Source organism: Lactonifactor longoviformis DSM 17459 (genome assembly GCF_900129135.1).
Lineage (GTDB): Bacteria > Bacillota > Clostridia > Lachnospirales > Lachnospiraceae > Lactonifactor > Lactonifactor longoviformis.
Genome location: NZ_FQVI01000002.1, coordinates 346029 through 402984, shown reverse-complemented (window position 1 = coordinate 402984; position 56956 = coordinate 346029). Strand labels below are relative to the sequence as shown.

62 protein-coding genes, 1 pseudogene, 1 riboswitch and 1 other annotated feature (2 of these 65 only partly in view) are annotated in these 56956 nt (G+C 46.1%); of the genes and pseudogenes, 52 read left to right on the top strand and 11 right to left on the bottom strand.

Features of this window, described 5'->3' with window-relative positions; all coding sequences use genetic code 11:
* Positions 1–442: the beginning of an MATE family efflux transporter gene (locus BUA56_RS04395; protein WP_072849301.1), read on the bottom strand. It extends 920 nt beyond the left edge of the window; only the first 442 of its 1362 coding nucleotides appear in the window; the start codon lies at positions 440–442; its stop codon lies off the left edge, out of view.
* Between the two features lie 1045 nt (positions 443–1487).
* Here BUA56_RS04395 and BUA56_RS04390 point away from each other — a divergent pair.
* From BUA56_RS04390 to BUA56_RS04380, 3 genes and pseudogenes are all read left to right on the top strand, one after another.
* Positions 1488–2258, top strand: a pseudogene (locus BUA56_RS04390) (class I SAM-dependent DNA methyltransferase); the annotation flags it as partial.
* 12 nt (positions 2259–2270) lie between these two features.
* Entirely contained in the window at positions 2271–3149 is an 879-nt protein-coding gene (gene hslO, locus BUA56_RS04385; RefSeq protein ID WP_072849298.1) for an Hsp33 family molecular chaperone HslO, read from the top strand.
* Positions 3150–3172: 23 nt separating this feature from the next.
* Positions 3173–5083: an NAD(+) synthase gene (locus BUA56_RS04380; protein WP_072849296.1), complete on the top strand. Its 1911-nt coding sequence runs from the start codon at positions 3173–3175 to the stop codon at positions 5081–5083.
* Between the two features lie 92 nt (positions 5084–5175).
* Here the strand turns inward: BUA56_RS04380 and BUA56_RS04375 are convergent, their stop codons facing one another.
* Positions 5176–5613 carry an FMN-binding protein gene (locus BUA56_RS04375; RefSeq protein WP_072849295.1) on the bottom strand — a complete coding sequence of 146 codons (438 nt, stop codon included), beginning with the start codon at positions 5611–5613 and terminating at the stop codon, positions 5176–5178.
* A gap of 125 nt (positions 5614–5738) precedes the next feature.
* Here BUA56_RS04375 and addB point away from each other — a divergent pair, with 125 nt between their 5' ends.
* From addB to BUA56_RS04360, 3 genes are all read left to right on the top strand, one after another.
* The gene (gene addB, locus BUA56_RS04370) at positions 5739–9149 is read left to right on the top strand and encodes a helicase-exonuclease AddAB subunit AddB (RefSeq protein WP_072849294.1); all 3411 of its coding nucleotides are present in this window, start codon (positions 5739–5741) and stop codon (positions 9147–9149) included.
* Positions 9150–9151: 2 nt separating this feature from the next.
* Positions 9152–12796, top strand: coding sequence for a helicase-exonuclease AddAB subunit AddA (gene addA, locus BUA56_RS04365; protein WP_072849292.1), 3645 nt, complete (start codon positions 9152–9154; stop codon positions 12794–12796).
* Between the two features lie 123 nt (positions 12797–12919).
* Entirely contained in the window at positions 12920–14320 is a 1401-nt protein-coding gene (locus tag BUA56_RS04360) for an alanine/glycine:cation symporter family protein (protein ID WP_072849291.1), read from the top strand.
* Here the strand turns inward: BUA56_RS04360 and BUA56_RS04355 are convergent.
* Genes BUA56_RS04355 through BUA56_RS04325 form a run of 7 tightly spaced genes read right to left on the bottom strand, consistent with a single transcriptional unit; the run spans position 14317 to position 19260 of the window.
* Positions 14317–15369 carry a type IV pilus twitching motility protein PilT gene (locus BUA56_RS04355; protein ID WP_072849289.1) on the bottom strand — a complete coding sequence of 351 codons (1053 nt, stop codon included), beginning with the start codon at positions 15367–15369 and terminating at the stop codon, positions 14317–14319. The two genes, BUA56_RS04360 and BUA56_RS04355, sit on opposite strands and share 4 nt — an antisense overlap.
* Before the next feature lie 22 nt (positions 15370–15391).
* Positions 15392–15889, bottom strand: coding sequence for a hypothetical protein (locus BUA56_RS04350; protein ID WP_072849288.1), 498 nt, complete (start codon positions 15887–15889; stop codon positions 15392–15394).
* 27 nt (positions 15890–15916) lie between these two features.
* A complete protein-coding gene (locus BUA56_RS04345) occupies positions 15917–16354 on the bottom strand; it encodes a type IV pilus modification PilV family protein (protein WP_072849287.1) in 438 nt (145 codons plus the stop codon).
* Between the two features lie 21 nt (positions 16355–16375).
* Complete coding sequence (locus BUA56_RS04340; RefSeq protein ID WP_072849285.1) at positions 16376–16861, bottom strand: DUF4860 domain-containing protein; 486 nt, start codon at positions 16859–16861, stop codon at positions 16376–16378.
* 11 nt (positions 16862–16872) lie between these two features.
* The gene (locus BUA56_RS04335) at positions 16873–17199 is read right to left on the bottom strand and encodes a hypothetical protein (RefSeq protein WP_072849284.1); all 327 of its coding nucleotides are present in this window, start codon (positions 17197–17199) and stop codon (positions 16873–16875) included.
* 41 nt (positions 17200–17240) lie between these two features.
* Positions 17241–18293: a type II secretion system F family protein gene (locus tag BUA56_RS04330; RefSeq protein ID WP_072849283.1), complete on the bottom strand. Its 1053-nt coding sequence runs from the start codon at positions 18291–18293 to the stop codon at positions 17241–17243.
* Positions 18294–18324: 31 nt separating this feature from the next.
* A complete protein-coding gene (locus tag BUA56_RS04325) occupies positions 18325–19260 on the bottom strand; it encodes a transglutaminase-like domain-containing protein (protein ID WP_084067625.1) in 936 nt (311 codons plus the stop codon).
* Between the two features lie 190 nt (positions 19261–19450).
* Between BUA56_RS04325 and BUA56_RS04320 the strand changes: the two genes are divergently transcribed.
* The 24 genes from BUA56_RS04320 (at position 19451) to BUA56_RS04210 (ending at position 40943) form a co-directional block, all read left to right on the top strand.
* A complete protein-coding gene (locus BUA56_RS04320) occupies positions 19451–19771 on the top strand; it encodes a PadR family transcriptional regulator (RefSeq protein ID WP_072849281.1) in 321 nt (106 codons plus the stop codon).
* Positions 19771–20499, top strand: coding sequence for a DUF1700 domain-containing protein (locus tag BUA56_RS04315; RefSeq protein WP_072849280.1), 729 nt, complete (start codon positions 19771–19773; stop codon positions 20497–20499). The genes BUA56_RS04320 and BUA56_RS04315 overlap by 1 nt, the downstream gene beginning before the upstream one ends.
* Complete coding sequence (locus tag BUA56_RS04310) at positions 20496–21299, top strand: DUF4097 family beta strand repeat-containing protein (RefSeq protein ID WP_072849279.1); 804 nt, start codon at positions 20496–20498, stop codon at positions 21297–21299. Before BUA56_RS04315 ends, BUA56_RS04310 begins: the two co-directional genes overlap by 4 nt.
* 32 nt (positions 21300–21331) lie before the next feature.
* Positions 21332–21514, top strand: a complete 183-nt coding sequence (locus BUA56_RS04305) for a PspC domain-containing protein (RefSeq protein WP_072849278.1) — start codon at positions 21332–21334, stop codon at positions 21512–21514.
* A gap of 85 nt (positions 21515–21599) precedes the next feature.
* Positions 21600–21806 carry an alpha/beta-type small acid-soluble spore protein gene (locus tag BUA56_RS04300; protein ID WP_072849276.1) on the top strand — a complete coding sequence of 69 codons (207 nt, stop codon included), beginning with the start codon at positions 21600–21602 and terminating at the stop codon, positions 21804–21806.
* Between the two features lie 105 nt (positions 21807–21911).
* Positions 21912–23312 carry an NCS2 family permease gene (locus BUA56_RS04295; RefSeq protein ID WP_072849275.1) on the top strand — a complete coding sequence of 467 codons (1401 nt, stop codon included), beginning with the start codon at positions 21912–21914 and terminating at the stop codon, positions 23310–23312.
* A gap of 123 nt (positions 23313–23435) precedes the next feature.
* Positions 23436–23631, top strand: a riboswitch (cobalamin riboswitch).
* Between the two features lie 358 nt (positions 23632–23989).
* Positions 23990–24265: a binding site (T-box leader), on the top strand.
* Between the two features lie 186 nt (positions 24266–24451).
* Positions 24452–27097 carry a valine--tRNA ligase gene (locus BUA56_RS04290; RefSeq protein ID WP_072849274.1) on the top strand — a complete coding sequence of 882 codons (2646 nt, stop codon included), beginning with the start codon at positions 24452–24454 and terminating at the stop codon, positions 27095–27097.
* Between the two features lie 45 nt (positions 27098–27142).
* Positions 27143–29167, top strand: coding sequence for an LTA synthase family protein (locus BUA56_RS04285; protein WP_072849272.1), 2025 nt, complete (start codon positions 27143–27145; stop codon positions 29165–29167).
* A gap of 131 nt (positions 29168–29298) precedes the next feature.
* The gene (locus tag BUA56_RS04280; RefSeq protein ID WP_072849271.1) at positions 29299–30600 is read left to right on the top strand and encodes a bifunctional folylpolyglutamate synthase/dihydrofolate synthase; all 1302 of its coding nucleotides are present in this window, start codon (positions 29299–29301) and stop codon (positions 30598–30600) included.
* Entirely contained in the window at positions 30593–30742 is a 150-nt protein-coding gene (locus BUA56_RS23180; protein WP_167594272.1) for a hypothetical protein, read from the top strand. Before BUA56_RS04280 ends, BUA56_RS23180 begins: the two co-directional genes overlap by 8 nt.
* A 12-nt stretch (positions 30743–30754) precedes the next feature.
* Positions 30755–32266, top strand: coding sequence for a tetratricopeptide repeat protein (locus BUA56_RS04275; RefSeq protein ID WP_072849270.1), 1512 nt, complete (start codon positions 30755–30757; stop codon positions 32264–32266).
* 158 nt (positions 32267–32424) lie between these two features.
* On the top strand, positions 32425–32748 hold the full coding sequence (locus BUA56_RS04270; protein WP_242946721.1) for an STAS domain-containing protein: 324 nt from the start codon (positions 32425–32427) through the stop codon (positions 32746–32748).
* Positions 32749–32759: 11 nt separating this feature from the next.
* On the top strand, positions 32760–33203 hold the full coding sequence (spoIIAB, locus tag BUA56_RS04265) for an anti-sigma F factor (protein WP_072849370.1): 444 nt from the start codon (positions 32760–32762) through the stop codon (positions 33201–33203).
* 11 nt (positions 33204–33214) lie between these two features.
* A complete protein-coding gene (locus BUA56_RS04260) occupies positions 33215–33928 on the top strand; it encodes a SigF/SigG family RNA polymerase sporulation sigma factor (protein ID WP_072849267.1) in 714 nt (237 codons plus the stop codon).
* A gap of 131 nt (positions 33929–34059) precedes the next feature.
* Positions 34060–34674 (top strand): stage V sporulation protein AA, encoded by a 615-nt coding sequence (locus BUA56_RS04255; protein WP_072849266.1) that lies wholly within the window; start codon positions 34060–34062, stop codon positions 34672–34674.
* Positions 34675–35094, top strand: a complete 420-nt coding sequence (locus tag BUA56_RS04250) for a stage V sporulation protein AB (protein WP_072849265.1) — start codon at positions 34675–34677, stop codon at positions 35092–35094. It begins immediately after the preceding gene.
* Between the two features lie 36 nt (positions 35095–35130).
* Complete coding sequence (locus tag BUA56_RS04245) at positions 35131–35598, top strand: SpoVA/SpoVAEb family sporulation membrane protein (RefSeq protein WP_072849264.1); 468 nt, start codon at positions 35131–35133, stop codon at positions 35596–35598.
* A 14-nt stretch (positions 35599–35612) separates the two neighbouring features.
* The gene (locus BUA56_RS04240; protein WP_072849262.1) at positions 35613–36623 is read left to right on the top strand and encodes a stage V sporulation protein AD; all 1011 of its coding nucleotides are present in this window, start codon (positions 35613–35615) and stop codon (positions 36621–36623) included.
* A 38-nt stretch (positions 36624–36661) separates the two neighbouring features.
* Positions 36662–37018, top strand: coding sequence for a stage V sporulation protein AE (spoVAE, locus tag BUA56_RS04235; RefSeq protein ID WP_072849261.1), 357 nt, complete (start codon positions 36662–36664; stop codon positions 37016–37018).
* 120 nt (positions 37019–37138) lie between these two features.
* Complete coding sequence (locus tag BUA56_RS04230; protein WP_072849260.1) at positions 37139–37879, top strand: tRNA threonylcarbamoyladenosine dehydratase; 741 nt, start codon at positions 37139–37141, stop codon at positions 37877–37879.
* A gap of 27 nt (positions 37880–37906) precedes the next feature.
* Positions 37907–38818 (top strand): UDP-N-acetylmuramate dehydrogenase, encoded by a 912-nt coding sequence (murB, locus tag BUA56_RS04225; protein WP_072849259.1) that lies wholly within the window; start codon positions 37907–37909, stop codon positions 38816–38818.
* A 15-nt stretch (positions 38819–38833) separates the two neighbouring features.
* On the top strand, positions 38834–39715 hold the full coding sequence (gene rapZ, locus BUA56_RS04220; protein WP_072849257.1) for an RNase adapter RapZ: 882 nt from the start codon (positions 38834–38836) through the stop codon (positions 39713–39715).
* An 8-nt stretch (positions 39716–39723) separates the two neighbouring features.
* Positions 39724–40686, top strand: coding sequence for a DNA-binding protein WhiA (gene whiA / locus BUA56_RS04215; RefSeq protein ID WP_479724295.1), 963 nt, complete (start codon positions 39724–39726; stop codon positions 40684–40686).
* A gap of 2 nt (positions 40687–40688) precedes the next feature.
* Positions 40689–40943, top strand: a complete 255-nt coding sequence (locus BUA56_RS04210; protein ID WP_072849255.1) for an HPr family phosphocarrier protein — start codon at positions 40689–40691, stop codon at positions 40941–40943.
* A gap of 101 nt (positions 40944–41044) precedes the next feature.
* On the opposite strand, the gene BUA56_RS04205 is transcribed toward BUA56_RS04210, so the two are convergent.
* The gene (locus BUA56_RS04205) at positions 41045–41929 is read right to left on the bottom strand and encodes a helix-turn-helix transcriptional regulator (protein ID WP_072849253.1); all 885 of its coding nucleotides are present in this window, start codon (positions 41927–41929) and stop codon (positions 41045–41047) included.
* Positions 41930–42153: 224 nt separating this feature from the next.
* On the opposite strand from BUA56_RS04205, the gene BUA56_RS04200 reads away from it, so the two are divergent.
* A complete protein-coding gene (locus BUA56_RS04200; protein WP_158640973.1) occupies positions 42154–43170 on the top strand; it encodes a zinc-dependent alcohol dehydrogenase in 1017 nt (338 codons plus the stop codon).
* A gap of 12 nt (positions 43171–43182) precedes the next feature.
* The gene (locus BUA56_RS04195) at positions 43183–44571 is read left to right on the top strand and encodes an MFS transporter (RefSeq protein WP_072849250.1); all 1389 of its coding nucleotides are present in this window, start codon (positions 43183–43185) and stop codon (positions 44569–44571) included.
* 64 nt (positions 44572–44635) lie between these two features.
* On the opposite strand, the gene BUA56_RS04190 is transcribed toward BUA56_RS04195, so the two are convergent.
* The gene (locus BUA56_RS04190; RefSeq protein ID WP_072849249.1) at positions 44636–45388 is read right to left on the bottom strand and encodes a GNAT family N-acetyltransferase; all 753 of its coding nucleotides are present in this window, start codon (positions 45386–45388) and stop codon (positions 44636–44638) included.
* A 157-nt stretch (positions 45389–45545) separates the two neighbouring features.
* On the opposite strand from BUA56_RS04190, the gene BUA56_RS04185 reads away from it, so the two are divergent.
* The 20 genes from BUA56_RS04185 to rplR all read left to right on the top strand — a co-directional run.
* Positions 45546–46934 carry an aminopeptidase gene (locus BUA56_RS04185; protein ID WP_072849247.1) on the top strand — a complete coding sequence of 463 codons (1389 nt, stop codon included), beginning with the start codon at positions 45546–45548 and terminating at the stop codon, positions 46932–46934.
* Positions 46935–47052: 118 nt separating this feature from the next.
* Positions 47053–48138 (top strand): PspC-like choline-binding domain-containing protein, encoded by a 1086-nt coding sequence (locus BUA56_RS04180; RefSeq protein ID WP_072849245.1) that lies wholly within the window; start codon positions 47053–47055, stop codon positions 48136–48138.
* 424 nt (positions 48139–48562) lie between these two features.
* Positions 48563–48880: a 30S ribosomal protein S10 gene (gene rpsJ / locus BUA56_RS04175; RefSeq protein WP_072849244.1), complete on the top strand. Its 318-nt coding sequence runs from the start codon at positions 48563–48565 to the stop codon at positions 48878–48880.
* A 196-nt stretch (positions 48881–49076) separates the two neighbouring features.
* The gene (rplC, locus tag BUA56_RS04170) at positions 49077–49712 is read left to right on the top strand and encodes a 50S ribosomal protein L3 (protein WP_072849243.1); all 636 of its coding nucleotides are present in this window, start codon (positions 49077–49079) and stop codon (positions 49710–49712) included.
* A gap of 29 nt (positions 49713–49741) precedes the next feature.
* Positions 49742–50362: a 50S ribosomal protein L4 gene (gene rplD / locus BUA56_RS04165; RefSeq protein WP_072849241.1), complete on the top strand. Its 621-nt coding sequence runs from the start codon at positions 49742–49744 to the stop codon at positions 50360–50362.
* Complete coding sequence (gene rplW, locus BUA56_RS04160; RefSeq protein WP_072849240.1) at positions 50362–50661, top strand: 50S ribosomal protein L23; 300 nt, start codon at positions 50362–50364, stop codon at positions 50659–50661. Before rplD ends, rplW begins: the two co-directional genes overlap by 1 nt.
* Before the next feature lie 111 nt (positions 50662–50772).
* The gene (rplB, locus tag BUA56_RS04155; protein ID WP_072849239.1) at positions 50773–51618 is read left to right on the top strand and encodes a 50S ribosomal protein L2; all 846 of its coding nucleotides are present in this window, start codon (positions 50773–50775) and stop codon (positions 51616–51618) included.
* A gap of 15 nt (positions 51619–51633) precedes the next feature.
* Positions 51634–51915 (top strand): 30S ribosomal protein S19, encoded by a 282-nt coding sequence (gene rpsS, locus BUA56_RS04150; protein WP_072849237.1) that lies wholly within the window; start codon positions 51634–51636, stop codon positions 51913–51915.
* A 31-nt stretch (positions 51916–51946) separates the two neighbouring features.
* A complete protein-coding gene (rplV, locus tag BUA56_RS04145) occupies positions 51947–52333 on the top strand; it encodes a 50S ribosomal protein L22 (RefSeq protein ID WP_072849236.1) in 387 nt (128 codons plus the stop codon).
* A gap of 11 nt (positions 52334–52344) precedes the next feature.
* Complete coding sequence (rpsC, locus tag BUA56_RS04140; RefSeq protein WP_072849235.1) at positions 52345–53001, top strand: 30S ribosomal protein S3; 657 nt, start codon at positions 52345–52347, stop codon at positions 52999–53001.
* 2 nt (positions 53002–53003) lie between these two features.
* Positions 53004–53441 carry a 50S ribosomal protein L16 gene (gene rplP, locus BUA56_RS04135; RefSeq protein WP_072849233.1) on the top strand — a complete coding sequence of 146 codons (438 nt, stop codon included), beginning with the start codon at positions 53004–53006 and terminating at the stop codon, positions 53439–53441.
* On the top strand, positions 53431–53640 hold the full coding sequence (gene rpmC, locus BUA56_RS04130) for a 50S ribosomal protein L29 (protein ID WP_072849232.1): 210 nt from the start codon (positions 53431–53433) through the stop codon (positions 53638–53640). Before rplP ends, rpmC begins: the two co-directional genes overlap by 11 nt.
* Before the next feature lie 18 nt (positions 53641–53658).
* Positions 53659–53916, top strand: coding sequence for a 30S ribosomal protein S17 (gene rpsQ, locus BUA56_RS04125; RefSeq protein ID WP_072849231.1), 258 nt, complete (start codon positions 53659–53661; stop codon positions 53914–53916).
* Between the two features lie 44 nt (positions 53917–53960).
* Positions 53961–54329, top strand: coding sequence for a 50S ribosomal protein L14 (gene rplN / locus BUA56_RS04120; protein WP_072849229.1), 369 nt, complete (start codon positions 53961–53963; stop codon positions 54327–54329).
* A gap of 11 nt (positions 54330–54340) precedes the next feature.
* Positions 54341–54652, top strand: a complete 312-nt coding sequence (gene rplX / locus BUA56_RS04115; protein WP_072849228.1) for a 50S ribosomal protein L24 — start codon at positions 54341–54343, stop codon at positions 54650–54652.
* Positions 54653–54674: 22 nt separating this feature from the next.
* Positions 54675–55214 carry a 50S ribosomal protein L5 gene (rplE, locus tag BUA56_RS04110; protein ID WP_072849227.1) on the top strand — a complete coding sequence of 180 codons (540 nt, stop codon included), beginning with the start codon at positions 54675–54677 and terminating at the stop codon, positions 55212–55214.
* A gap of 17 nt (positions 55215–55231) precedes the next feature.
* Positions 55232–55417, top strand: coding sequence for a type Z 30S ribosomal protein S14 (locus BUA56_RS04105; RefSeq protein WP_072849226.1), 186 nt, complete (start codon positions 55232–55234; stop codon positions 55415–55417).
* Between the two features lie 43 nt (positions 55418–55460).
* The gene (gene rpsH / locus BUA56_RS04100) at positions 55461–55862 is read left to right on the top strand and encodes a 30S ribosomal protein S8 (RefSeq protein ID WP_072849223.1); all 402 of its coding nucleotides are present in this window, start codon (positions 55461–55463) and stop codon (positions 55860–55862) included.
* A gap of 238 nt (positions 55863–56100) precedes the next feature.
* Positions 56101–56640 carry a 50S ribosomal protein L6 gene (rplF, locus tag BUA56_RS04095; protein WP_072849221.1) on the top strand — a complete coding sequence of 180 codons (540 nt, stop codon included), beginning with the start codon at positions 56101–56103 and terminating at the stop codon, positions 56638–56640.
* A gap of 17 nt (positions 56641–56657) precedes the next feature.
* Positions 56658–56956 carry the 5' portion of a 50S ribosomal protein L18 gene (rplR, locus tag BUA56_RS04090; RefSeq protein WP_072849219.1) on the top strand. The gene runs 70 nt beyond the window's last position, so the window shows 299 of its 369 coding nt (coding positions 1–299); its start codon is at positions 56658–56660; the stop codon falls past the right edge of the window.

The window sequence follows — 56956 nt, the reverse complement described above, 5'->3', positions numbered from 1 at the left end:
AACTGAACACAGAGATCAGGGACATATATTGAATTCCATAGGCGCGGATCTGTTCGTGGGCAGTCTGGAGATCAAAAAAAGCAGTGGCCAGAGAGACGCCCAGAATCGCAAAAACAATATAATGGCAGACAGAGAGAAAGATTCCGTTCCTTCCTGCCAGGTTTGCTCCCTCATAATCCTTCTCCCCCAGATTTCGGGACAGCAGTGCATTGATTCCTACTCCGGTTCCCACAGCTACCGCAATCATTAAATTCTGTATGGGGAACACCAGAGATACCGCTGTAAGTGCACTTTCATTCAGCTGGGCGACAAAGGCGCTGTCTACAATATTGTACAGAGCCTGAATGAGCATGGATATGATTATGGGAAGCGACATTTGAAATAGAAGCTTTGGGATGGGCAGATAGCCCATTTTGTTTTCTTTTGGTATGGTTTGTGGCATGACTTTTTCTCCTGTTAAATATGTTTAAAGCACAAAGAAATCGGATGTACGGCTGTAGTATGGAAAGCCGGGGCATCCGATAGTAATAAGTATATAATTTATTGTATAGAGGGTTGGGGGAAAAGTCAACTGTTTGTGTGGGAACTTGGGAATTGACTTCCTAAGCTTGAGACTTTTTTAGTCGGAAGGTGTGGGTGGCAGGGGGGGACGGTGAGAGAAATCCCGCGGCGGAGGGCTGGCCGGGTCGGACAGGAGGAAGGCTTAAGTTCCGGGGACACCTCCGTCGTGAAGAGAGTCTAAGACAAAACCGGAATCCCCGCCGGAGCACCGTTCGTATGGTCAAAGAATGCTTGATGTGCATTCTCTGCCCATGCTCACTTTTTTTCGGCCCGGACTGCCGAAAAAATCTCCTGCGGGAATCCCGGTTTTGCCTAAGACTCTCTACTCACTCCTCCGGAACCGTCCGCGGACCTTAAGCCTCCCTCCCGCCCAACCCAGCCAGCCCGCCGCCGCATGATTCCTCTCACCTGGGTATGGGGAAGTTCCAGGGGGAGATTTTTCTGAGTTTATCCTAAACATCAAGTCGTCAATAGTGAGAAACAAGTAGAGGAAAAGTGTACAACTCCCGACCTTCCCCACCCGTTTTCCGTGAATGTGAAGTGAGTCTCTGCCAGGATATAGGAGGGAGCACCGGGGAGACAGGGTCAGGCCAGGGGCCGGAGTATAGGGACAAGTCAGGGAGGTTAAGCGGAGTGAGCCGAAGATCCAGTCCACCAGCTGATTAGTGAGGAAGGCTTTCCTGACGAGCTTAGCAGCTGGTAGGACTTAGCTGAGGGGAACGGAGCCTCGAGCTGACTTGTCCCTATACTCCGGCCCCTGGCCTGACCCTGTCTCCCCGGTGCTCCCTCCTATATCCGTCCGTCTGCGACGCTGCGCTGGCCGACTAGTTAACATCGAACTTCACATACACATAACTATAATTTTCTTGCACTTACCACAAAAACTTGATACTATGTTATGAGAAAAATACGATAAAAAAGAGGCGAATCTAATGTCCGCGTACCAAAGTTTTGCAAGAGTTTATGATATGTTTATGGATAATATCCCCTATGAAGAATGGGGGGCGTATGTGAGCGGTCTGTTACAAGAATATGGAATTGAAGACGGCCTGGTGCTGGATCTGGGATGCGGGACGGGGAGTCTTACACAGGTGCTGGCGGGGATGGGATATGATATGATTGGTGTGGACAACTCTGCGGAAATGCTGGAGATTGCCCAGGAGAAGAAGCTGGAGAGCGGGCTGGATATTTTGTATCTCCTGCAGGATATGAGGGAGTTTGAGCTGTATGGAACGGTAAGAGCGGCAGTGAGTATCTGTGACTCTATGAACTATATCCTAGAGGAAGAGGAGCTGCTGGAGGTATTCCGGCTGGTGAATAATTATCTGGATCCCGGGGGAATCTTTATCTTTGATATGAATACCCGGTATAAGTATGAGGAGATCCTGGGAGAGAGTACAATTGCAGAGAACCGGGAAGACGGGAGTTTTATCTGGGATAATTATTATCACCGGGAGGAGGAGATCAATGAGTATGATCTTACCCTGTTCATTCCTGAGAAAAAGGAAACACTTTTGTATAGAAAGTATCAGGAGACGCATTATCAGAAAGCCTACTCTGTCGGGCGGGTGAGAGAATTGCTGGAAGAGGCTGGGCTTCAGTTTGTCAGTGTGTATGAGGCATTTACCAGAGAAGAACCGGACAGTGAGAGTGAGAGGGTTTATTTTTTGGCCCGGGAAGTGGAAAAATCGGTATAAGGAGATAAAAAAGTGAGAGATTATATTGTAAGAGCGACAGCAGCCGGCAATCAGATCCGGGCATTTGCCGCAACAACAAGAGACTTGGTAGAGACAGCGAGAGCTGCACATAATACGAGTCCTGTAGCCACAGCGGCCCTGGGAAGGCTGCTGACCGCAGGGGCTATGATGGGAGTTATGATGAAGGGGGACAAAGATCTGCTGACGCTGCAGATAAAAGCGGGAGGTCCCCTGAACGGAATTACGGTAACAGCAGACAGTAAAGGAAATGTAAAAGGATACGTAGGGAATCCCAATGTACTGCTGCCGGCCAACAAGAATGGGAAGCTGGATGTGGCTGGCGCAGTGGGTGTGGGGCTTTTGAATGTGATTAAGGATCTGGGGCTGAAAGAACCATATTCCGGCCAAACGATTCTCCAGACCAGTGAAATTGCTGAGGATCTTACCTACTATTTTGCTACCAGCGAGCAGGTGCCCTCTTCCGTAGGCCTTGGGGTTCTTATGGAAAAGGATAATACCGTAAAACAGGCCGGGGGCTTTATCATTCAGCTGATGCCTTTTGCAGAGGAGGCGGTGATAAGCAAGCTGGAAAAAAATCTGTCCGGGATTACTTCGGTGACAGGAATGCTGGAAAAAGGCTATACACCGGAAACTATCTTGGAGACCTTGCTGGAAGGAATGGAGATTGAATATAATGACAGGCTCAGCACTCGTTTTTACTGCAACTGCTGTAAGGAAAGAGTGGCTAAAGCACTGATCAGCGTAGGCAGGAAGGACTTGAAAGAGATGATAGATGAGGGAAAAGAAGTGGAGCTAAACTGTCATTTCTGCAACCGGAATTATATCTTTGATGTCCAGGAACTGAAAGAATTATATACACTGAGCAAATAATTTGCAGAAAGCGGGGAATAGAGATGAATCAGGGTTTTATCAAAGCCGCGGCAGGAACCCCCAGCATAAAGGTGGCGGACTGCTGCTACAACGAGAAGGAGATTGCAAAAACAATACGTGAGATGGCGGCCCACGGGGCAAAGTTAATGGTTTTGCCGGAGCTGTGTCTCACTGCCTATACCTGTCAGGACTTGTTTTGGCAGGATGCGTTAATCAGGGAGGCAGAGGAACAGCTCCTGAGACTGGCGGAAGAGGTAAGGGATATCGACGGACTGATCTTTGTGGGAACGCCTTTTGCGTGTAAAGGAAAACTGTATAATACAGCTGCAGTTATTTCCGGCGGAGAGGTAATAGGTATTGTGCCGAAGATCAATCTCCCCAACTACTGTGAATTTTATGAGGCCCGCCATTTTATACCCGGCAACAAAGAAATAGAATGGATCCCCTTCGGCGGCAATGAAATTCCTTTTGGAACGAATCAGCTGTTTGTCTGTGATACTATGCCGGAGCTGGTAGTGGCAGCAGAGATTTGTGAAGATCTCTGGGTGCCCAATCCTCCCAGTATCCGTCATGTACTGGCGGGAGCAAACGTAATCGTGAATCTTTCGGCCAGCGATGAGGTAATAGGGAAAGATGCCTACCGGAAGGGACTGGTAAAAGGACAATCTGCCAATTTGGTATGCGGATATATCTATGCCACAGCAGGCGAGGGCGAATCCACCCAGGATCTGGTATTTGGGGGAGGGAACCTTATAGGGGAAAACGGTGTGCTTCTTGCAGAGGGAACACGGTTTAAGAATGAGATTGTATACGGCGATCTGGATATTCAGAGGCTGCAGAGTGAGAGAAGAAAAATGAGTACCTTCCCCGGAGCAGATGAGACAGGATACTGCAGGGTACCATTCAGCCTTGAAGTGCAGGAGACTGCTCTGGAGAGGACCTTTGATCCCGCCCCTTTTGTGCCTTCGGATAAGGGCGACAGGGACAGACGCTGCGAAGAGATTCTTACCATACAGGCAATGGGACTGAAAAAGAGGCTGATGCATACCAACTGCACCCATGCGGTGCTCGGAATCTCCGGCGGTTTGGATTCTACCCTTGCTCTTTTGGTGACGGCAAGAGCTTTCGACCTTCTTGGCATACCCAGGAAGAATATTCTCGCTGTTACCATGCCCTGTTTCGGAACCACAGACAGAACATATACCAATGCCTGCAGAATGACAGAGTGTCTGGGGGCGGCCTTAAAAGAGGTAGATATTAGGGCTTCCGTTACGCAGCACTTTAAGGACATCGGACACGATATGGAGGCCCATGATGTAACCTTTGAAAATGCTCAGGCAAGGGAAAGAACGCAGGTGCTGATGGATCTTGCAAACCAATGCCAGGGAATGGTGATAGGCACCGGTGATCTGTCAGAGCTGGCCCTGGGATGGGCTACGTACAATGGGGATCATATGTCTATGTACGGCGTGAACAGCTCCATACCTAAGACTCTGGTGCGCCATCTGGTGCGCTACTATGCGGACAACTGCGGGGAGGCTGAACTGGCATCTATTCTGCGGGATGTGCTGGATACACCGGTCAGTCCGGAACTTCTGCCGCCCAAGGACGGTGTGATATCTCAGAAGACGGAGGATCTGGTAGGACCCTATGAGCTGCATGACTTCTTCCTTTATTATATGCTGCGGGCAGATTTTCCGCCGTCTAAAATTTTAAGAATTGCCAAGCTTTCATTTAAAGGCGTTTATGACGACGATACGATAGTAAAATGGCTGAAGACCTTTTACCGCAGATTTTTCTCTCAGCAGTTTAAGCGCTCCTGCCTGCCGGACGGGCCGAAGGTAGGAAGTGTAGCGGTATCTCCCAGAGGAGACCTCAGGATGCCCAGTGACGCATGTGCGGATGTGTGGATGAAAGAATTGGAAAACGAATAGAAAGACCTCTGTTTTGGTGCGCGCCGGGCAGGGAACATGGAAACACAAGAAGAAAGAGTCTGACCTGTCAGACTCTTTCTTCGCATACAGGGTTACTTTATCTCTGCTTTGTCCAGGGCTGAATTAATGGCATCCAAGAGCAGCATGGAAGTATATTTATTGTCCTCTGAATACGTAATGCCTTCCGTTGACTGGGTGGTATATATCTGACTGGCAAGATCCTCCAGGGTTGGCTCCATGAGCGGATACATTGCTGTGGTTGTCTCGCTGAGATTGACCAGAGAAATGGCATTGATGTGATCCGCATCTACAGTTACTTCCACATCAAACGTATTATCATTTAAGGTGACGGAAGTATTGTAAACGCCTGCATGGAAGCGCGGATTGGAGACATTGGCAGCTTCATCATTCTTTTTAGAACCGAACATTATGAACATCAGAACAGCCAGAACAATGGCGAGAACAACAAAGATACCGGTATAAATAACTTCTTTCATATGTAGTACTACAATTTTGGTTTTTGAACTCATGGCAATACCCCTCCTGATTTCCTTTTTATAACTTATTATGGGAATGGGGAAAATATGCAAAAACCAGGCAGGATTGTGCTATAATATTTAAAATATTGAACATACAGGAAAGGAAAGGTAATAGGATGCCGTTACAATTTGTATTTGGAAATTCAGGTTCCGGGAAATCCTGGACCCTTTATCATAAAATAATAGAAGAATCAATGGAGTATCCCAAGAGGCAGTATCTGATTCTTGTACCCGAACAGTTTACCATGCAGACCCAGAAGGACCTGGTTGCCATGCATCCCAGAGGAGGGATCATGAATATTGATGTGGTAAGCTTTGAGCGCCTTGCCTTCCGGGTTATGGAAGAGATAGGGGAAGATATGGGACAGGTGCTGGAGGAAACCGGAAAAAGTCTGGTGCTCCGGAAAGTAGCACAGAAGAAAAAGAAAGAACTGAAGGTTTTAAAGGAGCAGATAAAAAAGCCCGGATACATTGCCCAGCTAAAATCAACCGTTTCGGAATTCACCCAGTATCATGTGGGACCGGAGGATATGGAGCGTATGCTCCGGTCAGTGGAAGATAAACCGCAGCTTTACTATAAGCTGAGGGATATCCAGATCTTATACCAGGGATTTATGGATTACCTCAGGGGAACATATATCACGGCAGAGCAGGTGCTTGAGATGCTCTGCAGGGTCATATGGAAGTGGCAGCGGCTTGAGGAATGCGTGGTTGTTCTGGATGGATTTACCGGATTTACACCTGTGCAGTACCGCCTTCTGGAAGAGATCTTCCCCAGGGCGGGAAAGATATATGCAGTAATCACCTTGGATGAGAAGGAGGACCCATACAGTCCGGGGAGTCCCCACAAGCTCTTTTTTATGAGTAAGCAGACCGTTCACCGGCTTCTTCAGATTGCACGCCGAACCAGAACAGAGGTCGGGAAGGAAATCTGTATTCACAGGGATGAGCAGGGAAGATTTGCCCACAGTCCTGCTCTTGCCTATCTGGAGCAGAATATTTTCCGCTATGGCAGCAGGCCGTATCCGGGCAAACAGGAGGAGATTGAGATTCGTATCTGCAGAACTCCGCAGTCAGAGATGGAAATGGCAGCCGATGAGATCCGGAGGTTGGTAAGAGAACAGGGATACCGCTACCGTGATTTTGCTGTGGTGACGGGAGATATGGAGGGATATGCAAGCTATGCGGCCTGGGCATTTGAAGATGCAGGGATTCCCTGCTTTTTGGATCAGAAGCACTCGGTCCTAATGAATCCTTTTATTGAGTTTATCCGGGCGGCAGTGGAGATTGCCGCAGAAAATTACAGCTATGACAGCGTATTTAGGTTTCTCCGCTGCGGCCTTACAGAGTTGATTCCGGAAGAGGTGGATCTTCTGGAGAACTATGTGATTGCTCTTGGCATTCGGGGAACAAAGAGATGGGAGGAGGAGTGGATCCGCAGGTATCGGGGCCAGGAAGAGGGAGAAACCGTCCGAATGGAAGCGATCCGCAGCCTTCTGATGTCGTCGCTGCATCCTTTTACCAGTACACTGAAGAAAAAAGGGCTGACGGTTCGGGAGGGTGTCACGGCCCTCTATCAGTTTATTGTGGGCTTCAGGCTCCAGGAAAAGCTGAAGCATCAGGAAAAGCTGTTTAGAAGCGCAGGGGAATATGCCATGGTGAAGGAATACAGCCAGATCTATGAGATTATTATGGAACTTCTGGACAAGATGGCGGATGTACTGGGGGAGGAAAGAGTTACAGTGAAGGAATTCCAGGAGCTTCTGGAGGCGGGGCTGCAGGAGGCAAAAGTAGGGGTGATCCCACCCAGTGCAGATCAGGTGCTGGTAGGGGATATTGAGAGGACAAGACTGAAGGATGTGCGTGTTCTTTTTTTTGCAGGGGTTAATGAGGGAGTGATTCCCAGGAAAGAAAGCGGGGGAGGCCTTTTGTCGGATATCGACAGGGAGTATCTGAGGGGCTCCAGGGTAGAATTGGCGCCCACACAGAAGGAGAATCATGACAACCAGCGCTTTTATCTGTACCTTAACATGACTAAGCCAAGGGACAGGCTGATTCTTTCTTATTCCAGAACCAATGGAAAAGGAGAGTCGTCCAATCCTGCTTATCTTATCCGCAGCATACAGCATATTTTTCCGGAGATCTCCCCCCGGGATATGGAGGAAGAGACCCCGTGTCTGGAGAACCCTGTGAGAGGGCTGGAATATCTCAGCAAAGGGTTCCGGGAAGCATTTGACCGGGAACCCCGGGACGCCTGGAAGGAGCTCTGGAGCTGGTATCTGCGATCGCCTAATTACAGAGACACTGCTAAAAAGCTGGCAGAGGCTGCCTTTTATACGAATCCTCATGACCATATCAGCCTGAGCGCCGCAAGGGCATTGTATGGCACTACACTGGAAAATAGTCCTACCAGGCTGGAACGTTTTGCCGCCTGCGCCTTTGCCCACTTTCTGGAACATGGTCTGGGACTCAGGGAAAGAATCCAGTACCAGTTTAATGCCATGGATATGGGGAATGTCCTCCACACCGCGCTGGAGCTTTTTGCAAGAAAGCTGGGGCTTTTAGGGATCGGCTGGCGGGATTTGGGGGAGGAAAAGCGTCTGACGCTGGTAGAGGAAAGCGTGGAAGAAATCATAAACGATTACGGGAATACAGTGCTTCACAGCAGCGCCAGAAACGAGTACATGATTGCCAGGGTAAAGCGTATGATGAACCGCACCGTCTGGGCGCTGCAGAAACAGGTAGAGCGGGGAGATTTTGTTCCAAGGCGGTTTGAGGTGTCCTTTTCCATGACTGATTCTCTGAAAAGTGTGAACATCGCTTTGTCAGAGGAGGAGGAAATGAAACTAAAGGGCAGAATTGACCGTCTGGATACCTACGAGGACGGGAATCATGTCTATGTAAAAGTGATTGATTACAAATCCGGGAATACCAGCTTTGACCTGGTGGCTCTCTATCACGGCCTGCAGCTTCAGCTGGTACTGTACCTGAATGCGGCTGTGGAAATCGAACAGCAGGAGCACCCTGGAAAGGAAGTAAAGCCGGCGGGAATATTTTATTATAATATAAAGGATCCGGTAGTGGACAAGGTTCCGGGGGAGTCTTTGGAGGACCTGAATGAGAGAATTTTAAAGAATCTGAGGGTAAACGGGCTGGTGACAGGGGAAAAGGAGATTCTGGAGAAAATGGATCAGGGATTTGCCGGGGAACCTCCCTATATCTCTTCCGTGGTCCCTGCGGCGTTTAATAAAGACGGCAGTCTTTCAAGAACTTCTGCGGCAGTGAATGACTACCAGTTTAACATTCTCAGGGAATATGTGGACAAAAAAATCAGAGATATAGGAACCGATATTCTAAAAGGCAATGTTAAAGTGTCGCCCTATCAGCTGGGACAGAAGAACCCATGTACCTACTGCCCTTATCACGGAGTATGCGGCTTTGACGAGAAGATACCCGGTTACTCTTTCCGCCGGCTGGGAGCTTTGCCGCCTGAGGAACTGTGGGAAAAAATGAAGGAGGAAATGTAGGTATGGGAGTTCAGTGGACAAAAGAGCAGCGGCAGGTAATAGAACTGCGGAACCGGAATATTCTGGTAAGTGCAGCGGCCGGCTCAGGAAAAACAGCCGTACTGGTAGAGCGGATTATTTCTATGATTACGGATCCTCTGCATCCTATAGATATCGACCGGCTGCTGATTGTAACATTTACAAAGGCAGCTGCCCAGGAGATGAGAGAAAGAATCGGAGTGGCAATTGAGGGATGCCTGGAGAAGTCCCCCGGGAATGAACACCTTCAGAGGCAGACATCCCTGATACACAGTGCCCAGATAATGACAATAGACAGTTTCTGTTCCTATGTAGTACGCAATTATTTTCATCTGACGGATCTGGATCCTGGATACCGTATGGGAGAAGAAGGTGAGATGAAGCTTTTAAAAGCTGATGTTGCCGCAGAAGTTCTGGAAGAGGCTTACGCCGGGAAGCAGGAGGAATTTTTAGAGTTTATAGAGTCTTATTCCACAGGGAAAACGGATGAAGGCATTGAGGAAATGATACGAAAGCTTTATGAGTTTTCTATGAGCTATCCATGGCCGGGAGAGTGGCTTGAGGCTTGCCGGCAGGCATACCGGGCGGAGAATATTGAGGAACTGGAAAGCTCTTCTTTTATGGAGATTCTGGCCTGTGATACCAGACATACGCTGGAGGAGGCAAGGGAGATCCTCTGCCAGGCAGTCCGGATTGCCGGGGGGGCGGAAGGTCCCTATATGTATCTGGATGCGCTGGAATCGGATCTCAGACAGGTAGAGGCTTTGCTGGCTGCACAGACTTACCGGAAGCGGTGGGAGGGATTCAGCAGCCTGAACTTTCAGCGCCTTTCCTCCAAAAAGGATAAAACCGTATCCGACAATTTCAGAGCGCTGGTAAAAGAGCTGAGGAATCAGGCAAAGGAGAGTGTAAAAGAACTTGGGGAGCAGTACTACTTTTCTGAACCGGAAGAGGTAATGCAGAATATCCGTCAGGCTGCTGTGCCGGTACAGGTACTCATAGATCTTACACTTAGGTTTCAGTCCGTATTTGCTGCAAAAAAGAGGGAAAAGAACATTCTGGATTTTTCAGATCTGGAACATTTTGCCCTTGAGATTCTTGTGGAACACCGGGCGGAGGGGGATGTGCCAAGTGCCGCGGCCAGGGAACTGGCAGACCGGTATGAGGAGATTCTGATAGACGAATACCAGGACAGCAATTTTGTTCAGGAAAAGCTTCTGACCAGTGTGTCCAGGCTGGCCCAGGGAAGATATAATCTTTTTATGGTCGGGGATGTTAAGCAGAGTATCTACCGCTTCCGCCTGGCGCGGCCTGAATTGTTTATGGAAAAGTTCCATAGATATACACTGGGGGAGAGTGAATGCCAGAGGATTGACCTGCACAAGAATTTCAGAAGCAGAAAGGAAGTGCTTTCAGGTGTTAACTTTATCTTCCGCCAGATTATGGGCGAAGAACTGGGAGGAGTGGAATACGACGATGAAGCGGCCTTGTATCCCGGTGCGGTCTTTCCGGAAAAAGCGGATGGGGAGGAGTTTCTCGCCACAGAGGTTCTGCTGGTAGAAAAGGATGAGAAAGAGTGGAGAGAGATGGAGTCTGAGGAGAGCGACAGAGAGCTGGAAGCCAGAGCTGTGGCCTCCAGGATTCTTGAAATTGTGGGCAGGGAACAGGTCCTGGACAAAAAAACAGGGACCTACCGGCCGGCCAGGTACAGAGACTGTGTCATTCTCCTGAGAACGATATCCGGGTGGGCGGATGTATTCGGAAGAATTCTGAACGGAAAAGGGATCCCTGTGAATGTCACCTCCAGGACCGGCTATTTTTCAGCACTGGAAGTTGTTACTGTGTTAAACTATCTGCATATCTGCGACAATCCCAGGCAGGATATCCCGCTGGCAGGGGTACTGACATCTCCTTTGGCAGGGTTCTCCTCAGAGGAAATGGCAGCTGTGAAAGGGGCATGCAGGGAATTGTCTCTGTATGACAGCCTAGCTGCCTGGGAAGAGGAGACTGTGGGAAAGTTAGAAAGGGGAGAAGAATTGACGGGGCTGGAAGAAAAGATACATCATTTTTTCAGCCTTTATGAGCGCCTTCGGAAAAAAGTGCCTTATACGCCCATTCATCAGCTGATTAAAGATATTCTGCGGGAGACTGGCTATATGGAGTATGCCAGAGCTCTGCCGGACGGAGAGATTCGGGGAGCAAATCTGCAGATGCTTATGGAAAAGGCCATGGATTTTGAGAAGACCAGTTACCGGGGGCTATTTAATTTTATCCGGTACATTGAGTACCTGCAGAAATACTCAGTGGATTTCGGGGAGGCTGCTGTCAGCTCGGAGAATGAAGATACGGTACGCATTATGAGCATTCATAAAAGCAAGGGACTGGAATTCCCGATTGTTTTTGTGGGGGGGATGGGAAAACGGTTTAACCAGCAGGATGCCAGAAGCAAGCTTGTTCTGCATCCGGATCTGGGAATCGGTGCTGACTGTATGGACCACCGTCTGCGTACCAAGTGTCCCACACTGAATAAAAAGGTCATTCAGCGCCAGACTGTTCTGGAGAACCTGGGAGAAGAGCTGAGGGTGCTGTATGTAGCGCTGACACGGGCCAAAGAAAAATTGATTCTTACAGGCACGATAGACCATCTGGAGAAAAAGACGGCATCCTGGCAGATGCTCAGGGGCCGGAAGGAGGAGCTTCTGCCCTATGGAGTCCTGTCAAAAGCAGGATGTTACTGGGACTGGATCCTTCCCGCACTGTTCAGACACAAGGGAAGGGAAGAAGAATCTCTGTTTCGGATAACGCGTATCTCTCCCCTTACGCTTGTGGAGGAGGAAGCGGTGGAACAGGGGATGCGCAAGGTTCAAAGAGAGCGTTTTCTGCACTGGGATACAAAGACTGTGTATGACAGAGAGGCAGCCAAAGACATAGAGGAAAGGTTTGCCTTTACGTATCCCTATGAGCATCTGCGGGACGTTCCCGTTAAAGTGACTGTATCGGAAGTGAAGAGCGGGCGTCTTGGAAGGGAAGACTCTTTTGAGCTGCTGGAGGAGTCCCCTGTCATTCCCTATGTTCCTGATTTTATGAAAGAAGAGAAGGGAGAGCTCTCCGGTGCGGCGAGAGGTACGGCCTATCACCGGCTTCTGGAGCGTCTGGATTTTGAAAAAACAGAAAGTCCGGAGGCAGTGGAAGCCCAGATAGTGGCTCTTACCAGTCAGGGGAAACTGACGGTGGAGATGGCCAGATGCATCAGTGTAAAGCAGATATGGGAGTTTTGCTGTTCTTCTCTGGGGAAACGAATGAAGGCGGCGGCAAGAGCAGGGGAACTTTTCCGGGAACAACAGTTTATGATGGGCGTACCTGCGGTTAGCCTGAACGCGCGCTGGGACGCTGACGAGACGGTAGTAGTTCAGGGTATCATAGACGGATTTTTCCGGGAAGGGGACGGCATTGTGCTGGTAGATTATAAGACAGACTGGGTCCCTGACGGGGAGGAAGACTTTCTCAAAGAAAAATATGGGGCGCAGCTGGATGTGTATGCAGAGGCATTGGAACGGCTTACTGACGGGAAAATGAAAGAAAAAATCATCTATTCTTTTTATCTGGGAAAAGGAATACTGGTAAAATAATAAAAAATATGTTAAAATATTATAAATTATATCTGAAGTAAAGCGTCAAGGGGGACGACATCTGTTTTGGTGTCCGTCCCCTTTTGCCTGTATTGCACAGATATAGAAAAAGGAGGGAATAGGATGAGTTTTTCAGATGTGTTGTCTAAGGTAAATGATTTTGTATGGGGGCCTGTTATGCTGGTCCTTTTGGTGGGGACCGGACTGTTTCTTACCATACGCCTGAAGTTTTTGCCCTGGAGGAATCTGGGGTTCGCTTTGCGATCCGTTTTCTCAAAGGCTGACAGAAGCAAGGGGGAGAGCGAGGGCGATATTACTCCCTTTCAGTCCCTGATGACGGCTCTGGCGGCAACCATTGGTACTGGCAATATTGTGGGAGTTGCCACTGCTATGGTTCTCGGCGGTCCCGGTGCTATTGTGTGGATGTGGATCAGTGCCTTGTTTGGCCTGTCGACGAAATATGCGGAGAGTGTTCTGGCAGTGAAATACAGAGAGGTGAATGACGCCGGGGAGATGGCAGGCGGACCTATGTACGCTATGAAAAATGGATTTAAGAGGAAATGGATTGGCACTCCTCTGGCAACTCTTTTTGCAGTATTTGCAGTTCTTGCATCTTTTGGAATTGGCAATATGACACAGGCCAACTCTATTGCGGGAGCCCTGCAAAATACCTTCGGTGTTCCTAAGATGATAACAGGGGCCATAATCACAGTGCTGGCCATTACCATTCTGCTTGGGGGCATCAAAAGCATAGGAAGGGTTTGTGAAAAGATTGTACCTTTTATGGCCATTCTATATTTTGTGTCCGGAATTGTTGTAATTATCATAAACATAAAAAATCTGCCCTCCGGAGCAGCAGAGATTTTCTCCATGGCATTTTCTGTCAAAGCCGTAGCAGGAGGTGTGGGGGGAAGTGTCGTGGCAAGTATGCTTCAGGCTATGAGATGGGGCGTTGCCAGAGGGGTATTCTCCAACGAAGCCGGCCTTGGATCTGCGCCAATCGCGGCTGCCGCTGCCAAAACCGATCACCCCTCCCGCCAGGGATATATCAATATGACGGGTACATTTTTTGATACCCTGGTGGTCTGTTCTGTAACCGGTCTGGTAATTGCCTCTTCCGGAGTACTGGGACAGGTAAATGAGGCTACCGGAGAACTTCTCACCGGTGCGGATCTCACCATCGCTGCCTTTCGCACGGCTCTTGGCAGTGCCGGAGGCTGGCTGGTTTCCATCGGTATTATGCTGTTTGCGTTCTCTACGATTCTGGGCTGGGAATATTATGGGGAAAAGTCACTGGAATTTCTTGTCCGCTCCACAAAGGCCAATAAGGTATACCGCCTGTTTTTCTCTCTCATTGCCTTTGTGGGGGCGACGACTACACTTCAGATTGTCTGGGATTTTTCAGACACAATGAATGGACTCATGGCAATCCCCAATCTGATCTGTCTTCTGGTACTCAGCAATGTTGTAGCAAAAGAATGCTTTGAATTTCAGATAAATGAAGTGAAAAAGGACAGATTCTAAAGCTTCCGTTTCAGCATCTCCGCATTTGAGGCATGACTGAGGGCGGTGTCTTTAGAGATTACTCCATCTTTGTACAGCCTCAGCAGATTTGCATCTGTGGAGATCATATCCTCTGTGGTGGAGGAATAGATCAGTCCTTCAATCTGTGGCACCTTGTTATCCCGTATCATATTGCGGATGGCAGGTGTCACTTTCATTATCTCAAATACAGGTACCAGTCTGCCGTCTGTGGCAGGCACCAGCTGCTGGGTCACTACTGCCTGCAGGCACATAGAAAGCTGTACGGCAATCTGCCGTTGCTGGTTGGAGGGAAACACATCGATAATTCTGTCAATCGTATTGGCAGCGCCGATGGTATGCAGCGTTGAAATGATAAGATGACCTGTTTCCGCAGCAGTCATGGCCACGTTGATGGTCTCATAATCTCTCATTTCCCCCAGCAGAATCACATCAGGACTCTGGCGCAGGGTGGCCCGGAGGGCAGTGACATAGCTTTCCGTATCTGTATTAATCTCTCTTTGGCTTACAATGCTTTTTTTATGGCTGTGGAGAAATTCCAGAGGGTCCTCAAGGGTCATAATATGACGTGCCAATGAATTGTTAATCGCGTCAACAATACAGGCCAGAGTTGTTGACTTGCCGCTTCCGGCAGGGCCTGTAATGAGCACAAGGCCTTTGGAGAGCTGGCCCAGACGTATAATATTAGCAGGGATCCCCAGATCCGTGGGGTTTGGAAGCTGGAAGGTAATAATCCTTACAACAGCAGCCAGAGATCCTCTCTGTTTATACGTGCTCACACGGAAACGTGACATTCCTTTGATAGAAAAGGAAAAATCATCATCCCCGGTTTCCATAAAAGGGCGGATCTCACGGTTATCTGCTAATTTATAGATACTTCTGATAATTTCCTCGGTATCCGGTGGGAGCAGCCGCTGCTCCTCGTGTATCAGGACTCCGTTGATTCTGTAAGAGAGGGGCAGGCCGGCGATAATGAAGATATCCGAAGCTCCTTTTTGTGTAGCGTTTCCTAATAATTCCAATACATCCATAGAGTTATCCTTTCTGATTCAATTATACCCCGTCCGGATCCAGAAGATTCAGGGAATCGTCAGGTTTCCAGTCTTTCACAGAAACTTCCTTCCAGCTGATAATTCTGCAGAGGGGATCCTGCAGCTGCCGGGGGAAGGTAACTTCCAGACGGCAATCCAAAATAAAATCCTCATTGACTGGGAGCTGGTAGGAGATGACGGGGGCCTGGGAAGGCTCCGGAAGCTCTGCCCGGACTCCCTCTATATGCTGAAGTGCCTTATAGGCATCCTGGTAGTATTGGGCGGGAGCTTCGGCAGGAATCTCTGTAAGGGCTGTCTGTATCTCTGCCAGCAGCTCCTCCCCTTGATTGCAGGCAGTGTAATAGTCGGATGTTCTGCCCGCAATTTTTTCGGCATAAGTAAGGCTTGCCTTGGAGCTTGCCAGTGACAGCATGGCGAAGGTTACCAGACATAGTATTATAAAGATGACGAGTATGGAAGAGGTTCCCATAGTGACAACAGGTTGTTTCTTTTTCTCCATGACATGTCCTTTCTGCAGACTGTTTTGCTATCGGGCGAGAGACAGATAACGGTTGACATCCAGCTCATAGATAGAATCCCTGTCCTGGATATCTGTAACCGCTATATGGGAATACAGCATTTGCGGCTGAAAAGACAGATCCGCCCGGAGCAGGTATTTGGCATCTTCCTTATTGCAGAAGTTCCATTCACTATCATAGTAGAGCCGGAAGCCATCAGTGTCAATAACGGCGTCGGGCAGAGATTCGCTGACTGCAGAGGAACTGCAGTCGGTGGAGCGGATCACCTCCGCAGCACTCTGGGCCTGGCTGACTGCCTGGTTCAGATCTGCTGCCTCGCTGGTGAGAAGATGGGACTTCACAAACAGCTGAACACAGACTGCGCTGGCCAGCGAGAAGAATAAAATTGCGATCATGAGTTCCATAAGGAACAAACTGGAACGTTTTGCCGGATTATGAGTTTTCATCTGATTACTCCTCTGCTATTTTCAGGAACTATGAGTTCCTATGAGAAGGGAGCTTTCGCTGCCGCCCGTATCTTCCACAGTAAAGCGGTACAGATTCTGTCCCAACTCTTCTATTGTAAAATCATTCACGGTAAGAATCTCCTGGCCGCTGCCGTCGGGGACAATGGCTCCCTCTTTTGTGTATAACTCCTTGAGCTGTTTTCCCTCGTAGAGATAAATGTAAGTAATATACGCAGTATCTTCAATCTCCTGACGGATAACCAGGGCCTGATGGCCCTGAAAACTGCCTACGTCCACATTCCCGCCTGCATCATTCTGTCTGATTTTTTCCGACAGATACGTAAGGGCAGTACTTCGGGTGTGATACGTATTCGATTCTGATACTGCGGACTGATAGACATCTGCCCCCATAATAACTACCATCAGGGCGGAGGCTGCAAATACACAGAAGAGAGCCAGTGTAAATACAAAATCTACCACATGGTTTCTTGAAGTTCTAATGTTCATACTGTGCCTCCTCATTCTTGTCTGGAAATAACTGTAATATCAGGCAGAATATTGGCTCCGGTTACCTGATAGTCCACATAGAACCGGCTGCTGTCATAGGTAATCCCATAATGTTCTTTCAAGTATTCCAGGCTTTCCGGGTATGAGCCTTCTGCTGCATAGCAGCGCACGACTGCCTGAGACAGGGCTGTTTTCAGACTTTTTTCCTGCTCTTTAAGGGAAATCCTTGAGATGGAAGTAACTCCTGTATAGAATAAGAGCAGAATTCCCGCAAAAATAAGAACGGAAAGCCACAGGTTTCTGGTATTAGGTTGCTTTTTATGCTGAAATCGGGCCATATGCCTTACCTCCTAGTTGATGAAATGCGGTTCCCGCAGGATTATAGACTGGACATAATACCCATAAGCGGCAGAATTACGGACAGCAGAATCATACCTACAATAATAGAAAGGACAGCTACAAGAGTAGGCTCCAGTACCGAGATCATCCGGTTTATATGGGAGTCTACTTCCTCCTCGTACAGGGAGGCTATTTTTTCCATAACCGTTTCCAGGGCACCTGTTTTAAATCCCACGGAGATCATCCGGGAATACAGTCCGGTAAAGAGATGAGAATCTGACAGAGCCTGGGAAACATCCACGCCGGTATCCATTAATTCCATACAGTTTTTTATTTTGTCCGTTACTTTGGGGTTATCTGCAAGGGCAGAAGCCAGCTCCATGCTCTGGTGTGTGTCCAGCCCGCTGCTGAGTGTAAGGGCCATCCCACCTGCAAACCGTCCGGAGGCCATCTTTTCCCAGAGCTCTCTGGTGAGCGGAAATGCGCTGAGAAAGGCAGTCAGCCTTTTTTTACCGGATTTCCCCTTTGCAAAGTAAAGATATATCAGGAAGAGGACAAAAAGAATTCCGATAAATACATAGGAATACCTTCCAAGAACCTTTCCCAGATTCATAAGACCTCTGGAGAATCCTGTCATTTCCTGTCCAAGCTGAAGAAAAACCTGGTTAAAGATAGGCAGTACCTTAACGATTAATACAATGATAATAATCAACATCATACCAATCATAATAAAAGGGTAGGTAACAGCACTTTTTATAGATTGGGCCACAGATTCCTCCCTCTCATAATAGCGGCTCAGGGAGTCCATGACCTCGTCCAGACGACCGGACTGTTCTCCCAGTTCTGCCATGTGAAGCATATGAGACGGGAATGCTCCCGTCTCCTCCAGGGCCTGCCGAAAATTTCCTGTGGTCTGCAGGGTATCACAGATGATCCGGAGGATCTCCTTCTCCTGACTGCTGCCGGCATCCTCCAGCATAATGGTAATCCCCTCAACAGAAGAAATACCGGCTTTTAAAATCATAGCCATCTGACTGCAGAAGGAAGCCAGCTCTGTATTCGTCAATGGCTTGATACGGGTATCCTGTGCCATATAATCTCCTTTCAAAATCTTCAGTTAACAGTTAATAAGAATATTGGAGTGTATAATTACTACCGTCCCCAATATACTTTTTCAAATCTTTTGCGCCGTTGCTGGCTGCAAGCGTAGGATCCATGAGTTCCCAAGAATTACCGTCAAAATAAATAATAGAATCCACCCACCCGATTTCGTCCAGATACGTACTGATCCAGGCATGTTTCAGTTCCTGGGTGTAACCGATCTCCAGCTTCGTGGGAATCCCCTGGGAGCGGAACATGGTAGTCATAAGGGAAGCATAGTCAAAGCAGATCCCTTTTTGGGTCTCCAGTGTTTCATCCACATCTGGAAGATATCCGCTTTTTACATTATCTGCTTTTTCTTTATCATACTTGATATCTCCGATTACAAAATCATAGATCTTTTCTACCACTTCCAAATCCGAATAACAATTCTCCGCCAGGGAGGCAGCTTTGGCCACCGCCAGGGAATCGGCAGTGAAGCTTACATACTGATTGGGATATAAAAAAGGGGAGAATTCATCGGTTAGCGAAACCTCCAGAGGCTGAGAGAATGCAGTGGCATATTGGTCATCTGCCACATGCTCCATAATGTCCAATTGATATACGCCTTCTCCACCAGGCAGGGGAAAGACATCATAATCTCCGTTCAGTGACAATGTATACTTATATACTGTCTGATCCGGCAGGGTGAGAAGAACCTTTACTAATTCACAGGTACCGGTATACTTCACCATTACATATCCGTCAGAGGTATGGGATGCATCAATTACAACAGAATCATCTCCGTAGGTCACAGTTCCATCGGCGACAGGGGTCAGTATCTGAGGGGTGTTATCCCTGGGCGGACCTTCTGGCTGAGACTCTTTTTGCTTCTCTTTATGACTGCAGCCAACAAAAAGGCAGAGGGCAAGTAAAAGAATGGTTATTCTGTATTTGCCGCGGTGCTTGCATCTGTCCATGAATCAGCCTCCTACCTGTTTGTTTTAAATATCCTATTTGAACCATTTTAACACAGATAAAAAATAAAAAAAATACTTTGTAAATACTATTGACAAAACCATATTATATAGCGTATAGTATTAAATATAAAATAATATTACAAAAAAAATAATAATATATTTTTTATAATGAGTGGAAAGGAGTGGTTTTATGGTATTTAATACAGGTGCCGCCTTGCTGGATGCAATTGTGCTGGCCGTTGTATCCAGAGAGACAGACGGTACATACGGATATAAAATCACCCAGGATGTACGCCAGGTTCTGGAAGTATCAGAGTCAACGCTCTATCCTGTATTGCGCAGACTTCAAAAGGATGCATGTCTGGAAGTCTATGATATGGAATACGGAGGAAGAAACCGGAGATATTATCAGGTAACAGAAAAAGGAATCGCACAGCTGGATCTTTACAGGAAAGAGTGGAAAAATTATTCCGGCAAAATTACGCAGATGTTCGAGGGAGGGAGAGTATAATGAACAGAATTGAATTTATGAAGCAGCTTGAGCGGCTGCTCTGGGATATTCCGGAACAGGAATGCCGGGATGCCATAGATTTCTACAACGCTTATTTTGATGACGCCGGCCCTGAGAACGAGGCGCAGGTAATCAGCGAGCTGGGAAGCCCGGGAAAGGTAGCCGCAATTATTAAAGCGGATCTGAAGGGGAATTCCCAGACAGAGACGTACGGAGAATATACAGAAACAGGATACCAGGATCACCGCTTTACCGGGGGCACCCAGGTACCCGACAGGACGAATGTTATCCGTGAGAGGGAGGACAGCAGCCGAAGAAGCCGCGGGTATCAGGGAAGACAGACAAGGAGCGGAGGGAATCTGGCTCTGGTGATCATTATTCTGGTTTTTACAAGTCCTGTATGGTTAGGTCTGGCCGGAGGAATTCTTGGAATTGTGTTCGGTCTGGTGTTTGGAATCCTTGGAGTAGTTCTGGGAATCGGAGCCGGCTCCCTGGGTCTTCTGGCCGGAGGGGGAGCGGTAATTGTTACCGGGATTATAAAGATAGCGTCTAATCCCGCGGTTGGGCTTGCCTCCTCCGGAGCCGGATTCCTTATGGTGGCAATAGGTATAATGCTTCTGGTGGCTTTTCTCTGGGTGGTGGCAAAACTTTTGCCTATGGCCCTTCGGGCTGTGGTTGGATTGTGCCAGAGGATTTTTCACCGGGGCAGAGGAGGTGACAAGAGATGAAAAAGTTTACTAAGATAAGCCTCATAGCCAGCGGGGTTCTCGCTGTGGTGGGGATTGCCTTCCTGATTTCTGGTTTTGTCATGGGGGTTAGCTGGCAGGAAGTAGAGGATACTTTTGAATTCCATACTGCTGCCAGATGGTTTGAGGAGCACGGAGACATAACAGAGGGCAGTGAGACATCTCATAGTTTTTCGGCCGGGGAGATTAAAAAACTGGAGATTGAGTTTAACAAAGGAGACCTGTATCTGTCAGAGACTGACGGTGATGAGATTCGTGTGAGCACCTTTAATAGAAAAGATAAGGTAAACCAGGAAAACGGGACCCTTAAGATTGAGAGCAGAGGCCGGGTCAGCAATGATAATACCATTGAGATAGAGATTCCCAGAGGGATGAGTTTTGATGAGGTAGAGCTTAAGATAGATGCAGGCAGCGGTCAGGTAGATAATCTGAAGACGAAGGAACTGGAAGCTGAGGTAAATGCCGGTGATCTCACTTTTTATGAAGACATTGCAGCGGCAAAAGTCAAGTTGGATGTGAATGCCGGAAGCTTAGACACAGAGCTGCTGGATGCCAAAGAAGTAGAGATAAAATGTGATGCGGGTTCTGTGAGCACCACACTCTCCGGAAAACAGAATGACTATCAGATTGAAATGAAAGGAGACCTGGCATCGGTAAGTCTGGATGGTTTTGAATATTCCGGACTTTCAACCAAAAAGCAGTGGGGAGACTCCAATGCATCCAGGAAACTTGAGGCTAAATGCAATGCCGGGAGTCTGGACATAGAATTTGAACTTGATTAAGAAAATGAATCAATAGAAAGGGGCAATTTAGTATGAGTGAAAAAAGATTATACCGTTCATCGGCTAACTATATGCTTTGCGGGGTATGCGGGGGCATCGCAGAATATTTTAACATTGATCCCACACTGGTACGTCTGGCATGGGTGATACTCAGCTGCTTTGGAGGAAGCGGGATTGTAGCTTATATCGTAGCAGCTATTATAATTCCCAAGTAAGAGAGCAGATTTACGAACCGTCTGAATAAAGTACTATAAAAAAGGTCATACTTCAGTAAGAATATAAAGGAGTGTGACTTTTTTTATGGGAAAATCAAAGAAAAAGGAAGAAATTAAATTACATGAGCTTACACCTGAGGAACAGTTAAAATACGAAATCGCTGAGGAACTTGGGCTTCTGGATAAAGTAATGGAGACAGGATGGAGAAGCCTGTCCGCCAAAGAGACAGGGAGAATCGGCGGGTTGATTACGAAAAGAAAAAGACAGCTGAATCAGGGAAAAGAATCTTAGGCCGGATGGATTCGGAGTGTTAAATTTATATTGACACTCCGAATCCATTTGTCATAAGATAGAATGCAGTTAGAAGAATTTAAAATACGAAGGAGAATCTGCATTATGAAAGAGACCAGCAAGCAACAGTCAGTTCTGGAAAAATTATTTCATTTAAGAGAGAATGGCACGGATGTGAAGACAGAAGTGATCGCGGGACTGACAACTTTTATGACTATGGCTTATATTCTGGCTGTAAATCCCTCTATCCTGAAAGAGGCGGGCATGGATCAGGGGGCTGTATTTACTGCCACAGCACTGGCGGCACTGGCGGCCACTCTGCTTATGGCAGTGCTTTCGAACTATCCCTTTGCTCTGGCGCCGGGAATGGGGCTGAATGCCTATTTTGCGTTTACTGTAGTGATCGGTATGGGGTACAGCTGGCAGGAAGCACTGGCTGCGGTATTTATTGAGGGAGTAATCTTTCTGCTCTTGTCTTTGACAAACGTCAGAGAGGCAATCTTTAATTCCATTCCAATGTCGCTGAAATATGCCGTTTCTGCGGGAATTGGCCTTTTTATTGCTTTTATTGGCCTGCAGAATGCAAAGATTGTGGGGGCTGACCCTTCGACTTTGGTATCGTTTTTCTCTTTTACCGGTTCCATAAAGGAACATACCTTCTCTACAGCAGGGATTACGGTCCTCTTGGCACTCCTGGGCACCATACTTATGGCAGTGCTCCTGGTAAGAAAAGTGAAGGGCGGTATTTTGTGGGGGATTCTGGGCACCTGGGCAGCAGGGATGGTGTGTCAGGCTGCAGGACTATACCGGCCTAATCCGGAAACCGGATTCTACAGTCTTTTTCCTGATTTCAGCGGAGGCATAGGGGTTCCCGGAATGGGGGCGACCTTTATGCAGATGGATTTCTCCAGGGTGCTTTCTCTGGACTTTGCAGTCATTGTGTTTGCCTTTTTGTTTGTTGATATCTTCGATACCCTGGGAGGATTGATGGGGATAGGCGCGCAGGCAGATATGCTGGATGAGGAGGGTAGACTTCCCAGGATCAAAGGCGCGTTGATTTCGGATGCGCTGGGAACCAGCATAGGTGCTGTCTTCGGAACCTCTACAACAACTACATACGCGGAGAGCGCAACAGGGATCGCAGAAGGTGGGCGGACAGGGCTGACCAGTGTAGTGGTCGCCGTATTATTTGGGCTTTCCCTCTTTTTATCCCCGGTTTTTTTGGCGATTCCTTCCTTTGCCACGGCTCCGGCGCTGATTGCGGTGGGATTTATCATGGTAACCTCCATCGCCAAGATACCTTTTAAGGATTATTCTGAGTCGATTCCAGCCTTTGTCTGCGTTATGGCAATGCCGTTTTTTTACAGTATTTCAGAGGGAATCTCTCTGGGAATCATTTTTTACGTGCTGGTGAATGTGCTTAGCGGCAAGAGAAAAGAAAAGAAGATTAGTCTGCTTATGTATATTCTGGCGGCAATCTTTGTGCTGAAGTATATACTTATCTGACCGGGAAGCGTCTATGCCGCCAGTCAACTGCGCTCTTTCGGCCTGTCTCCGGGCAGGCCGAAAGAGTTTTTCCGGGTTGGTATTGCATTCTGAAAAAAATTGTGCTAGAATAATTCTTGTATAATTCCATATGCAGCATCCAGTGCACCTGTGTTGACCGCACAACATTGGTGAAAAGGGAATTAGGTGAGAGTCCTAAGCGATCCGGTCACTGTATTTGGGGAGCGATACTTTAAAAGTCCATTGTACGCAAGTATGAGAAGGAAAAGTAAAGCTGTGATCCATGAGTCAGGAAACCTGCTAGATGCCAAAGGTGAGACTTCCGTGCAAAGTTGAACATCCCTTTTATAATATCCGCAAGTATTATAATTGATGTATCTGCTTACCCGCTGGGAGAGCAGATTTTTTTATGGAATGCCAAAGGTAACGGAGCCTGTGTGAATTATGCATTGATTAAATGGCAAGGTGAGTTACCCTGATTCCAGCTCTGATTTACTGCTATGCGTTCCCTGTTGTTCCGCAACCAACAGGCCCGCAGATCCTCCGCGAAAGATCAGAATTGTTCGTGACCGAATCAGGGTGGACCCGCCCCATATGCGGATTAGAAGAGAAGAAAAAGGGATTCCCTACTTGACAAACAGCAAAAAGCCTACTATGATAGGACGTAAGTTCAATAGGAAAAGGTTATGAGAAAGAGGAGTATATCTAAAGACCCTGTCAGAGAGGAAGGTTCATCGGCTGAAAGACCATCCCGGGAAGGTTAGATAGAAGGTAGCTTTTGAACCGGAGGGCTGAAGATTTTGCGAGTGGTTTCGTAGAGGGATTCATTGTAGAATTGGTAAGCCATCACGCCTGGTCTGCGTTAAAAGACTTAAGAGATATAGGAGAGAATGCAGTTCCTTCCTATAATAAAGGTGGTACCGCGCATCTGAGAAAAGTATGACGCCCTTTACAACAATTGTTGTAAGGGCTTTTTTATTACATAGGAAACTTCGATCCCCATGTAATAAAAAACCCTCCGGGGGCTCACACTGCGGCAGAAAGGAAAAGCTGTCCGCCGGGTACAGGAATTGTAATCCCCTATACGCTCAGAAGAGTAAAAATAGGAAAAAGAGAAAATAATACCAAGGAGGCTATCCATGAGCAAAGAGTTAGCAAAGACCTACGATCCCAAAGGATTGGAGGATAGAATTTACCAAAAATGGCTGGACAACAAATATTTTCATGCGGAGGTAAACAGGGAGAAAAAGCCGTTTACCATTGTAATGCCCCCGCCCAATGTTACGGGGCAGCTTCATATGGGCCATGCATTGGACAATACAATGCAGGATATTCTTATTCGCTTTAAGAGAATGCAGGGCTATGAGGCGCTATGGCAGCCTGGTACGGATCATGCCGCCATAGCCACCGAGGTAAAGGTCATTGAGAAACTGAGAGAAGAGGGAATTGATAAAGACGATATAGGAAGGGATGCATTTCTGAAACACGCATGGGCCTGGAAGGACGAGTACGGCGGAAGAATTATCAATCAGCTGAAAAAGCTGGGGGCTTCCGCTGACTGGGACAGAGAGCGGTTTACCATGGACGAAGGATGTTCCAAGGCAGTGGAAGAAGTGTTTGTAAAACTCTATAACAAAGGGTACATTTACAAAGGCTCCAGAATCATAAACTGGTGCCCCGTATGCCAGACATCCATCTCTGATGCAGAGGTAGAACATTCAGAGCAGGCAGGCCACTTCTGGCATATCAGATACCCCATCGCAGGGAGCAGTGAGTTTGTAGAGATTGCTACAACCAGACCGGAGACCATGCTGGGGGATACAGCGGTTGCTGTGAATCCTGAGGACGAGAGATATACCGACCTGATCGGGAAAACCCTGAAGCTTCCTTTGACAGACAGAGAGATACCGGTCATCGGGGATCCATACGTAGACAAGGAATTCGGAACTGGGTGTGTGAAGATTACCCCGGCTCACGATCCCAATGACTTTGAAGTAGGAAAGCGTCATAATCTGGAAGAGATCAACATACTAAATGATGATGCAACTATGAATGGCAGGTGCGGCAAATATGCAGGCATGGACCGCTACGAGGCCAGGAAGGCTATAGTGGCAGACCTTGAGGAGCAGGGGCTTCTGGTGAAGGTAGAAGAACATGTTCACAATGTGGGGACACATGACAGATGCAAAACAACTATTGAGCCTATGATAAAACCCCAGTGGTTTGTACGTATGAAAGAGATGGCAAAACCTGCTGTGGATGCGGTTAAGAAAAAGGAACTGAAGCTGGTACCCGAGCGGATGGAGAAATCTTACATGAACTGGATGGACAATATCCGTGACTGGTGTATCTCCCGGCAGCTCTGGTGGGGACACAGAATTCCGGCCTATTACTGTGACAGCTGCGGGGAAGTGACAGTAGCAAAGGAAAAACCGGAGAACTGTCCAAAATGCGGATGTGCACATCTGACCCAGGACGAGGACACTCTGGATACCTGGTTCAGCTCTGCGCTGTGGCCGTTCTCCACTCTGGGCTGGCCTGAGAAGACGGAAGACCTGGAATACTTTTATCCCACCAATGTTCTGGTAACCGGCTATGACATCATATTTTTCTGGGTAATCCGCATGGTATTCTCCGGGATTGAACAGACCGGCCAGCTTCCTTTTGACACCGTAATTTTCCATGGACTGGTGAGAGATCCTGCGGGAAGGAAGATGAGCAAGTCTCTGGGAAATGGAATCGACCCTCTGGAGGTGATAGACAAGTACGGGGCAGATGCCCTGAGGCTGACGCTGATCACCGGCAATGCACCAGGCAACGATATGCGTTTCTATTGGGAGAGAGTGGAGGCCAGCCGTAACTTTGCCAACAAAGTATGGAATGCATCCAGATTTATTATGATGAATCTGGAAAAGGCGGAAGCAGCGGAAGAACCGGATCCTGCAGCGCTTACCGATGCAGACAAATGGATTCTTTCCAAGGTGAATACTTTGGCAAAAGATGTAACAGAGAACATGGATAAATATGAGATGGGCATTGCTGTGCAGAAGGTCTATGACTTTATCTGGGAAGAGTTCTGCGACTGGTTTATTGAGATGGTAAAACCAAGGCTTTACAGTGACGCAGATGAGACGAAAGGGGCGGCTCTTTGGACTCTGCGGACAGTTCTTACCAATGCGCTGAAGCTGCTGCATCCCTTTATGCCCTTTGTCACAGAAGAAATCTACTGCACTCTCTGGCCGGAGGAGGAATCTATTATGATTTCCAGCTGGCCTGCATTCAGAGAAGACTGGAGCTTTAGTGAGGAAGAGAAGAAGGTAGAATTGATAAAAGTGGCTGTAAGGGAGATTCGGAATGTGAGAACGCAGATGAATGTGCCAATCAGCAAGAAAACAAAAGTATTTGTGGTATCTGAGAAGGAGGAGGTGCTGGACACCTTTGAAAAAGGCAGGGTATTCTTTGCTACCCTTGCACACGCCAGCGATGTTCTGGTACAGAAGGATAAAACAGGTATAGGGGAGGACGCTGTCTCGGCAGTAATCCCTGATGCGGTAATTTATCTTCCTCTGGCTGAACTGGTAGATATAGAAAAAGAAATTGAGCGTCTGAAAAAAGAACAGGAGAGGCTGACGAAGGAACTTGCCCGTGTGAACGGTATGCTGAAAAACGAGAAGTTTATGAGCAAGGCTCCCCAGCAGAAGGTAGAAGAAGAGCGGGCAAAGCTGGAAAAATATACCCAGATGATGGAGCAGGTAACGCTGCAGCTGCGTCAGATGGAGAAATAGGATAGGGGCAGGCATTGCCTGCCCTCCAAGTAAGAGAGGTTAATTATGGAAAAATGGATAAAAAGACTGAATCTGGTGTCTGTCCCTCTGCAGATGCTGGCAGTGTGTCTGGGATACTTTATAATAGAAGCGATCTCCCGCCATTCTGTGGCTGAGGCTTATACATTCATGACAGAACGTCCTTTAGTCTTTTTGTATAACGCATTTTTAATATTTACCACTACGCTGATTGTCTATCTGGTGAGAAGACGTGTGTTCCTGCGCACTCTTCTTGCTATTTTCTGGATGGGGCTGGGAATCATAAACGGAGTGCTGCTGTCTAACCGGGTCACACCGTTTACAGGACCGGATCTACACCTGATTACAGATGCTTTTAATATTATGAATAAATACTTGTCTCCCGGACTTATGGTAATCGCGCTCATGGGAATTCTTCTTGCGCTGGGGGGACTGGTCCTGCTGTTTTTTAAAGGGCCGAGATATCAGGGAACACTGAAATACAAATGGAATATCCCCCTGGTTCTTGCAGGGATACTGGCTTTTGCGGGCACAACCAAGCTTGCCCTGGAAAAGAGGGTACTGTCTAATTATTTTGGGAATATAGCCTTTGCCTATGAGGATTACGGGTATCCCTACTGTCTGGCTACCACATTGTTTAACACAGGGATTAGCTGTCCGAGAGAGTATTCGGAAGAGACGATTGCAGAGATTGAGGAAAGCGAGAGTAAGCTGCCCGAGACTACGGAGAACAGGCCAAATATTCTATTTCTTCAGCTGGAGTCTTTCTTTGATCCCACACTGGTTAATTATCTTCAATTTTCAGAGGATCCCATTCCTAATTTCCGCCGCCTGATGTCAGAATATTCTTCCGGCTACTATCGGGTTCCGTCGGTGGGGGCGGGGACGGCCAACACAGAGTTTGAGTCCATAACCGGAATGAATCTGCGGTATTTTGGTCCGGGGGAGTATCCGTATAAGAGTATTCTCAAGGAAAAAACCTGTGAGAGCGCTCCCTATATACTGAAGGAGCTGGGGTATACCACCCATGCCATCCACAACAATGAGGCTAATTTTTACGGAAGGCGTTCCGTATTCGCTAATCTGGGATTTGATACCTTCACATCTGAAGAATACATGGATGAGCAGGATGAAGTAAATCCAAATGACTGGATGAAAGACAAAGTCCTCACCAGGCATATACTGGACTGCCTGAACTCTACGGAGGGCCCGGATTATGTCTATACGATCTCCGTCCAGGGCCATGGAGATTATCCCGAGGAACCAATGATTGACAATCCGGAAATTACAGTCACCGGCGGTGAGTCAGAGGCGGTAAATAACAAATGGGAGTACTACGCCAATCAAATTCATGAGATGGACGAATTTGTACAGGAGTTAATCGATGCACTCTCCCAATTGGATGAAGATGTTGTGTTAGTTATGTACGGGGATCATCTGCCCACTATGGGGCTTACCGTTAAGGATGTTAAAAACCGCTACCTGTTCCAGACGGAGTATGTTATGTGGGACAATATGGGTCTGAAAAAAAAGGATGAGAATCTCTCTGCCTATCAGATGGCTGCAGAGGTTATGAACCGTGTGGGGATTCACGAGGGAAATATTTTCCGGTATCATCAGGCGCGGAGAAAAACAAAAAATTATCAGGTGGATCTGGAAATGATCCAATATGATATTTTATATGGAAAACAATATGTTTACGATGGGCAGAGTCCTTTTGAACGTACCAAGATCCATCTGGGGATACACGATGCTACCATTTCTTCGATAGAGCCGGTGTCAGCCAACAGCTATTACGTGACCGGAACAAACTTTACCCAGTCTGCATTCGTGGAAATTAATGGGGAGCTGGTAGAAACTACCTTCATAGATCCCAGGACACTGCTTCTGAAAGATGTGGAGTTAAAGGATGGGGATGAGGTGGACGTGGCCATAAGAAGCAACAGCCCCACAAAAAAGGTGCTCACAAGAACGGATCCGATTATCTACAGGATTCCCGTGGCTGATGTAACCCAGGATGAACCCCAGAATTTGGTTCCCCCTGCAGAGTAAAAGAAACTTTAAGAGATACGACATAATTTGCTTGCATATTGCCGCCGCTATATTATAATGGTAAAGAGTGACCAAAATGATACAGCGGTGGCTTTTAATTTAGTTCAACAGAGAAAAGAGAGGAAACAGCTTTGTTTACTTATGAAGAGGCAGTAGAATACATTGAAGAGATTCCTAAATTTACAAAGAAAAATAAGCTGGAACACACCAAAGAATGTTTAAGACGTTTGGGGAATCCAGGTTCTGATAAAAAAATCATCCATGTTGCAGGCACTAACGGGAAAGGGAGCGTCTGTGCCTTCCTGGCATCCATGCTCCGGCAGGGAGGCTGTGTCTGCGGACTGTTTACATCCCCCCATCTGGTGGAGATCAATGAACGGTTTCAGATTGACGAGGTGCCTTTGGACAACCAACTGTTTCTGGAGGCATTTATTAAGGTAAAAGAACTTTCAGACGAACTTCTGTCAGAGGGAAGCTACCATCCCACATACTTTGAATTCCTCTTCCTGATGGGAATGTGGATCTTTTGGAAGAAAGATGTGGAATACATTATTCTGGAGACAGGACTGGGAGGAAGGATGGATGCTACGAATTCCATTGCCCGGCCCCTGGCCTGTGTCATCACATCCGTCAGTCTGGATCACACAGAATATCTGGGAGACACGGTAACCGCTATCGCAGGAGAAAAGGCCGGAATTATTAAGCATCAGGTACCTGTTATCTATGACGGCAATGTCTTGGCATCCTCAGAAGTCATCAAAAAGAGAGCGGAGGCAATGGAGAGTTTATCCTGCCCGGTAACAGAAGATCAGATTTCTATTCATAGAATTGCCAGTGAAGGCATTGATTTTTCGTGGAATAATGGGTATTATCAAGATGTGGCTGTCAGGATTCCCTTTATTGCCAGGTATCAGGTGATGAATGCCGCCCTGGCTATGAAGGTGATGGAGGTACTCAAAGATACCCACAAAATACCGGTAGAAGCACTGGTGAAAGGGATAGCAGCAACCAGATGGCAGGGCAGAATGGAAACCGTTCTGCCGGGAGTTATCGTAGACGGGGCCCATAACGAAGACGGAGTGGCACGCTTCGTTGAAACGGTGTCACATTTTGAAGAGGAATATCCGGTGACCCTGTTATTTTCCGCAGTCTCGGATAAAGATTATAAAGACATGATTCGGGAAATCTGCAGCAGCCTTACCCTTTCCGGTGTTGTCACCACGGAGGTGGGGGGAAGCCGGGCTGTCTCAGCCGGCAGACTGGCAGAGGTATTCCGGGAGAATGCCTGCGAAACAGTATATGCTTGTCCTAATATAGAACATGCATTTGAGAAGGCCTGTGACCTGAAAAAGGAAGGGATGCTTTTCTGCGCAGGTTCTTTGTATCTGGTAGGGGAGATAAAGGATTATATCAGGAGGAGAGTACATGATTAATTATGAAGAGGAGTTAAAGAAGTTTCAGCCCTGCCTGGATGTAGATGACGCTGAGGGAGTGATCTACAGCCGGGATTTGACAGATGTCATTGATATTTTAAAGGAAATTATGACAGAAACCAGCGGTAGTGACAGAGAATAAGGAGAGGCAAAAATGAATTGTATGTTTTGTGGCGCTCCTTTGGGTGCTTCTGATTACTGCGGCAGCTGCAACCGCAATGTGGGAGCTCAGAAGAAGGCATTGCTTTTGTCAAACCTCTACTACAATCAGGGATTGGAAAAAGCGCAGATCCGGGATTTGTCAGGAGCAATTGACTGTCTAAAGAGAAGTCTGAAGCTGAATAAACTAAATATACAGGCAAGAAACCTGCTGGGACTTGCCTACTTTGAAACGGGTGAGGTGGTGGCAGCTCTCAGCGAGTGGGTGATCAGTAAGAACATCCAGCCCCAGGGAAACCTTGCTGCTGAGTTTATCCAGAAGCTTCAGGGGAATCCCAACCGTCTGGATACCATTAATCAGACGATAAAAAAGTACAACCAGTCTCTGCTTTACTGCAGGCAGGGGAATGTTGATATGGCTGTTATGCAGCTTAAAAAGGTGCTGGCCCAGAATCCGAAGCTGATCAAGGGTTACCACCTTCTGGCGCTTCTCTATATCAGGGAACAGGCCTATGAGAAAGCCAGGAAGCTGCTGAGAAGTGCAGCCAAAATTGATAAGACCAATACTACCACCCTCCGCTTTCTGCGGGAGGTGGACGAGCAGACCGGAAAGGTGACCAGTCTGGAACCCAGGTTCCGGGGGCTGAGCAGAGAAAAGGAAGAAAAAAAAGCAGAGCGGTCTGTGTATTATTCCGGGAATGATCTTGTGATTCAGCCTCCTGCGTTTAGGGAGAGCTCGACGGCAGCCACTCTTCTGAATCTCGGATTCGGTCTGGTGGTTGGGGCAGCCCTTTTATGGTTTTTAATCGTACCCGGGAAGATCCAGAAAGTAAACCAGGAGGCAAATCAAAAGGTGGTGGAATACAGCGATCAGGTGGCCAGTCAGGCAGCGGAACTGGAGCGTCTGCAGAGCAGCATAGAAAGCTCCCAGAGCACAGTGGATTCGGCAAACGATCAGGTTGCACAGGCAGAGGAAAAGGCTGCCAGTTATGATAATCTGATGAAAGCTTCTTCTGCCCTGCGGGAAGAAAATTATACCACGGCGGCCAACGCACTTCAGAGTGTAAATCCTGACCTTCTGTCCATAGAGGCCAAGTCTGTCTATGATACGGTGTTCGGAGAAGTGAAAACAACTCTGTACCGCCAGTATAAAAAGGACGGCGAGAGTGCCTATGAATCCCAGGACTATGCCGCAGCTATCGATCAGCTCACCAAAGCCCAGGAGATTGACGCCAGTGATTACAATGTCCTGTACTATCTGGCTATGGCGTACAGAGAGACCGGAGATACGCAGAATGCTATTGCCCAGTTCCAGAAAATAATCGATACCTTCCCGAATACAAAACGGGCCACAGACGCCAAGGATTATATGGAGGCCCTGGGAGGAACTTCTGGAAACGGGGACACCGGTGAGGGAGACACCCAGGGAGAAGATACCCGGGAAGAGAATTCCGGAGATCAGTCGGAAGACACAGGGGACAACAGAGGCACAGAAGAAGGAGAATAAAGTTTACGGGAAGAAACAAAAAGAGAAACCTCGGATTAGGGGATGCACCAAACTGCGTGCATCTCTTTTTATTGTACAGATACTTCAGGAGCTGAAAAATACATGAGAACAGTATAAAACTTGTAGAAAAGGGGAAAGATGGGAATATGGAGGAATTTTTGCTTAAAAAAGGGAACTGTCTGATGGTTGCAGTTCCCGGAGAGCTGGATCACCACACAGCGGAGCCAATCCGCAGAGCGGTGGATAAAAGACTGGAGGAGGGAGTAGTCCGGAATGTAGTGTTTGACTTCCGGAATACTACATTTATGGACAGTTCAGGGATCGGTATGTTGATGGGGCGTTACCGGCTTCTGCGCTATATGGGAGGTACAGTGACTGCGATCCACGTAAGCGACAGACTTCTGCGTATTATGCAGCTGTCAGGGATCCACAAGTTTATAGAAATCAGCCAGGAAACTGTATGGACACAAAAAAGAAAGTGAGGGGAGCAGATATGGAAAATACCAATGAAATGATAATTGAATTTGACAGCCGTTCCTGCAATGAGAGTTTTGCGAGAGTAACGGTTGCAGCTTTTTGTACCCAGCTGAATCCGACGCTGGAGGAGATGACAGACATAAAGACAGCAGTCTCGGAAGCCATTACCAATGCCATTGTCCACGGGTATGAGGGGGAAATACATAAGATAAGGATAGAGTGCCGTATCCGTGATAATGAGATGGAGGTTGGCATCATTGACAGGGGAAGAGGAATAGAAAATGTAAAGAAAGCAATGGAGCCGCTGTTTACCACGAAACCGGAGCAGGACAGGTCCGGGATGGGATTTGCTTTTATGGAAGCATTTATGGACGAGGTAACTGTGGACTCTGCACCGGGTCAGGGGACGCAGGTGTGGATGAAAAAAAGAATAAGCAATAAGAATACACTGTTCGAATAGAAGGAGGAAATATGGACCATATCCTTGCCCTGATCGGGCGTGCGCACCAAGGGGATAAGGAAGCAAGAGATACATTAGTAGAGGAAAATATCGGATTAGTATGGAGCATAGTAAAGCGGTTCGGCAACCGCGGAGTAGAGTTGGAGGACCTGTTTCAGATTGGAAGCATCGGACTGCTTAAGGCTATCGACAAATTTGACACGTCTTTTGATGTCAAATTCTCCACCTATGCTGTCCCCATGATTGCCGGGGAAATTAAGCGTTTTCTCAGAGATGACGGTATGATTAAGGTCAGCCGCTCCATGAAGGAGATCTCGTATAAAGCTTATGTAACCCGGGAGGAACTGGAGAGGAGTACGGGAAGAGAGCCGACCCTGCTGGAAATTGCCAATGAACTGCAGGTAACCCAGGAGGAGCTTGTTATGGCGATGGAGGCCGGCTCCCAGATAGAATCCCTTCAGAAGACAATCTACCAGGGGGATGGCAGCGATATCTCTCTGGAAGAGAAACTGGAGGAAAAGAAGGATCATCAGGAGGCACTTCTCAACCGGCTTCTGCTGGAGGAGATTCTGGGTACCCTGGATGCCCAGGACAGAAAATTAATTTATATGCGTTTTTTTCAGGAAAGAACCCAGTCAGAGATTGCAAAAGAGATGGGAATCTCTCAGGTGCAGGTATCCAGGATGGAAAAAAGGATACTTCAGTCTCTCCGGGGAAAACTTTAGCTGCTTTATACTTACAGCCTGCCGTGCGGTCTGCATCCTTTGATGCAAATCACGGCAGGCTGTATTTGTATATTTTAGTAGAAAGAAAGGCATACTACATGGAAGAAAAGTACCTGTAAGGGAGTGAAATCATGAGTGACACTTTATATATTCAAACCGAAAAAAATGTAGAGGTACACAGCCCGGATGTATATCTGCAGGATGTGGCGAAGCTCTCCTGCTGCAACAGCAGTGTACTCAACAGAAATAAGGTCAGAAAAGTCTTTACCATACCGCAGAATAAGCCGGGCAGATACGTTGTTTCAGCCATGGATCTGATTGATGAGATTCAGAAAAAAGAACAGAGTGTGGATGTAAATCATATCGGAGAGCCCAATTTTGTAATTACCTATGAAACTCAGAAACACAAACATGTGGCCTACAGCTGGTTTAAAACCATATTGGTATGCCTGGTAACCTTTGTGGGCGCGGCCTTCTCCATTATGACCTTCAATACGGATGTGGATACCTCAGGGCTGTTTTTCCATATATATAAACAGTTTACCGGCAATATTTCAGATGGATATACGATCCTGGAGCTTACCTACTCCATCGGAATCGGCCTTGGGGTTATCTTCTTCTTTAATCATTTCGGGGGCAAACGCCTGACACAGGATCCTACGCCTATGGAAGTTGAGATGCGTCTCTATGAGGATGACATCGATACTACGATCATTGAGCAGGCAGAGCGAAAGGAGAATCAGTAAATGTGGTTAGTATCTCAGATTGCAGTTGGAGCCATCGGACTTGCAGGGGGGATGGTAGTGGCAAGCGGTCTGGCAGCTCTCATGATCGGATTGGGGATTATCCCCAGATATGCGGGGATTACTCACACAGGAGACAGGATTCTGCTGTATGAGACCTGTACTATGCTGGGGACTATTTTCGGCAACCTCTTTTATCTTTACCGTTGGGAGCTGCCTGTGGGGACCATAGGTCTCTGTATTGTGGGGCTGCTCTTTGGTATCTTTCTGGGCAGCTGGGTGATAGCACTGGGAGAAGTGGTTAATATATTCGCAATCATGGCCAGGAGAGTGGGATTGACCAAAGGAATTGGTCTTGTAATCGTGTCCATGGCAGCCGGAAAAATAATAGGCTCCATCCTTTTCTTTTTCTATGGATGGTAAAGGCCTGAATAAATCAGTGAGAAAGGACGAAAAGCAATGGTTGATATAGCGAAAGAAAAAAAACAAAAAGAATATGAAAAGTATGTAAAAAAGGTAACGCCAACCCACAGTCTCCCCCTGAACATGGCAAAGGCGTTTCTAATTGGGGGGATCATCTGTACTCTGGGACAGGGAATACTAAATTTTGCACAGAGCCGGGGCTTAGATCAGGAAACAGCAGGAGCCTGGTGCTCTCTGATACTGGTACTTCTAAGCGTTCTGTTAACAGGGCTGAATGTATATGGGAAAATAGTAAAATTCGGAGGAGCCGGGGCTTTGGTGCCTATTACAGGATTCGCAAATTCTGTAGCGGCCCCTGCGATTGAATATCAGAAGGAAGGGCAGGTCTTTGGCATTGGGTGCAAGATCTTTACGATTGCAGGCCCTGTGATTCTTTATGGGATATTTACCAGCTGGATTCTGGGACTGGCCTACTGGATATTAAAAACAGCAGGAATTGCATAGAGAGGAGAAACAAAATGGATCAGACAAAAGGAAAACAGAGTATAGAGTTTCAGGAGGGAGTTCACATTCTCAGCGGAGCTTCTATAGTAGGAAAGAAAGAGGGGGAAGGTCCTCTGGGTTCCTGCTTTGATTTAATCGGGGAGGATCCTATGTTTGGGTGCCAGACTTGGGAGGATGCGGAGAGTACCCTTCAGAAGGAAACAGCACAGCTGGCCATAGGAAAGGCGAAACTGGAAAAGTGGCAGATCCGCACCATCTTTGCCGGGGATCTTCTGGCGCAGTCGATTGCGTCCTCCTTTGGAATTATGGATCTGGAGATACCTGTCTACGGTCTGTACGGCGCCTGTTCTACCATGGGGGAAGCGCTTTCTCTGGGGGCCATGGCAGTATCCGGAGGGTTTGGAGAGTATGTACTTTCGATTACTTCCAGCCATTTCGGAAGTGCGGAAAAAGAATTCCGGTTTCCTCTGGAATATGGGAACCAGCGTCCTCTTTCTGCTACCTGGACGGTAACCGGAAGCGGCGCCTGTGTGCTTGGAAAGAAGGGGGGAAAAGCCAGAATTACTGGTTTGACCACAGGAAAAATTATTGACTACGGACTGAAGGACTCTTTGAATATGGGAGCTTGTATGGCTCCGGCAGCCTGTGACACCATTTATCAGAACCTTATGGACTTCAACAGAAGTCCCGGGGACTATGACCGCATTATTACCGGGGACTTGGGTGAGGTAGGGCAGAGAATCCTGTTTGACCTGATGGCAGAGAAGGGCTTTGATATTAAAAAGCAGCATATGGACTGCGGCATCGAGATTTTTGACAATGCCGCCCAGGATACCCACGCAGGGGGGAGCGGATGCGGATGCTCTGCGGCCACCTTCGCTTCCTATATTCTGCCGAAGCTGGAAAAGGGAGAGTGGAAGCGGATTCTCTTTGTGCCAACGGGTGCTCTGCTTTCAAAGGTGAGTTTTAATGAGGGGCAGAGTGTTCCGGGGATCGCCCAGGCAGTGGTAGTGGAGCATTGTTAACAGATACAAAGTACTAAATTGTGAGAAGGAGAAATATTATGGATTATATCAATGCATTCTGGGTAGGAGGTTTAATCTGTGCGCTGGTACAGATTCTGCTGGATAAAACCAAAATGCTTCCCGGAAGAGTTATGGTACTTCTGGTGTGCACCGGAGCAGTGCTGGGAGCTGTGGGAATCTACGAACCATTTTTGAAATTTGCCGGAGGGGGAGCCAGCGTACCGCTGCTGGGCTTTGGAAATGTACTCTGGAAAGGAGTAGAGAAAGCCGTTACAGAAAAAGGCTTTCTGGGCATTTTTATGGGCGGTTTTACTGCAAGTGCGGTAGGAATCAGTGCTGCCCTTGTCTTTGGATACCTGGCCAGTCTGATCTTTAAGCCGAAAATGAAGGACTAAAAATTACCAAAGGAAAAAAGCATGTACTTTTCCCGGTTTAAATAGTATAATGTCGATATATATAGACATTATACTATTGCCTGGAGAACAGGTGAGAGGAAAATAGGAGGAATGACACTTATGTTGCATGCGTTTTCCAGAACAGAATCTCTGATAGGAGAAAAAGGGCTGGACACCTTAATGCGGTCTAAAGTCGCTGTCTTCGGAATCGGGGGCGTTGGTTCCTATGTGGTGGAAGCACTTGCCAGAAGCGGGGTCGGCAATCTTACGCTGGTTGACAATGATGAGGTAGCGGTTACCAATATCAACCGTCAGCTGATTGCTCTTCGATCTACGATAGGAAAATCCAAGACACAGGTAGCAAAGGACAGGATCATGGATATTAATCAAGATGCTGTGGTTCACACATACGATACGTTCTACAGCGCCAGAACGGCAGAACTCTTTGATTTTAGTACGTTTGATTATGTGGTGGACGCCATTGATACGGTATCTTCCAAAATCCTGCTCATTGAAAAAGCCAAGGAAGCGCAGGTTCCTATTATCTCATCTATGGGAACGGGGAATAAACTGGACCCGTCCAAATTCCAGATCACAGATATTTCCAAGACGAGTGTCTGCCCATTGGCAAAGGTTATGCGTCTGGAACTGAAAAAAAGAAAAATAAAAAAAGTTAAGGTGCTTTTTTCCACTGAGCTTCCTCAGAAGGACAGGAGAAAGAGGGGAGAACCTCAGGAGACAAAAGGAAACACGAATCACCCTGTGCCGGGAAGCATCTCTTTTGTGCCCAGCGTGGCGGGGCTTTTGATTGCAGGGGAAGTGATTCGCGACTTGCTGAAGGAAAAAGAGCAGAATAAATAAAGACAGAGGGAAGCAGAGGTTAGACAGTTGAAGGAAAATATAGTAAATGAATTTTGCAGCATAGTAGGAAGTGATAACGTTTGGACGGATGAGCCTATGTGTAATCATACCACCTTCCGCATCGGAGGACCGGCGGATTACTATCTGTGCCCCCACTCCATTGAAGAGATACAAAGGATATTACATACCTGCCAGGAGGCGGAGGTACCCTATTTTATTCTTGGGAACGGAAGCAATCTGCTGGTGAGTGATAAAGGTTACCGGGGAGCAATCATCCAGATCTACCGGAACCTGAGTGATATCCTGGTGGAAGGCACACTGCTCACAGTAAAGGCAGGGGCACTGCTTTCTCAAGTCGCCAGAAAAGCGATGGAATATGGGCTTACCGGATTTGAATTCGCAGGAGGGATCCCCGGGACACTGGGGGGAGCGGTTGTAATGAATGCAGGTGCCTATGGAGGAGAGATGAAGGATGTCCTTCAGGAGGTGGTGGTGATGACCAACGAGGGAGAGGTCTGCTGCCTGAAAGCGGAGGAATTGAAGCTTGGTTACCGGACCAGTATAATCAAAGAATCCGGCTATATTGTCCTGGAGGCGGCCATCCGGCTTATGCCTGGGGAAAAAGAAAAAATCAGGGAAAGAATGAACGAGCTGCGTGACAGAAGGGTGAGCAAGCAGCCTCTGGAATATCCCAGTGCAGGCAGTACATTTAAACGTCCCCAGGGATATTTTGCGGGGAAGCTTATCATGGATGCCGGACTTCGGGGGTTTGCAGTGGGAAATGCTCAGGTTTCTGATAAGCACTGCGGTTTTGTAATCAATAATGGAAATGCCACAGCAGAAGAGGTGAGGGAGCTCATCCGTCAGATCATTGAGAGAGTGTATGAGAATTCAAATGTAACCCTGGAACCGGAAGTGAAGTTTTTGGGAGAATTCTGACAGGAGGAGTAAAAGATGCGTTTTGTGATAGTGACTGGAATGTCCGGGGCTGGCAAGAGTACCGCTCTCAAGATGCTTGAGGATGCGGATTATTTCTGCGTAGATAATCTGCCTATCCCTTTGATCGAAAAATTTGCACAGCTTATGGTTGCCAGCGAGGCCAGTGAGATACAAAAGGTTGCCCTGGGCGTGGATGTCAGAAGCGGCCAGGCGTTGGGGGAATTGGAAAAGGTCCTGGAGGGGCTTACTCTGGCCGGCTTCAAGTATGAGATTCTTTTTTTGGATGCCAAGGATTCCGTGCTGGTGAAACGATACAAGGAGACCCGCCGCACCCATCCCCTTGCCGGGAATGGGCGGGTGGACCAGGGCATTGCCAAGGAACGCGGAAGGCTGGAATTTTTGAAAAAACATGCGGATTATATTATCGATACAAGCTATCTCCTCACCAGGGAACTAAAAGGAGAGATTGACAAGATTTTTGTCCAGAATCTGGAATTCCGTAGCCTTGTAATTACGATACTGTCCTTTGGATTCAAATATGGAATACCGGGTGACTCCGATTTGGTGTTTGATGTACGTTTTCTGCCAAATCCATATTACATCGAAGAGCTTCGGCCTCTGACCGGAAATGATGAACCGGTCAGGGATTACGTAATGGGATTTGACGTGTCACATGAGTTTTCTGATAAACTGGAGGATATGATACGGTTTTTAATTCCTAATTACATAATGGAAGGAAAAAACCAGCTGGTTATCAGCATTGGCTGCACAGGCGGGAAGCACCGTTCGGTAACTCTGGCCAATGAACTCTACAGAAGGCTGAGTCAGGAGACTGAATTTGCCCTGCGGGTAGAACATAAAGATATAACAAAGGATGCGTTCCGCAAAAAAATATAAGGCAGGTAATGAAAATGTCTTTTTCCGGACAAGTAAAGGAAGAATTATCCAGGCACATCAGCGAAGCCAGACACTGCCAAATCGCTGAGCTGGCCGCAATTATAGGGTTTTGCGGAAGGATTACGCCGTCGGGTCAGGATGGATTTATGCTGACTATGCACACAGAAAATGAATATGTAGCAAGAAAGTACTTTACATTATTGAAAAAAACATTTAATATAGATACTGATATCTGCGTCAGACAGAATCCATCGCTACATAAGAACAACGGTTATACCGTTTTGGTGGATGCGCCGGAAGATACTGTACGTGTTCTGCAGGCGGTCAAGATACTGAGTTCGGATATGCAGATAGCACCTCACCATAATCTGGTGAACCAGATGGTGGTTCAAAAAAGCTGCTGCAGACGGGCATTTATCAGAGGTGCGTTTTTGGCATCAGGGTCTCTAAGCGATCCTCAGAAGTTTTATCATTTTGAGATTGTCTGCAACACCAGAGAGAAAGCAGTGCAGATGCAGGAACTGATATGCAGCTTCGGCGTGGATGCTAAAATCGTAGGCAGAAAAAAGTATTTTGTAGTCTACATTAAGGAAGGCGCCCAGATCGTAGAGATTCTGGGGATTATGGAAGCCAATGTTTCTCTCATGGATCTTGAAAATGTGAGAATACTAAAAGAGATGAGAAACAGCGTCAACCGTAAAGTTAATTGTGAAACTGCTAACATAAACAAGACAGTGAGTGCGGCAGTTAAGCAAATAGAGGATATTAAATATATCCAAAAAACCATAGGATTTCATGAGCTCCCGGAGAACCTGGAAGAGATAGCTAACCTGAGGTTAGAATATCCGGAAGCTACCTTAAAGGAACTGGGGATGTTGTTATCACCTCCCGTTGGGAAATCCGGAGTGAACCATAGACTTAGAAAGTTGAGCAGCATGGCAGAAGAGTTGAAAGGACACAAGGAGGAGTAAGTATGATCAGGAAACCAATTACTATCAAAATCTCAAACGGCTTAGAGGCGCGCCCTATTGCATTATTAGTACAGGTTGCGAGTCAGTATGAGAGCAGCATCTACGTAGAAAGTGAAGCAAAAAAGGTCAATGCAAAGAGCATTATGGGAATGATGAGTTTAGGATTGGATTCAGGAGAGTCTGTTACAGTTTCTGTGGAGGGAGCAGACGAAGCAGAAGCTATGGAGAGCATTGAGAAATATCTGAGCAGCAAGTAGTATAACGGAGAACAAAAGGACTGTCGAATAAAAGCATTCCCGCAGGAATCAAGAGTTTTAAACTTGATTTTCCTGCGGGAATGTTTTTTGTTATTCCCCTGTCACCTTGTTTTTCTGTATTCTGACATAGACATATGCTCCATTTCTTTAAAGAGCTTCTGAAGCGACTTTGGAGAGGCGAATCCCACAATATGGGCGATTTCCTCAATAGAGTAATCTGTATTGCAGAGATAGTCTTTGGCATATTCCATGCGCAGTATGCTTAGAGTCTTGCTGAAAGTGGTTCCGAAGAGAGACTGAAATACTCTGTTTACATGTCTGGGGGCGATATTCAAATGTGCAGCTACACTGTCTATGGTGATTTCATGCTGGTAGTTCATATGGATATACTTGGAAGCCTCCAGCCCTAGGTTTAGTATACCGTCAGGCTTTTGCTGTGACGATACTTTATCATTAATATGCCGAAGTGCCTGTATAAAAAACTGGTAAAATAAAACATTGGTTACAGAAGCCCAGCCAATCTTTTTTTCCTTCATTTCATTCCATATTTGATTCAAAAGTCTGGTGCCGTGGAAGGTTTCCCTGGACAGCAGATACTTCTCATGAACGATCAAATCCAGCACTTGCTGGATTTCTTTATATTCCAGAGCGCCAAACAGCGATTTTGAGGATACTTTGGAGACAAAATCGAAGATAATCACAAAATATTCCTTTTTTTCATTTGGTTCATGAAATACGTGGTGATTAATATTAGGAGAAAGATAAAGAACCTCTCCGGCAGAAAGGGTCAATTCCTGTTCTTGTACCAGGACATGCAGACGGCCGCTTGTTACATAATAAATTTCATAGTATGGGTGATAATGTCGGAATTCTACCGTGGAACTGTTCAGCTTTTCTGCATATTGAATCATAAAATCGAAATCAGGCATGGTGACAGAGGTTATATATTTTTGATATAGATTATCGGGGTTATAGATATTATCCAATCGGAATCACCTCACTGGCAGTTTGTTTACAAAATTATGAGTGAATTTTAGCACAAATAAACAATAAAGTAAATATAAATGATAGAAAAGAGACATATTAGAGAAAAATATGTCTTTCAGGTCAATTGAATTTAGAAATAATAGCTAATATAATTCATGTATCAGAGAAAAATATGTGCATAATGTTCCGGGGAACAGGATGCGGCTATTATGGAGGTATGGATATGGCTAAAATGAGACAACTGTGGTTTGTAGCGGAGAATAAAGTAGAGGTGCTGGAGGTAGATATCCCGCCTGTACTTCCGCGCCAGGTGAAGATTAAGATTGCCTACGCGGCTCTCTGCGCAACAGATGTACATCAGGTAACAATGGGGGTGCTGGATGCGAAACCGCCCATGGCGCTGGGGCATGAAGCGTCAGGAATTATTGAGGAAGTCAGTCCGGAAGCCGCTGCTGCGGGTTATCAGGTGGGAGACAAGGTGGCATTGTATCCGGTAACCAGCTGCGGTATATGCGAACAGTGCAAAAAAGGGATGCCTCAGTATTGCGTTCATTCCCAGACAACCGGTGCATTCGCAGAGTATGTGGTCACCGATATCAGCGCAGTCTTTAAGATTCCCAAGGATGCTGATCTCATGCATTATAGCCTGGTGGAACCGGCAAACTGCACTGTGCGGGCACTGGATCTTGCACCTATCCGTCACGGGGCAACTGTGGCCATAGCAGGTGTGGGCGGGATTGGCTCCATTATGCTGAATATGATTCTCCTCTCAGGAGCGTCTAAAGTAACCGCTATTGATCCGGTCGAGGATAAGAGAAATATGGCGCTGGACATGGGAGCCTTACATGTGATAGATCCCTTTCATGAAGATGTGGAGGCGAGGGCTATGGAGATAACCGGGGGTGAGGGGTTTGACATGGTTTTTGAGTTCTCGGGTTCTCCGAAGGCAGCCGAAACTCCTTTGAAAATTCTGGCTAAATGTGGAACGGCGGTATATTTCGCAGTATTCCCTCCGACCTTTGAAATGCCTCTGAACTTATATGACTTATACAGGAAGGAAGGCCGGATACAGACGGTATTTACCACAACGTCTATTATGAACAGAACGATTAATCTGATTCCGAGAATGCAGCTGGATAAAATAATTGGAAAAGTAATGCCTCTTAGGGAGGGGGCAGAGGCTTTTGCTCTATTTCATAAATCTATTTATCCTAAAATTCTGCTGGACTGCTCAAATTAGGAGGATGACTGCATGGGTACAAAAACAGAGAACAAGGAAAAACTATCTGCGTTTCGTGTAATTGGCTATGCCTCAGGGGACTTCGCAAATAATTTCAGCTGGGCACTTGTATCAGGCTATCTGCTGTATTTCTGGACCGATGTTGCACTTATTCCTGCGGCTCTCTGCGGCACATTCATGCTTCTTTCGAAAGGGATTGATGCTGTCAGTGATCCCATTGTAGGGGCATTAGCAGACCGGACAAAGTCTAAGTGGGGAAGATACCGCCCCTGGATCATATTTGCGGCGGTTCCTATGCTGATTTTCAATATTATGAGCTTTACAGTGTTTCCTTCTGACAATGTAAATGTGCGGGCAGTGTATGCTTTGGCGGTTTATGTGGTTTTAGTAATCGCTTATACCTGTGTGAATATTCCATATTCTGCTATGCCGGCCGCCATAACCAGGGATGACAATGAACGCTCCAAGTTGTCGAGCTGGCGTATGACAGGAGCTTTTATTGCAACCCTGATACTGTCCCAGGGGGTGCTGAGGGTTGTTAACTTTGCAGGTAAGGGAGATGAGGCCAAAGGCTATTTTTATGCAGCTATAATTTTTTCTGCCATAGCTTTTCCTATCTATTTATTCTGTTTTAAGACGACTAGAGAGACAGTTGACATTCCCATGACAGAAGAGAAGATGAGCTTAAAAGAATATGTGAGGGTTTTAAAAGGCAACCGTCCGGTTCACATACTGATTATATCCTTTGTGTGCTGGGGATTCTACGAGGCAGCAATAGGGGCTGTGAGAATGTACTACTTTAAGTATTATGTAGGAGATGCCAATCTGTTTATGCTGAACTCAAGCCTGATGTTTCTGGGCAGGGTATTTGGAACATATTCTCTGGCTTTTCTGGTAAAAAAAGTTTCCAATAAGAGAACACTTCCTCTGATTGGATTTATGGCCAGTGGAATACTTATGGTAATTATGAATTTTCTGCCTGTACATACCCAGACAGGTCTAAACTCATATCATTTTATGACATTCCTGACAGGAATCGGCGGGGGGCTTGGCCTTGCTTCTCTTTTTGGAATGGTTCCGGATTGCTCGGAATACACACAATATAAATATCACACCCATGCCATTGGATTTATCTCAGCGTTTATCAACTTCGCATTTAAGCTGGGAATGGCATTTTGTACTGCTTTTATAGGATGGATCTTAAGTGCCCTGGGATATATGGCAAATGCAGAGCAGAATACTTCTGTACTGACTGCCATTAACCTGACAATGAACGGAATCTGCGGCATTTTGCTCATAGGGGCAGCAGCAGCTCTGATTTTCTATGGAATTGATAAAAAGACCTATGCGGGAATGAGAAGGGAGATAGAAAAGAAGATAGAAGAGAGTCATGAATTATAAAAGCTATAGGGAAGGAGCTGTCCTGATAATGTTATTTCGGGACAGCTCCTTGTGCTTCTTTGAGCTATTCTGCATCCTTCTGGCGGAACCAGTAGGTATAAAAATCTTCGTATCCAAGAGCAGAATACAGGCGTTTCGCCGGTTCATTGCCCTTTACTACCTGGAGGTATGAGGAGGAGGCCCCCTGACGAATACCCTCCTGAATGATCGCGGTGCAGATTGCCCGTCCCCAGTGCATTTTCCGGTACAGCTCTTCCACGTGAATGGCATACAGGCCAATGTATTCCCGGTCCAGTATCCCAAGGCCGGTGGCAGCTATCTGTCCATCAACTTTGATAGAGGCGGCAATGGTATCTTTAGGGATAGCCCGGTACATGGAGGGAACAATGGAACGGTGTATGGGATTGGTGGTTCCTTTCAGGCGGAAAAGCCCCTGGATCCATTCAGCGGGGATATAGTGATCCAGATGCACGTCACAGGACTGAGGCGCACAGGAAAATTTCTCCAGATCCATAGTCATCACTTCTGTGATGTGACTGATGTTGTAACCCCTCTCTGCCAGCATCTGGTCAAATGCGCTGTCTACGAGAGGACTGATCTTAAAGATAGTGGGTGTGCCCCAGTCTTCGTAGACACTTTCACAGTAGCTTATTTTTTCCCTCAGGGGAATAGTGGATGGACCCAGCTGCTCCACACTGTTGGTGCGGTGGGTATAAAAATAAGAAAAGCGCAGAATCCAGCTGTCATATATCTGCATTTGATGAGAGGGCCAGGCATTCAGAGAAAGGTCCTCAATCATTTTTATCTTCCGTTTCATAATAGTTCTCCCTCATTTGGTTGTAAGAGCAATTCTATCCACATTATAGAATAGGCGCCGGAAACTGGCAAGTATAATCTTAGGTGCTCCGTTACTTGCGGGAAGGGGGAAAAAAGGATATAATCAGATAATAGAAAAGAAAGGCAGGTAATTACATATGGACATAAAGAATGCATGGATTAAGTATAGAGGGAACGACAGGGAGAAAGTCCTGGACTTTGCAGAGGGGTACAAAAACTTTCTGTCTGCCTGCAAGACAGAGAGAGAATGTGTAGACAGAATTATAGGGGAGGCCAGGGAGCAGGGGTATCTGGATCTGGAAGAAGTTATCCGCACGGGCGCATCACTCAAACCGGGCGATAAAGTGTATGCCAATAACATGGGGAAAGCCCTGGCACTGTTTCAAATCGGGAAAAAACCTTTGGAGCACGGCATGCGGATCCTGGGCGCCCATATTGATTCTCCCAGACTGGATCTGAAACAGAATCCTCTCTATGAAGAAGGAGAACAGGCACTTTGGGAGACACATTATTACGGCGGAGTAAAAAAGTATCAGTGGGTTACCCTTCCTATGGCTGTCCATGGAATTGTAGTGAAAAAGGATGGTACCAGGATAGCGCTGAATATTGGGGAACATGAGGAGGATCCGGTGGTTGGGATCTCGGATCTGCTGATTCATCTGTCCGGTAAGCAGCTTGCGAAAAAGGGAAATGAGGTAATTGAGGGGGAAGATCTCAATGTGCTTGTGGGCAGCTGCCCGGTTTCTGAAGGAGAAGACGAGGAAAAAGAGCCTGTGAAAGCCCGGGTGCTGCAGATTTTAAAAGAAACCTATGAGATAGAAGAAGATGATTTCCTGTCAGCAGAGATTGAGATTGTGCCGGCAGGTCGGGCCAGGGACTGCGGCCTGGACAGGAGTATGATCATGGCTTACGGCCATGATGACAGAGTATGCGCCTATCCTTCCTATCAGGCCATGTTCCGGGTGAATGAACCGGAATATACTTCTGTGTGCCTTCTGGTAGACAAAGAAGAGATTGGGAGCGTAGGAGCTACCGGAATGCAGTCCAGATTTTTTGAAAATATGGTGGCGGAGGTCATGAATGCGGCAGGAGATTACAGTGAATTGAAGGTTCGCCGGGCTTTGAGCCGCTCCAGGATGCTTTCCTCTGATGTGAGTGCGGCATTTGATCCGAATTATCCGCAGGTTATGGAAAAGAAAAATGCGGCTTTTTTGGGAAAAGGAGTAGTTTTTAACAAATATACCGGAGCCCGGGGGAAATCAGGATCCAACGATGCCAATGCAGAATATCTGGGGAGTCTCAGAAAAGTGATGGACGACAATCAGGTAACCTTCCAGACCGCAGAGTTGGGGAAGGTAGACCAGGGCGGGGGCGGAACTATTGCATATATCCTGGCTAATTATAATATGGAAGTGATCGACTGCGGCGTCGCTGTTCTGAATATGCATGCACCCTGGGAGATTGCGAGCAAGGTGGACATTTATGAGGCGTACAGGGGCTATCAGGCATTTCTGAGAGATATGTAACAGATATCGAAAACGGCAGAAAAATGTTGGGAATGGAAGTTTAGGGTGTACAGATTCTCATTTCAATGGTAGTATAATACTGTATGATGTAAAATGAAAACAACGAGGAGAAAAAAACATGTCAAAGTTTCTGAAATTTATTGTAAACCTGATCGTGATATGTGTGGTCCTGGTAGCAGGGATGCTGATTGCCCCGCCTTTGTTAGGGGTGGATACCTTTATGATAGATGATGTGAGTATAGATTCGAACCTTCCCATGGGATCCGTGACCTACGCCAAGAGGGTGAAAAAGGAGAACCTTTCCGCCGGAGATAAGATTATGATTCAGGACGGAAAGCAAATTTATGAATACCAAATCGCTGATATGGATACCACCGCAGGTTCTTACACCCTGAAAAATCCTCACAATTCCAAGGCGGAGGAGCAGACCGTAGCACTTACTGCCACGGTGGCAAAGCCGGTTTTGACCGTGCCTTTTATCGCTTATGCGGTTATGGCCCTCCAAAGCAAGGAAGGGCTGATAATCATCGGACTTGGGGTTGTATTTCTTATTATTCTTTTCGTACTTGCCGAGCTGTGGAAAAAGGATACGGACGAAGAGGAAGAGGACGACGAAGATGAGGATTATGAAGACGAAGACGAGGAAGATGATGAGGATGAGCCAAAGAGCAGACGCCAGTTAAAAAAAGAAGCGAAGCGGGCAGAAAAAGAGGCGAAGAAAGAAGCCAGGAGGCGCCGCAAAGAGGGACTGGACGATGAGGACGAGGAAGAAGAACTGCCTCCCCCGGTCAGAAGAAAACCGGCTGCTCAGCCTCTGACGGAGAAACCGGCTGCTGCGTCCGCGGATGCTGTCCTTGAGGAAACATTGGCTTCTATTGCGGCGGGAGTTGCCGGAGTGAAAGAGTCAGAAGTTCCTGTACAGGAGGAGATTGTCCTGCCTCAGAGAGAGGAAGCAGATAACACGAAAACTATGGTTATGCCTGGGGCGGATGAAATCAAGGAAGCTGTCGCTGAGAAAGAAGATACGCCCGAGAAACCGCAGGTAACCAATACGCCGGAACCAGAGCTGCGCAAAGAAAAAATACGTCATACACCTTCTGCTCAGGAACTGCTGAACAAAGCAAACCGCAGCGGAGAAGAGCCAAAGGTGGAGGAAGATAAGGACGCCGGAGTTACACTCCTGGACTATACAGATTTGTTGTAGAAAGTACACCCTGCATGGTAGCGTGCAGGGTGTTTTGTATGAGTTTCTTCTATATTAAAGGTACATTTAGAAAGGCTTGCCGGAGACTTTTGACGCCTGCAATAATGCTGAAAAGAGAAGGTATGAAAAAAATGTATTTTTTGTAAAAAAACTCTTGCAATATTTTGGATTATCCTGTATACTGATTACTGTTGTGACATTGATAGCGAAGAAGCGTGAGGTTGCTGCAGGAATTGCAGGTTTTCCGTGGAGCGAATGTCAAGTTAAGAAACTGGCGACAAGTCACTGTACAAGTTGAAAATGTCTATCGAATCAGAAGAACGGGTAGAAACTACGTGTGAAACAATTTATGACACACACGGGAATGTGTACAGTCACCGCTTGTCGTACTGCTAATAAGTGCGAAAAGGAGGCGACTTTTTTTATGGCAAGTCAAGTAATGAGAATCACATTAAAAGCTTACGATCATCAGTTAGTAGATGCATCCGCAGGCAAAATCATTGAAACTGTAAAAAAGACCGGATCAGTAGTGAGTGGACCAGTTCCCCTGCCTACAAAGAAAGAGGTAGTTACAATTCTTAGGGCGGTACACAAATACAAAGATTCCAGAGAGCAGTTCGAACAGAGAACTCACAAGAGGCTCATCGATATCATTACACCTACACAGAAAACTGTGGATGCGTTATCTCGCTTAGAGATGCCTGCAGGTGTTTACATTGATATTAAAATGAAACAGAAATAATAGTGAGAGAAATTATCCTACAAGGTTGATATATAAATAGAAACGCCACACTGCTAAGTTCAGAAGGACTTCACTAAGTATTGCGGCGTACGTTCGCACTAGGTTCGCGCCAAGTGCTTACAGTATATTAACTTTCTGTCTAGGATGATTGCACAAAACAGTGTAATCCGCTGTAGATTAAACAGGAGGTAAAAAAATGAAGAAAGCAATCTTAGCTACTAAAGTCGGAATGACTCAAATCTTCAACGATGACGGAGTGTTGACTCCGGTAACTGTATTGCAGGCAGGTCCTTGTGTGGTAACCCAGGTTAAAACACAGGAAAACGACGGATACAGCGCAGTACAGGTTGGATTCGGCGACAAAAGAGAAAAGTTAGTCAACAAGCCAATGAAAGGACAGTTTGAGAAAGCAGGTGTTTCCTGCAAGAGATTCGTTAGAGAATTCAAGCTGGACGGAGCGGAAGAATATACTTTGGGACAGGAAATCAAAGTTGATGTTTTTGAGGCAGGAGACAAAGTTGATGCCACCGCTACTTCCAAAGGAAAAGGATTCCAGGGCGCAATCAAGAGACACGGACAGTCCCGCGGACCTATGGGCCACGGTTCCAAGTTCCACCGTCATGCAGGTTCCAACGGCGCTGCATCCGATCCGAGTAAGGTGTTCAAGGGCAAAAAAATGCCGGGTCAGATGGGCAACAAAAAGATTACTGTTCAGAATCTGGAAGTTGTAAAAGTAGATGCAGAAAATAATCTGTTATTAGTAAAAGGTGCTGTACCAGGACCTAAAAAATCTTTAGTGACAATCAAGGAAACTGTGAAAACTGTTAAATAAGTTTTTTTCAGGAAAGGAGGAACACACAGATGGCAAACGTATCTGTTTTTAATATGGAAGGCAAAGAAGTTGGAACAATGGATCTGAATGACGCAGTGTTTGGTGTGGAAATTAACGATCACTTAGTTCATTTAGCAGTTGTTCGTCAGCTTGCAAATAATCGTCAGGGAACGCAGAAAGCAAAAACACGTTCAGAAGTTCGCGGCGGCGGAAGAAAACCATGGAGACAAAAAGGAACTGGTCATGCAAGACAGGGTTCAACCAGATCTCCTCAGTGGACAGGCGGTGGAGTGGTATTTGCTCCCACACCGAGAGACTATGATATGAAGATGAACAAAAAGGAAAGAAGAGCAGCGTTAAAATCCGCTCTTACATCCAGAGTTCAGGAAAATAAACTGATTGTTCTTGATGAACTGAAATTAGATGAAGTAAAAACTAAAGCAATGCAGAATGTATTGAACAACCTGAATGTTTCAAAGGCATTAGTTGTATTAAACGACAATGACAGCAATGTGGTATTATCCGCAAGAAACATTCCTGGTGTAGTAACTGCGTTACCTAATACCATCAATGTATATGATGTATTAAAATATAATACAGTTATTCTTACAAAGGCTGCTGTTGCTTCGATCGAGGAGGTGTACGCATAATGGCAAACATTCAATATTATGATGTAATCCTTAAACCAGTAGTGACTGAAAAGAGTATGAATGCTATGGGAGAAAAGAAATATACTTTCTTAGTACACCCGGAAGCAAATAAAACCATGATCAAAGAAGCTGTTGAGAAAATGTTCGAGGGTACAAAAGTAAAATCTGTTAACACCATGAACAATGACGGCAAAAAGAAAAGACGCGGTATGACAATCGGCCGCACAGCAAAGTCTAAAAAAGCAATTGTTGCTTTGACAGAGGACAGCAAAGATATCGAAATCTTTGAAGGACTTTAAAATTAACGGATAATGATAGAGACAGCGGCTGAGAGAAATTAATCCATTATTCAGTCGCGTAGCAAAACGCTAGGATGCGTTGTAAAACGAGAACCGAAAGGAGAGATAGTAATGGGAATTAAGACCTATAACCCATATACACCTTCCAGAAGACACATGACCAGCTCCGATTTCCAGGAGATTACAAAATCTACACCGGAGAAATCCCTGGTAGTGTCACTGAAAAAGAACGCTGGACGTAACAATCAGGGTAAAATCACAGTAAGACACCGCGGAGGCGGAAGCAGAAGAAAATATAGAATCATCGATTTTAAGAGAAGAAAAGATGATGTACCGGCAACTGTAACAGCTATCGAGTACGATCCCAACAGAACAGCTAATATCGCTTTGATCACCTATGCAGATGGTGAAAAAGCATATATCCTGGCTCCGGATGGATTAAAAGTGGGCATGAAGGTTATGAACGGCCCTAACGCAGAAGTAAGAACTGGCAATTGTCTTCCTCTTTCAGAGGTGCCGGTTGGTACTATGATACACAACATCGAGTTATATCCTGGAAAGGGCGGACAGCTGGTTCGTTCTGCAGGCAATGGCGCACAGTTGATGGCGAAAGAAGGCAAGTACGCAACACTTCGTCTGCCTTCAGGAGAAATGAGAATGGTTCCAATCATCTGCAGAGCATCTGTCGGTGTGGTTGGAAACGGCGAGCACAGCCTTATTAACATTGGTAAAGCAGGACGTAAGCGTAACATGGGTATCAGACCTACTGTCCGCGGTTCTGTTATGAACCCCAATGACCATCCACACGGCGGTGGTGAAGGTAAGACAGGAATCGGCCGTCCGGGCCCATGTACTCCTTGGGGTAAACCTGCTCTTGGCCTTAAGACAAGAAAGAAAAATAAGCAGTCTAATAAATATATCGTAAGAAGAAGAGATGGCAAAGCATTAGCTAAATAAAGGAGGTTAGAACTAATGGCTCGTTCACTGAAAAAAGGACCATTTGCAGACAAAAGCTTACTGAAAAAAGTAGATGCAATGAATGCTGCAGGTGATAAAACAGTTATTAAAACCTGGTCACGTCGTTCTACAATCTTCCCTCAGTTCGTTGGACACACAATTGCTGTCCACGACGGAAGAAAACATGTGCCGGTATATGTTACAGAAGATATGGTTGGACACAAGCTTGGTGAGTTCGTGGCAACCAGAACCTATAGAGGACATGGAAAAGACGAGAAAAGATCAGGAGTTCGTTAATTATTCGTAGTCGAGAAAGGAGGACTTATCCATGGCAAAAGGACATAGATCCCAGATAAAAAGAGCAAGAAATGCAGTGAAAGATACAAGACCGTCTGCTAAATTATCTTATGCGAGAATGTCAGTACAGAAAGCTTGTTATGTATTAGATGTAATCCGCGGCAAAGATGTTCAGACAGCGCTTGGTATTTTGACATATAACCCAAGATATGCATCCAGCGTAATTAAAAAATTATTAGAATCAGCAATCGCTAATGCTGAGAATAACAACGGAATGAATGTTGAGAATCTCTATGTGGCTGAGTGCTATGCCAACAAGGCACCAACTATGAAGAGAATCAAACCAAGAGCTCAGGGTAGAGCATATAGAATTGAGAAAAGAACAAGTCATATCTCTATCGTATTAGATGAAAGATAAGGAGGGCAAACATGGGACAGAAAGTTAATCCACACGGCCTCAGAGTCGGTGTGATCAAAGACTGGGATTCCAAATGGTATGCAGAAGGCGATTTTGCTGACTATTTAGTAGAAGACTATAATATCAGGACTTTCCTGAAAAAGAAATTATACAGTGCAGGTATCTCTAAGATTGAAATCGAAAGAGCTTCCGACAGAGTAAAAATTATCATTTATACAGCTAAGCCGGGTGTGGTAATCGGCAAGGGCGGATCTGAAATTGAGAAAGTAAAAGCTGAACTTCATAACTATACAGACAAAAAATTAGTTGTTGATATCAAAGAAGTAAAAAGACCAGACAAAGATGCTCAGTTAGTAGCAGAAAATATTGCACTGCAGTTAGAGAACCGTATCTCTTTCCGCCGTGCTATGAAATCTACTATGTCCAGAACTATGAAGGCTGGAGCAAAGGGAATCAAAACTTCCGTATCCGGACGTCTCGGCGGAGCTGATATGGCCCGTACAGAGTTCTACAGCGAAGGAACCATTCCTCTTCAGACTTTAAGAGCAGATATCGATTATGGCTTCGCTGAGGCAGATACAACCTATGGTAAGGTAGGTGTTAAGGCCTGGATTTATAATGGCGAAGTACTTCCAACTAAAGGAACTAAGGAAGGGAGCGATAAATAATTATGTTAATGCCTAAAAGAGTAAAACGTCGTAAACAATTCCGCGGATCCATGAAAGGAAAAGCATTAAGAGGAAATAAAATCAACTACGGTGAATACGGCCTTGTTGCTACAGAGCCATGTTGGATTAAGTCAAACCAGATTGAGGCAGCCCGTGTTGCCATGACTCGTTACATCAAGCGTGGCGGTCAGGTTTGGATTAAGATTTTCCCGGATAAACCAGTAACAGCGAAACCAGCAGAAACACGTATGGGTTCCGGTAAGGGAGCTTTGGAATACTGGGTAGCAGTAGTGAAACCAGGCCGTGTAATGTTCGAAATTGCAGGTGTTTCTGAAGAGACAGCCCGTGAAGCATTACGTCTTGCTATGCACAAGTTACCATGTAAATGTAAAATCGTTTCTCGCGCAGACTTAGAAGGCGGTGATAACAGTGAAAATTAATAAGTATGTAGAAGATTTAAGAACAAAATCAGCTACAGAATTACAGGAAGAATTAGTAGCTGCTAAGAAAGAACTCTTTAATTTGAGATTCCAGAATGCAACGAATCAATTGGACAATACAAGCAGAATCAAAGAGGTTCGTAAAAATATTGCCAGAATCCAGACAGTGATCGCCGAGATGGCGAATGCTGCTGAGTAATCAAAGGAGGCATAAATCGTGGAAGAAAGAAATCTTAGAAAAACACGTACTGGTAAAGTAGTGAGCAATAAGATGGACAAAACTATCGTAGTTGCTATTGAAGACCATGTAAAACATCCTCTTTACAAGAAAATCGTAAAGAGAACCTATAAATTAAAAGCGCATGATGAGAGCAATGTATGCAACATCGGCGATACCGTAAAAGTAATGGAAACAAGACCTTTATCCAAGGATAAGAGATGGAGACTTGTGGAAGTAGTAGAAAAAGTTAAATAATTTGATAGATAATTTACGAAAATTCGTGAAGGAGGAATACCAGCATGATTCAACAGGAAAGTAGACTTAGAGTTGCTGATAACACCGGTGCAAAAGAAATCCTGTGCATCAGAGTTATGGGCGGTTCTACTAGAAGATATGCTAATATCGGCGATGTGATCGTTGCTACTGTCAAAGATGCAACACCAGGTGGAGTTGTGAAAAAAGGCGACGTTGTAAAAGCCGTAGTTGTTCGTACTGTAAAAGGCGCTCGCCGTAAAGATGGTTCTTACATCAAATTTGACGAGAATGCAGCCGTTATTATTAAAGATGATAAAACACCAAGAGGAACTCGTATTTTTGGACCAGTAGCCAGAGAGCTTCGTGAAAAACAGTTTATGAAAATTGTTTCCTTAGCTCCGGAAGTATTATAGGAGGTACTCTAATGTCAACATTTAAGATTAAAACAGGCGACACTGTAAAAGTGATTGCCGGCAAAGATAAAGATAAAGAGGGTAAAGTAATTTCTGTGAATCCTAAAAACAGCACAGTTGTTGTGGAGGGGGTAAACATGATTACAAAGCATGAAAAACCTTCTATGGCCAACCAGCAGGGCGGTATTGTAAACAAAGAAGCACCTATCCAGGTTTCTAATGTAATGTATCTGCACAAAGGTACTCCTACCAGAATTGGTTTCAAGGTAGAGGGTGACAAAAAAGTGCGTATTGCTAAAAAAACCGGAGAGGTTATCGATTAATTAGGAGAGGAGGCCATTCAAAGTGAGCAGACTGAGAGAGATGTACGAAAATGAGATCGTAGATGCTATGGTCAAAAAGTTTGGATATAAAAATGTCATGGAAGTGCCAAAACTCAATAAAATCGTTGTAAACATGGGTGTTGGTGAAGCCAAAGACAATGCAAAGCTGTTAGACGCAGCAGTTGCAGATATGGAACTGGTAACAGGACAGAAAGCAGTTCTGACAAAGGCAAAGAATTCTGTTGCTAACTTCAAAATCAGAGAAGGAATGCCGATCGGTTGTAAAGTAACATTAAGAGGCGAGAAGATGTATGAGTTCGCGGATCGTCTTATCAACCTTGCATTACCGCGTGTACGTGACTTCAGGGGTGTAAACCCTAACGCATTCGACGGAAGAGGTAACTACGCACTGGGTATTAAAGAACAGTTGATTTTCCCTGAAGTGGAATATGATAAAGTCGATAAAGTAAGAGGTATGGATGTTATTTTCGTAACAACTGCTAAGACAGACGAAGAAGCCCGTGAATTATTGACATTATTCAATATGCCGTTTGCAAAATAGAATAGGAGGGAAATTTCATGGCTAAAACAGCAATGAAAATCAAACAGCAGCGTAAACCTAAATTCTCTACAAGAGAATATAACCGTTGCAGAATCTGTGGACGTCCACATGCATACTTAAGAAAATATGGAATCTGCAGAATCTGTTTCCGTGAATTAGCTTATAAAGGACAGATTCCTGGAGTGAAAAAGGCAAGCTGGTAGGCAAGCCCTGTAGAAATATAAGGAAGAAGGAGGCAACTTCAAAATGACAATGAGCGATCCAATCGCAGATATGCTTACAAGAATCCGTAATGCAAATACTGCAAAACATGATACCGTCGATGTTCCTGCATCTAAAATGAAACTTGCTATTGCAGATATCCTTGTGAACGAAGGTTACATCGCAAAATATGATATCATCGAAGACGGCAATTTTAAGACAATCCGTATGACATTAAAATACGGTGCAGATAAAAATGAAAAAATCATCACAGGCCTGAAGAGAATTTCCAAACCAGGTTTACGTATCTACGTAGGCAAAGAAGAACTGCCAAAAGTACTTGGCGGCCTGGGAATTGCAATCATCTCTACAAACCAGGGTGTAATCACCGACAAAGAGGCAAGAAAACTCCAGGTAGGCGGAGAAGTCCTGGCATTTGTCTGGTAGGCTGTGAACGCCCGTCGCGAACCTTAGTGAGTCCGAGCCAAAGGCGGCAGACGAACTTAGTTGAGCGACGTGTAAATCCATTGCTTCACACTATATTAACAAATATTATCTAGGAACTTCATAATTTTCCTATATAATAAAACAAATGTGGTAATTTGAACATTTGTACAAATCACTGAAAACAGAAGGGAACCACATAAGCGTCCCTTCCGAAAATCTAAGTAAGGAGGAAAATGGTATGTCACGTATCGGAAGACTGCCTGTAGTTGTTCCAGCCGGCGTAGAAGTTAAAATCGCTGAGAACAACGTGGTGACTGTAAAAGGTCCAAAGGGAACACTTGAAAGAGCGTTGCCAGTAGAGATGGAAATTAAGTTAGAGGATGGTCAGGTAATTGTTACAAGACCAAACGATTTGAAAAAAATGAAATCTTTACACGGTTTAACCAGAAGTCTGGTTCAGAATATGGTAACCGGCGTCAGCGAAGGTTATGCTAAGATTCTGGAAGTAAACGGTGTAGGTTATAAAGTTCAGAAACAGGGTAAGAAATTAGTACTGTCCTTAGGCTACTCTCATCCAGTAGAAATGGAAGATCCGGAAGGATTAGAGTCCGTAGTAGATGGAAATAAGATTACTGTTAAGGGTATCGACAAAGAAAAAGTTGGCCAATACGCAGCTGAAATCAGAGACAAGAGAAGACCTGAGCCTTACAAAGGAAAAGGTATTAAGTATGCTGATGAAGTTATCAGACGTAAAGTTGGTAAGACTGGTAAGAAATAATTAAGGAGAGTGTAAAAATGGTTAGTAAAGTATCAAGAGCGAAAGTTCGCGCAAAAAAGCATAGAAGATTACGTAATCATCTAAGTGGTACAGCTGCAACTCCTCGTTTGGCTGTATTCAGAAGCAATAATCATATGTATGCTCAAATTATTGACGATACAGTTGGAAAAACACTGGTTTCCGCTTCTACACTTCAGAAAGATGTGAAAGCAGAGTTAGAGAAAACCAATAACGTTGACGCAGCAGCATATTTAGGAACCGTAATCGGTAAAAAAGCAGTTGAAGCAGGTATTAAGCAGGTTGTCTTTGACAGAGG

Coding starts and splice junctions, on each gene's coding strand:
- BUA56_RS04200 (WP_158640973.1), top strand. CDS start 42,154: ATGGCTAAAATGAGACAACTGTGGTTTGTAGCGGAGAATAAAGTAGAG.
- BUA56_RS04230 (WP_072849260.1), top strand. CDS start 37,139: ATGTTGCATGCGTTTTCCAGAACAGAATCTCTGATAGGAGAAAAAGGG.
- BUA56_RS04315 (WP_072849280.1), top strand. CDS start 19,771: ATGAACAGAATTGAATTTATGAAGCAGCTTGAGCGGCTGCTCTGGGAT.
- BUA56_RS23180 (WP_167594272.1), top strand. CDS start 30,593: ATGATTAATTATGAAGAGGAGTTAAAGAAGTTTCAGCCCTGCCTGGAT.
- BUA56_RS04300 (WP_072849276.1), top strand. CDS start 21,600: ATGGGAAAATCAAAGAAAAAGGAAGAAATTAAATTACATGAGCTTACA.
- BUA56_RS04105 (WP_072849226.1), top strand. CDS start 55,232: ATGGCTAAAACAGCAATGAAAATCAAACAGCAGCGTAAACCTAAATTC.
- BUA56_RS04325 (WP_084067625.1), bottom strand. CDS start 19,260: ATGGACAGATGCAAGCACCGCGGCAAATACAGAATAACCATTCTTTTA.
- BUA56_RS04260 (WP_072849267.1), top strand. CDS start 33,215: ATGGACCATATCCTTGCCCTGATCGGGCGTGCGCACCAAGGGGATAAG.
- BUA56_RS04340 (WP_072849285.1), bottom strand. CDS start 16,861: ATGAACATTAGAACTTCAAGAAACCATGTGGTAGATTTTGTATTTACA.
- spoIIAB (WP_072849370.1), top strand. CDS start 32,760: ATGGAAAATACCAATGAAATGATAATTGAATTTGACAGCCGTTCCTGC.
- BUA56_RS04375 (WP_072849295.1), bottom strand. CDS start 5,613: ATGAGTTCAAAAACCAAAATTGTAGTACTACATATGAAAGAAGTTATT.
- addB (WP_072849294.1), top strand. CDS start 5,739: ATGCCGTTACAATTTGTATTTGGAAATTCAGGTTCCGGGAAATCCTGG.
- rplC (WP_072849243.1), top strand. CDS start 49,077: ATGAAGAAAGCAATCTTAGCTACTAAAGTCGGAATGACTCAAATCTTC.
- rplX (WP_072849228.1), top strand. CDS start 54,341: ATGTCAACATTTAAGATTAAAACAGGCGACACTGTAAAAGTGATTGCC.
- BUA56_RS04250 (WP_072849265.1), top strand. CDS start 34,675: ATGTGGTTAGTATCTCAGATTGCAGTTGGAGCCATCGGACTTGCAGGG.
- BUA56_RS04380 (WP_072849296.1), top strand. CDS start 3,173: ATGAATCAGGGTTTTATCAAAGCCGCGGCAGGAACCCCCAGCATAAAG.
- BUA56_RS04210 (WP_072849255.1), top strand. CDS start 40,689: ATGATCAGGAAACCAATTACTATCAAAATCTCAAACGGCTTAGAGGCG.
- BUA56_RS04285 (WP_072849272.1), top strand. CDS start 27,143: ATGGAAAAATGGATAAAAAGACTGAATCTGGTGTCTGTCCCTCTGCAG.
- rapZ (WP_072849257.1), top strand. CDS start 38,834: ATGCGTTTTGTGATAGTGACTGGAATGTCCGGGGCTGGCAAGAGTACC.
- rpsS (WP_072849237.1), top strand. CDS start 51,634: ATGGCTCGTTCACTGAAAAAAGGACCATTTGCAGACAAAAGCTTACTG.
- whiA (WP_479724295.1), top strand. CDS start 39,724: ATGAAAATGTCTTTTTCCGGACAAGTAAAGGAAGAATTATCCAGGCAC.
- BUA56_RS04275 (WP_072849270.1), top strand. CDS start 30,755: ATGAATTGTATGTTTTGTGGCGCTCCTTTGGGTGCTTCTGATTACTGC.
- rplN (WP_072849229.1), top strand. CDS start 53,961: ATGATTCAACAGGAAAGTAGACTTAGAGTTGCTGATAACACCGGTGCA.
- rplW (WP_072849240.1), top strand. CDS start 50,362: ATGGCAAACATTCAATATTATGATGTAATCCTTAAACCAGTAGTGACT.
- rpsH (WP_072849223.1), top strand. CDS start 55,461: ATGACAATGAGCGATCCAATCGCAGATATGCTTACAAGAATCCGTAAT.
- BUA56_RS04240 (WP_072849262.1), top strand. CDS start 35,613: ATGGATCAGACAAAAGGAAAACAGAGTATAGAGTTTCAGGAGGGAGTT.
- rplB (WP_072849239.1), top strand. CDS start 50,773: ATGGGAATTAAGACCTATAACCCATATACACCTTCCAGAAGACACATG.
- BUA56_RS04330 (WP_072849283.1), bottom strand. CDS start 18,293: ATGGCACAGGATACCCGTATCAAGCCATTGACGAATACAGAGCTGGCT.
- BUA56_RS04355 (WP_072849289.1), bottom strand. CDS start 15,369: ATGGATGTATTGGAATTATTAGGAAACGCTACACAAAAAGGAGCTTCG.
- rplF (WP_072849221.1), top strand. CDS start 56,101: ATGTCACGTATCGGAAGACTGCCTGTAGTTGTTCCAGCCGGCGTAGAA.
- rplP (WP_072849233.1), top strand. CDS start 53,004: ATGTTAATGCCTAAAAGAGTAAAACGTCGTAAACAATTCCGCGGATCC.
- BUA56_RS04295 (WP_072849275.1), top strand. CDS start 21,912: ATGAAAGAGACCAGCAAGCAACAGTCAGTTCTGGAAAAATTATTTCAT.
- BUA56_RS04195 (WP_072849250.1), top strand. CDS start 43,183: ATGGGTACAAAAACAGAGAACAAGGAAAAACTATCTGCGTTTCGTGTA.
- BUA56_RS04305 (WP_072849278.1), top strand. CDS start 21,332: ATGAGTGAAAAAAGATTATACCGTTCATCGGCTAACTATATGCTTTGC.
- BUA56_RS04255 (WP_072849266.1), top strand. CDS start 34,060: ATGAGTGACACTTTATATATTCAAACCGAAAAAAATGTAGAGGTACAC.
- BUA56_RS04185 (WP_072849247.1), top strand. CDS start 45,546: ATGGACATAAAGAATGCATGGATTAAGTATAGAGGGAACGACAGGGAG.
- addA (WP_072849292.1), top strand. CDS start 9,152: ATGGGAGTTCAGTGGACAAAAGAGCAGCGGCAGGTAATAGAACTGCGG.
- BUA56_RS04190 (WP_072849249.1), bottom strand. CDS start 45,388: ATGAAACGGAAGATAAAAATGATTGAGGACCTTTCTCTGAATGCCTGG.
- BUA56_RS04345 (WP_072849287.1), bottom strand. CDS start 16,354: ATGAAAACTCATAATCCGGCAAAACGTTCCAGTTTGTTCCTTATGGAA.
- BUA56_RS04350 (WP_072849288.1), bottom strand. CDS start 15,889: ATGGAGAAAAAGAAACAACCTGTTGTCACTATGGGAACCTCTTCCATA.
- BUA56_RS04310 (WP_072849279.1), top strand. CDS start 20,496: ATGAAAAAGTTTACTAAGATAAGCCTCATAGCCAGCGGGGTTCTCGCT.
- rpsJ (WP_072849244.1), top strand. CDS start 48,563: ATGGCAAGTCAAGTAATGAGAATCACATTAAAAGCTTACGATCATCAG.
- BUA56_RS04245 (WP_072849264.1), top strand. CDS start 35,131: ATGGTTGATATAGCGAAAGAAAAAAAACAAAAAGAATATGAAAAGTAT.
- rplD (WP_072849241.1), top strand. CDS start 49,742: ATGGCAAACGTATCTGTTTTTAATATGGAAGGCAAAGAAGTTGGAACA.
- BUA56_RS04320 (WP_072849281.1), top strand. CDS start 19,451: ATGGTATTTAATACAGGTGCCGCCTTGCTGGATGCAATTGTGCTGGCC.
- BUA56_RS04335 (WP_072849284.1), bottom strand. CDS start 17,199: ATGGCCCGATTTCAGCATAAAAAGCAACCTAATACCAGAAACCTGTGG.
- rpsC (WP_072849235.1), top strand. CDS start 52,345: ATGGGACAGAAAGTTAATCCACACGGCCTCAGAGTCGGTGTGATCAAA.
- rplV (WP_072849236.1), top strand. CDS start 51,947: ATGGCAAAAGGACATAGATCCCAGATAAAAAGAGCAAGAAATGCAGTG.
- spoVAE (WP_072849261.1), top strand. CDS start 36,662: ATGGATTATATCAATGCATTCTGGGTAGGAGGTTTAATCTGTGCGCTG.
- BUA56_RS04360 (WP_072849291.1), top strand. CDS start 12,920: ATGAGTTTTTCAGATGTGTTGTCTAAGGTAAATGATTTTGTATGGGGG.
- BUA56_RS04290 (WP_072849274.1), top strand. CDS start 24,452: ATGAGCAAAGAGTTAGCAAAGACCTACGATCCCAAAGGATTGGAGGAT.
- BUA56_RS04180 (WP_072849245.1), top strand. CDS start 47,053: ATGTCAAAGTTTCTGAAATTTATTGTAAACCTGATCGTGATATGTGTG.